This is a genomic window from Nocardioides sp. Z43_10 (genome assembly GCF_059766615.1).
On the sequence record NZ_JCBAJY010000011.1, the window covers coordinates 1 to 55807 of the forward strand.

Consider the following 55807-nt stretch of genomic DNA (forward strand, 5'->3'; position numbering starts at 1 on the left):
TGGTACTGCAATCGAGAGGTTGTGGGAGAGTAGGACGCCGCCGGACAACACTTCAACGTAGAGGCCATCACAGACCCCCGGGTCAGTGATGGCCTCTACGTGCATTTATGTGCATTCACGGCCCCCTCGCCTCATTGCTGGGCCTGTTCATCGCCGGTCCGTGGACTAGCGTGGACCCATGATCGTTGCCTTCAGCATCTCCCCGGGGACCGCCGACGAGACCGGCGGTGTCAGCGAGGCGGTCGCCGCCGCCGTGCGCGTCGTACGAGAGTCCGGGCTTCCGCACGAGACGAACGCGATGTTCACGAACCTCGAGGGGGAGTGGGACGAGGTGATGGCCGTGGTGAAGCGTGCCGTCGAGGTCGTCTCCGCCGTCTCCCCGCGGGTGTCGCTGGTGCTGAAGGCGGACATCCGTGCCGGCTTCGAGGGCCAGCTCACCGCGAAGGTGGAGCGCGTCGAGAGTCTCCTGGCTTCCGCACCCGACCCGCAGGCCGAGCCCGGAGCGCGGTCGTGATCTCGGAGACGTTCACCTGCACCACCGGCGACCGGGAGCGGGTCGTGGACATCACCCGCCAGTGCGCGGCGTTCGTCCGGGGTCGCGGCGACGGGCTCCTGCACGTCTTCGTGCCGCACGCCACCGCGGGACTCGCGATCCTGGAGACCGGCTCGGGCAGCGACGACGACCTGCTGACCGCCCTGGGCGACCTGCTGCCGGCCGACGACCGGTGGCGACACCGGCACGGCTCCACCGGCCATGGCCGCTCCCACGTGATGCCGGCGCTGGTGGCGCCCTACGCCAGCGTGCCGGTCCTGGACGGCGAGCCGGCGCTCGGCACGTGGCAGAGCATCTGTCTGGTGGATCTCAACGTCGACAACGCGACCCGAGAGATCCGGCTGTCGTTCCTGGCGGGGTGAGCTCCCGTGGACGAGGGCGGTAGGGCTAGCGCGGTTCGCTCACCCGCAGCGTGACGCGCGCCAGAGCGATCGACGCCACCACGAGCACGACGGCCACCACGACGAACGGCCAGGGGCTCCAGGTCTCGCTGCAGGCGGTGCTCGTCCCCGTGCTCTCGCAGACCCGCCCGGGACCGGCGCGGTTGAGCCACGCGAGGTACAGGGCCGGTAGTGCGAGACCCGCCGCGGTGGCGGCCACCGAGCTGTTGCGCAGGGCCGGGCGGAGCGCCCCGGTGACCGCGAGGACGATCGCCACCGGAAGCACGAACACGCCGATGGTCAAGATGCCCGCGATCCCCATCCCGAGTAGCCCGCCGACGAGCAGCCACCAGCCGTAGTGCCAGGGCGCGGGACGGGGCGGCGGGCCTTGACGGGGCATCGCTTGTGTCATCGCGACATCGCCTTCCGGGCAGGTCGGTGGTGCGCCAGGGTGGATCGCTCGCCACTCGAGAGTGTCACATCGCGGGGACTGCCGGAAGCCCTCCGCCATCGAACACGTGTTCGATGTCGGAGTAGACTGGGTCGCATGCCCCGCTACGTCGCCCCTCCCGGATGGCCGGCCCAGGTCCGCCCGCCGGACGCACCCGACTGGGAGCGGACCGCGGCCGACTGGCTGCTCGACATCTGCCCGCCGGAGTACCGCGGCCATCGCACGCTGCGCCGGCACGTGGTCGTCCTCGCCCGGTTCGCGACGCTGCACGTCGAGGCGAGCCAGGCTGCCGTTCGCCGCGGGTTGAGCGAGGCCCGGTCCTCGCTGCGCGACGTGGCCGACGCCGACGTCGTGGAGGCGGCCGTGCAGACCTGGCAGGCCGAGGAGGCGCGGCTGCTCGGCGTGCGACGCGGAGTCGGGCTGGTCGAGGAGGCCCTGCGCGGGCGGCGCTTCGTCGCCCGGTTGTAGCGTGCAGGAGTGCATGAGTTCTCGAGTGTCCTGCTGGTGGACCCCCGCGGCTGGCTGCTGCTCCAGGAGCGCGACTCCCACCCGGTGATCGATCCCGACCGGTGGGGCCTCCCCGGCGGCCACCTCGACGAGGGGGAGGACCCCGAGGCCGGCGCCTATCGCGAGCTGGAGGAGGAGACGGGCGTCCGGCTGGAGTCCGGTCTGGGATGGTGGCGCGACGTCGAGGTGTTCCACGAGGCCTACGGCACCCAGGACGTGTGTCACATCTTCGTCGGCGCCACGTCGCTCACCGACGACGACATCGAGTGCGGTGAGGGCCGGCGGATCGTGTTCGTCGACCCCGCCGAGGCGCTGACGCTCGACCTGACGGCGGCGGCCGCCCTGGTGCTGCCCATGCTGGTGGACACCGATCTGCACCGCGAGCTGGCCGCTGCCGCCGCGCCATCCGACGACGACTGAGCCCTCGTTGCCCCTCCCGGATAGACTCGGCCGACGGCTCACCGCTGGTGGGCCGACACGGCACAGCACCGCAAACTGGGAGGACGCGCACTGATGGGCTACCTGGAGTCGATCTCGACCCCACGAGACCTGCGTGGTCTCGACGACTCCCAGCTGGATGCGCTGGCGAGCGAGATCCGCGACTTCCTGGTCGCGACCTGCTCGCGCACCGGGGGGCACCTCGGACCGAACCTCGGCGTCGTCGAACTGACGATGGCCATCCACCGGGTCTTCGACTCGCCGCACGACCGGGTCGTCTTCGACACCGGTCACCAGGCCTACGTGCACAAGCTGCTGACCGGACGCGCCGCCGGCTTCGACCGACTGCGCCAGGAGGGCGGCATCAGCGGCTACCCCAGCCAGAGCGAGTCCGACCACGACATCGTGGAGAACTCCCACGCCTCGACCGCGCTGAGCTATGCCGACGGTCTGGCCAAGGCCTACGCGATCCGTGGCGAGGACCGCCACGTGGTCGCCGTGATCGGCGACGGCGCGCTCACCGGTGGGATGGCCTGGGAGGCGCTGAACAACATCGCGATCGCGCAGAGCAGCCGCCTGGTGATCGTCGTCAACGACAACGGGCGCTCCTACACGCCCACTATCGGTGGCCTGGCCACCGCACTGACGTCCCTGCGCACCAACCCGCGCTACGAGCAGGTCCTCGACCAGGTGAAGAAGCGCCTCAACGCGGTCCCCGGCGTCGGCCCCGCGGCGTACGACGCGCTGCACGCGATGAAGAAGGGCCTCAAGGACGCGATCGCGCCCCAGGGCCTCTTCGAGGACCTCGGCCTGAAGTACGTCGGCCCGGTCGACGGCCACGACCGCGACGCGATGGAGCAGGTCCTCGCCCAGGCCAAGCGCTACGGCGGCCCCGTGATCGTGCACGCGCTGACCCGCAAGGGCTTCGGCTACGACGCCGCCGAGCGGCACGTCGCGGACCAGTTCCACGCGCCGGGGCCCTTCGACGTCGACACCGGCGAGGAGACCCCCAAGGGCCGGATCTGGACCGACGTGTTCGCCGACGAGATCGTGCACATCGGACAGCGTCGCAACGACGTGGTCGCCGTGACCGCGGCGATGATGCACCCGGTCGGCCTGCACCACTTCGAGGCGCACTTCCCCGAGCGGACCTTCGACGTCGGCATCGCCGAGCAGCACGCCGCCACCTCCGCCGCCGGCCTGGCGATGGGCGGCCTGCACCCGGTCGTGGCGGTCTACGCGACGTTCCTGAACCGGGCCTTCGACCAGGTGCTGATGGACGTCGCGCTGCACAAGTGCGGCGTGACCTTCGTGCTCGACCGCTCCGGCGTCACCGGCGACGACGGCGCCAGCCACAACGGCATGTGGGACATGTCGATGCTGCAGGTGGTGCCCGGGCTGCGTCTGGCCGCCCCGCGCGACGCCACCCGGCTGCGCGAGCTGCTCAACGAGGCCGTCGAGGTGGACGACGCGCCCACCGTGGTCCGCTTCCCCAAGGGGCCCCCGCCCGACGACATCGAGGCCGTGGGCCGCGCCGGTGGTGCGGACGTGCTCGTGCGCAACGGCACCAAGGACGTGCTGGTGGTCGCGGTGGGCTCGATGTGCACCGCCGCCGTCGAGGTCGCCGAGCGGCTGATCGCCCAGGGCATCGGCGTCACCGTGATCGACCCGCGGTGGGTCAAGCCCGTCGACCCGGCGATCGTCGAGCTTGCCCGCGAGCACCGGCTGGTGGTCAGCGTCGAGGACAACGGCCGGATCGGCGGCTGCGGCGCGGTGCTCCTGCAGACGCTCAACGACGCCGGGGTCCACACGCCCTTCCGCCTGCACGGCATCCCGCAGGAGTTCCTCGACCACGCGAAGCGGGGTGCGATCCTCGAGCGGATCGGTCTCACCGCACAGGCCATCGCCCTGGACATCGTCGAGGACATGACCGCGCTGTCCGACGGTGGCGCTCTGGTCGACGCCGACCGCAGCCTGTAGCGCCGCGAGTCGCCGGTCACCTGCACGTGACCGGCGACCGGTTCGCTCGTTCATTGAGGCATGCAGTGGTGGGCGGGGAGACGGTGGCGGTCCATCCTCGTCGGGCTCCTCGTGCCGCTGCTCGTGCTCGCCGGGGCAGGCTGCTCGCTGCGCGAGGACGCGCCGACGACGGCCGGTGGGGGCCCGGACGCCGAGACGGTCGGTGCGTTGCAGCAGGTGCTGGCGCGCCGCGACCGTGCGGTCCACGGTGGCGACCAGCAGGCGTTCCTCGCGGGCGTGCACCGGGGTGACCGGGCGCTGGTCCGCCGTCAGCGCCGCTACTTCACCAACCTGGAGCAGCTGCCGCTGAAGGCCTACCGGCACACCCTGCTCCCGGACACGCTCGCCTCGGACGAGAGCGGTGGGCTGCGGGCGCAGGTGCGCCTGACCATGCAGCTGCGCGGGTACGACGAGGTGCCGGTCGAGGAGATCCGCCTCCTGCGCTTCCGCCCGGACCCCGACGCCACCGGCCAGTGGCTGCTGGACTCCGAGCGGGACCGGGCCTGGGAGCGTGAGCACCACGTCGGCGGGCACCCCTGGGACCTGACCCGGACGGTGATCCGCGAGCGCAGCGGGGTGCTCGGCGTCTTCGACCGGAACAGTGCGGGCAGCGCCACGGCCATCCTCGCCGCCGTGGACGCCGCACGCGCGGAGGTCTCCCACGTCCTGCCGCACGATTGGTCGGGGAAGGTGGTGGTCTACGCCCTGTCGACCACCCGGGTGCTGGCCAGGCTGCGCGGACTGCCCGGCGGCGACCCGGAGCGGCTCGACGCGGTCGCGTTCCCCGTCCATGGCGGGCGTACCGGGCGCACCGCGGCGTACCGGTTCATGCTGCACCCGCGGATGCTGCAGCAGCCCGGGACGGCGCGGGACCGACTGATCCGCCACGAGCTCACCCACGTCGTACTGGGGGAGCGCGACGACGACGTGCCGACCTGGCTGGCGGAGGGGCTGGCGGAGTACGTCTCCGCGCAGCCGCTGCCCGAGCGGGACCGGACGATCTCCCGGGCCGCGCTGGACGCCGCCCGGCGGGGGATCCGCAGTCTGCCCGACGACGACACCTTCAACGGGATCCGGTCCGGGGCGAACTACGGCGTCGCCTGGTGGGTGTGCCAGCAGCTCGTCGACACCTACGGCCAGGAGATGCTCTGGACCCTGCTCGAGGCCTACGCCGACACCGAGCCCGACGAGCAGGCCGACGTCCTGCCCGACTTGCTCGGGGTGCAGGGAGACGACCTGGCCCGTCGGGCCGGGGAACGGATCGTGGAGACCTTCGGCTGAGGCTCAGGAGTCGGTCGGGAACGCCAGCCGGACGTCGGCAGGCACGTCCTGCAGCACCGGGTCGCAGCCGCCGCCCAGGTCGCAGCGCAGGAGCTCGGGCGCCGGATCGGTGTTGCGGCGGAAGGCGATCGCGGCGTAGGTGTCCTCGTCGAGCCAGTGGTAGCCCACCAGGAACGAGTAGGACCCGTTGTCGAACGGCACCCGCCGGCCGGTGGCCGTCTCCAGGATCACGTTCTCGTCGTTGGTCTCCGAGATCAGGTGCGTGCCCTCGGGCGAGACCGAGACGTTCGTGAGGTCGGCCTCCACGCCGTCGAGGAGGCTGCGCCCCATCCGCTGCACGACCTCGGTCGCGTTGTCGCCCCCCGGTGTGGCGCGGCTGACCTCGTAGGCGAACACGCCACCCTTCACGTCCAGGATCCGGACCCGCTCCCCGGGGGCGGTCTCGAGGACCGTGGTCCGCCCGGCGGCCGGCTCCCACGCGACCGGGCCGCGGTCGTCGTGGACGTAGACGGTGTCGCCGTCGACCGCGTCGACCCCGATGGTCGGCCCCAGGTCGCCGTCGGTGCCCTGAACGCCTTCGGCGCGAAGCTCGTGGGTATCACCGGTGCGCTGGTCGAGGACGGTGAAGACGGGTCCGTCCGCGCCGGCGGCGAGCCATGCAGCGAGGTCGCCGTCGGCGATCAGCTCGGGCGTCTCGACGTCCTCGAGCCCGATCCGGCCCACCCGGACGGGGTCGCCGCCGGTGCTGGCCCAGACCTCGCCTGGCTCGTCGGCGAACACCACCCCGCGGTCGGTGGTGGCCAGGGCGACGACGTCGCCCTCGGCCTCGATGGTCCTCGCTCCGGCGTGGATCGTGGAGCCGAGCGAGTAGACGACCTGGCCCTCGGCGAAGGGGGCCGCGGGAGCGATGCCGCGCTGGGTCGGCCCGTCACCGCCCAGCGCCAGGGGGCTGATCGCGGCCAGCGCGATCCCGGCGGCGAGGCCACCCCCGGCCCAGGCGGCACGGCGCCGCGCCACCCGACGTTGCGCGGTGCGGACGATGGCGTCGACGTCGGGCGGGACACTGTCCATCGCCTCGGCACGCTCGTGCATCACGTCATCGAGAAGTCCGGTCATCGGGTCACCACCAGGTCGTCGAGGGAGGTCCCGGCGTCGTCGCCGAGCCGGTCACGGAGCTTGGCGAGCCCGGCCGAGACCTGGCTCTTGACGGTGCCGACCGCGCAGCCCATGGCCGCCGCGGTCTGGGCCTCGGTGAGGTCCTCGTAGTAGCGCAGCACGATGGCGGCGCGCTGACGCACGGGGAGCTCCTGCAGCGCCGTCCACAGCCAGTCGTGGCGGGTGACCGCCTCGGCGTGGCCGGGCGTGAGGCGCTCCGGGAGCTGCGCGGTCGGCCGCTCGCCGTACCAGCTCTTGCGGCGGAACCAGCCGATGGCGGTCGTGGTGATCGCCTTGCGGGTGTACGCCTCCACCGCACCGGGGTCGCGCAGCCGCGGCCAGGCGACGTACGTCTTGGTCAGCGCCTCCTGGACCAGGTCCTGGGCGAGCTGCACGTCGCCGACCAACAGGTAGGCCGCCCGGTTCAGGGCGGCCGAACGGGCGGCTACGAACTCGGCGAACGCCGCAGGGTCCCTGCGCGCCATGGGTCACCTCTTCCGTGGGGCCGGTCCGTCGTGGACCGGCTCACCCACCCAGACGCGACGAGGGGGGAGGAAGGTTCGCTCAGTCGGGGGTCTGGCTCGACTCGTGCCGGGTCTCCTGCGGGTTCTCCGTGCGGGCGTCGGACTCCTCGAGGATCACCCGAGCCTGCTCGGTGGCGTCGTCGCTGCCTGCGGCGACCTCCTCGGGAAGCAGGTCGGAGCGGCTGTCGATACGGGCTTCGTCGGCTGACTCGGTCATGAGCCAAACCTACATGCGCGCCGCGCACGGCCATGCCGGGAAATGCCGAGTCGGCGCACCCTGGCGAGAGGATGCGCCGACTCGGTGACTCTACGCCACGAGCTCACGCCGACTCGACGGCGTACGCGTGCGAGCTCGTGACGACTCGCGTCAGTGGAACTTGTAGGTGCTGACTCCTGTGCGGTCCAGGAGCTTGGTGAGGCCGCCGTTCCAGAAGCTGAAGCCGGCGCCGGTGATCATCGCCAGGTCCAGGTCCTGCGGCGCCGCGACCACACCCTCCTCGAGCATCAGCCGGGCCTCCTCGGCCAGGCCGCTCAGCGCGCGGACGCGGACCTCCTCCGCGCTCAGCACGACCGGGCTCTCCGGCTTCTCCAGCAGCGCCTCGACCTCGGGGTCGACGTTGCCGTCGGGCCCGTAGAACGAGGTCTTGCGCGCCTCGACGACCCGCTTGAGGGCGGGGGAGACGTAGAACCGGTCGGGGAACGCGCCGGCCAGCGTCTCGTTGTTGTGCAGCGCGATGGCCGGGCCGACCAGCGAGAGCAGCACGAACGGCGGCATCGGCGCCACGCCCGCGAACGCCCGGTCGGCCACCTGCAGCGGCGTGCCCGCGTCGACGACCTTGGCGACCTCGCCGAGGAAGCGCCCGAGCAGCCGGTTGACGATGAACGACGGGCTGTCCTTGACCAGGATCGTGGTCTTCTTCAGCGACTTGCCGGTGGCGAACGCCGTGGCCAGCGTCGCGTCGTCGGTCTGCTCGCCCTTGACGATCTCCAGCAGCGGCATCACCGCGACCGGGTTGAAGAAGTGGAAGCCCACCACCCGCTCGGGGTGCGCCAGGTCGGCGGCCATCTCGGTGATCGACAGCGAGGAGGTGTTGGTGGCCAGCACGCACTCGGCGGAGACAAGCTTCTCGACGTCGGCGAAGACCGACTTCTTGATGCCCATCTCCTCGAAGACCGCCTCGATCACGAAGTCGGCGTCCGCCAGGGCCGCGGCCTTGGCGTCCTCGTCCGCGACCCCGGTGACCAGGGCCTTGAAGCGGTTGGCCTTGTCCTGGTTGAGCCGGCCCTTGGCGAGCAGCTTGTCGATCTCGGCGTGCACGTAGCCCACGCCCTTGTCGGCGCGCTCCTGGTCGAGGTCGGTCAGCACGACCGGCACCTGCAGGCGTCGTACGAACAGCAGCGCGAGCTGGCTGGCCATCAGGCCGGCGCCGACGATGCCGACCTTGGTGACCTTGCGGGCCAGGGACCGGTCCGGTGCGCCGGCGGGTCGCTTGGCGCGCTTCTGCACCAGGTCGAAGGAGTAGAGGCTGGCGGCGGTCTCGGGGGTGCGCGACATCGCCTCGAGGGCCTCGTCCTCGGCCGCGAAGCCCTCCTCGCGGGTGGCGGTGCGGGCCGCGGCGATCAGGTCGAGCGCGCGGTACGCCGCGGGGGAGGCGCCGCCGGTCTTGGCGTCGGCGATCGAGCGGCCCTTCGCGACGGCGGCGTCCCAGGCCTCGCCCCGGTCGAGCTCGGGGCGCTCGACGACGACGGCACCGGTGAGCACGTCGGCGGCCCAGAGCAGGGACTGCTCCAGGAAGTCGGCGCCCTCGAACATCGCGTCGGCCAGGCCGAGGTCGTAGGCCTGCTGGCCGTTGAGCGTCTTGCCGTTGTTCAGCGGGTTCTCGATGACCAGCTTCACGGCCTTCTCCGGGCCGACCAGGTTGGGCACCAGGTAGGCGCCGCCCCAGCCGGGGACCAGGCCGAGCATGACCTCGGGCAGACCGAGCGCGGGCGCGGTCTTGACCACCGTGCGGTAGTCGCAGTGCAGCGCGACCTCGAGGCCGCCGCCCAGCGCCAGCCCGTTGATCAGGCCGAAGGACGGCTTGCCGCCCTCGCCCAGCCGGCGGAAGACGGCGTGGCCGAGCTCGGCGACGACGCGCACGGCCTCGGGGCCCTGACCGGCGATCGAGGTCAGGTCGGCGCCCGCCGCCAGGATGAACGGCTTGCCGGTGACCGCGATCGCGGTGATGGCCGGCTCGGAGAGCGCCGCCTCGATCGCGTCGTTGAGCGCCATCAGCGAGCGCGGGCCGAAGGTGTTGGGGCGGGTGTGGTCGTGCCCGTTGTCGAGCGTGATCAGGCCCAGCACGCCGGCGCCGCCGGGCAGCGTCACCGGGCGCAGGCGGGCCTGGGTGACGACCTCGTCGTCGGAGGAGATCGCGGCGGCGCGCTCGAGCAGAGTGGTCAGTTCGGTCATCAGGCGACCTCTCCTTCAGTCGTGGCCGCACCGGTCCAGTGCGGGTTCTCCCAGATCACGGTGCCGCCCATGCCGATGCCGATGCACATGGTGGTCAGGCCGTAGCGGACCTCCGGGCGCTCCTCGAACTGGCGGGCCAGCTGGGTCATCAGCCGCACGCCCGAGGAGGCCAGCGGGTGGCCCATCGCGATGGCACCGCCGTAGGGGTTCACCCGCGCGTCGTCGTCGGCGATGCCGAAGTGCTCGAGGAAGGCCAGCACCTGGACGGCGAACGCCTCGTTGACCTCGAAGGCCTCGATGTCGTCGATGCTCAGCCCGGCCTGCTTGAGGGCCTTCTCGGTGGAGGGGATCGGGCCGGCGCCCATCACCTCGGGCTCGACGCCCACGAACGAGTAGGAGACCAGTCGCATCCGGATCGGCAGACCCATCTCGCGGGCGGTCTCCTCCTCGGCGAGCAGGCACGCGGTGGCGCCGTCGTTGATCCCCGCGGCGTTGCCGGCGGTGACGTTGCCGTGCGAGCGGAACGGCGTCTTGAGCGCGCCGAGCGTCTCCATGGTGGTGCCGGGACGCATCGGCTCGTCGGTGGTGGCCAGGCCCCAGCCGAGCTCCGCCGAGCGGGTCGCCACGGGGACCAGGTCGGGCTGGATCTTGTGGTCGGCGTAGGCGGCGGCCGTCTTCTCCTGCGAGCGCACGGCGTAGGCGTCCACGCGCTGCTTGGTGATGGTGGGGTAGCGGTCGTGCAGGTTCTCGGCGGTGATGCCCATGACCAGCGCGTCGGGGTTCACGACGCCCTCGGACATGATCCGCGGGTTGGGGTCGACGCCCTCGCCCATCGGGTGACGGCCCATGTGCTCGACTCCGCCGGCGATCGCGACGTCGTAGGAGCCGAACGCGATGCCGCCCGCGAGCGTGGTGACGGCGGTCATCGCGCCGGCGCACATCCGGTCGATCGCGTAGCCGGGCACCGACTGCGGCAGGCCCGCGAGCAGCGCTGCGGTGCGGCCGATGGTCAGGCCCTGGTCGCCGATCTGGGTGGTGGCGGCGATCGCGACCTCGTCGACCCGCTCCGCGGGCAGCGAGGGGTTGCGACGCATGAGGTCGCGGATGCACTTGATCACCAGGTCGTCGGCGCGGGTCTCGGCGTACTGGCCCTTGGCCTTGCCGAAGGGGGTGCGCACGCCGTCGACGAAGACGACCTCTCGCAACTGTCGGGGCACGAAGTCTCCTCGAGGGATATGTGGCTGGGATGGGCGCGCAGACGTCGCCGCCGCGCTCCCGTGAGGTAGGTTACCTCTCAGTAACAATGCTGGGCCCTCCGCGTCGTCGCCAGCCTGTGTGGGGGTGGTCACGGGTGGCCGGTCCGGGTGGCGGGCACACCGGGAATATCGTGGTTGTGAGATGCGCTGGCACAGCGCGGACCGAGGTGTTTCGCGACGGCGCCGTCGAGGCGCCACCCGCTGCAGTCAAGGAGGAGCCGTGACCGAGGGATCCAGGCTGGTCCACATCGTCGACGATGTGCCGGAGCTCAACGCGGCGCTGGCGCAGGCGCGAGAGAACGGCCCAGCAGGCGCGGACCTGGTGATGGTGCACGCGCTCGAGGGCTTCCTCGACGCCGGCTCCGCCGCGGCGAGAGCCGCGACGTACCTCGAGGAGCTGAGCGACGGTCCGGTGGTCGCCACGTTCGACGTGGACGCGCTCTACGACTACCGCGCCCGGCGTCCGCCGATGACGTTCGCGCGCGACCACTACACCGACTACCAGGCTCCCCGGCTGACCGTGCGGCTGCTGCGCGACAGTGCCGGCACGCCGTTCCTGCTGCTGCGCGGCCCCGAGCCCGACATCCGCTGGGAGGCGTTCAACCGGGCCGTGCGCGAGGTCGTCGAGCGCTTCGAGGTCAAGCGCGTGGTCGGGATGGGCGCGGTGCCGATGGCCGTGCCGCACACCCGGCCGATCGCGATCACCCACCACGCCAACCGCGCCGCGCTGCTCACCGGCGAGAGCCCGTGGCGCGGCGAGCTGCGCGTCCCCGCCAGTGCGCAGGCGGTGCTCGAGGTGCGCCTCGGCGAGTGGGGACACGACGCGCTGGGCTACGTCGCCCACGTGCCGCACTACCTCGCCCAGCTCGACTACCCGCGCGCCGCGGTGGCGCTGCTGGAGCAGGTCGAGCGCGGCGCCCGGCTCACCGTCGACCTGACCGAGCTGCGCACCGAGGCGGAGGCGCGCGAGGTGGAGATCGCCGCCTACCTGGCCACCCACGACGACGTCAACGAGGTGGTCCTGGGGCTCGAACGGCAGTACGACGCGTTCCAGCGCGCCGAGGAGAACGGCAGCAGCCTGCTCGCGGGGGACCAGCCGCTGCCCACCGGCGACGAGATCGGCCAGCAGTTCGAGCAGTTCCTGGCCGGGCTCGACGGCCCGGACGGCGAAGCGCGCTGAGCTCTCTCGTTGCGTGAGGCCCGCCTCGTCCGCCCTGCCACTGAGTCGCCCCGTCATTGAGTCGCCCCGCCACTGAGAGGAACGCCGTGCCCGGCAACATCGAGGAGCTCGTCGACCTGTTCGACATCGAGGACATCGACACGAACCTGTTCCGGGGGCGCCAGCCGGACACCCAGCTGCAGCGGGTCTTCGGAGGGCAGGTGGCGGCGCAGGCGCTGATCGCGGCGGCGCGCACCACCGACCCGGCCTACCTGCCGCATTCGCTGCACTCCTACTTCCTGCTGCCCGGCGACACCGCGGTGCCGATCATCTACGACGTCGACGCGATCCGGGACGGGCGCACCTTCGCTACCCGCCGCGTCGTCGCCCGCCAGCACGGGCGCCCGATCTTCTTCCTGACCGCCAACTTCCAGCGGCCCGAGGAGGGCTTCGAGCACCAGGACGTGATGCCGCAGGTGCCGCCGCCGGAGGAGGCGATCGGGCTCAGCGCGATCTTCGCCTCGCGCTCAGACGCGGCCGCGGCGGAGTGGGACCGGGAATGGTCGGCCCTCGACGTGCGCCACCTCGGCACATCCGTGCGTGGCCTCGCCGAGGACCCGATGCACCCCGCCCGGGCGCAGCTGTGGATCAAGACCGGAGGCAGGCTCTCCGACGACCCGCTCCTGCACCTGGCCGCGTTCACCTACGCCAGCGACATGACGTTGATCGGCGCCACGATGGTCCCGCACGGCGTACAGGTCGGCAGCCCGGGCATGCAGGTGGCGTCTCTGGACCACACCATCTGGTTCCACCGCCCCTTCCGAGCCGACGAGTGGTGGCTCTACGACCAGACGTCCCCCTCCGCCTCCGGGGGACGCGGGCTCGCCCTGGCCCGGGTCTTCACCGGTGACGGGACCCTGGTCGCCACCGTCGCCCAGGAGGGTCTGATCCGCCAGCGCTGACGGGGGCGCTTGCCGGTGCGGGCTGGGGCGGCTGTCGTGGCGTGCCTGGGGCGCCGGTTTCCCCGGTCGGCCGGGGAACCCTGAACTTGTCGGCCGAAACTTCGCCCGACAACATCAGTAGTTGACGGGGGGCACTACCTCAGCAGCCACATAAGGCCGTCTCCGCATCAGCGGCCCCAAGCGGCGCCGCTGCTGGCCGCCGTACGCCCCCGCTCGGGCGGCGTCGGCCTCCGCCGTACGACGCAGCGCGCCGGCGTCGAGCCTTCGTGCGCGACCGGCGCCCGGCAGGGTCGTGTTCCTGTGGGCGCGCCGGGGCGCGTCGCGGCGCACGCGACCCCCGCGCGCAGGAGTGGCCCCCGCCGCGGCACTCAGACCGGCGTGGTCCGGCCCAGCAGGTGTGGTGCGCCGGACTTCGGGCTGGACAGGGAGAATGCGAAGCCGTCCGAGGTGGCCCGGGAGCCGAAGGCGACGGTGCCGGGGAGCAGGATCGGCTTCTTGAAGGCGACCTCGATCCGGACCGCGTCGGGCAGTCGGTTCTCCAGCGCGGCCACGCAGCGGGCCTTGCTCCACATGCCGTGGGCGATCTGGCGGGGGAAGCCGAGGGCCTTCGCGCTGAGCGGGTAGAGGTGGATCGGGTTGTGGTCGCCCGAGACCCCCGCGTACTGACGCCCGAGGTCGCCGGGCAGCGCCCAGCGAGCACCGGTGGGGGGCACCTGGTCGAGGGCCAGCCCTCCGGGGGCATCCGGGTCGCCCGGGCCACGGCGCAGATAGGTCGAGGTGCTCTCCCAGATCAGCTCGTCGCCGGGCCCGCGGACCTCGGTGCCGAAGTCCAGCAGGGTGCCCTTGGGGTGGGTGCGCGGGGCACCGAGGCGGGTGGTGACCGACACGGTCTCGCCGACGGCGACGCGACGGTGCGAGACGATCGTGTTCTCCAGGTGCACCGTGCCGATCGCCGGGTAGGGGAACGCCGGGTCGGTCATGATCGCCATGTGCAGGCCGAAGGCCAGCAGGTGCGGGTAGGTCAGCGGCACGACGTCCTTGACCGGGAAGCCGCACACCCGGGCGTAGGCGTCGGCATGCTCGCGGGTCACGCTCACCTCGGGTCGGGTGAAGGCCAGCCCCTCGGCGTCACCCGCGCCGCCCTTGCGGATGCCCGGCAGCTGCCCCACCAGCGGCAGCGTGGGCAGGGCGGCCTTGAGCAGCATCGCGAGCCCGCCCGGGTCGCCGTGTACGACGCGCGGCGCGGTGGGGGCGGCCCCGCGCGACTCGGCGGCCATCACGCCCCCAGCATCATCTGGCCGCAGACCCGCACGACGTTGCCGTTGACGGCCGTCGAGGCGGGGTTGGCGTACCAGGCGATCGTCTCGGCGACATCGATCGGCAGCCCGCCCTGGCTCATCGCGTTGAGCCGCTGGCCCACCTCGCGGGTGGCGAAGGGCACGGCCGCGGTCATCTTGGTGACGATGAAGCCCGGGGCCACGGCGTTCACGGTGATGCCGTCGCTCAGGTCCGGAGCCAGCGCGTCGACCAGGCCGATCACGCCGGCCTTGGAGGCGGCGTAGTTGGTCTGGCCGTTGTTGCCGGCGATGCCGGCGATCGAGGCGACCCCGATGATCCGGCCGTTGGCGTTGACCAGCCCCTGGTCGAGGAGCTCGCGGGTGATCCGCTCGGGGGCGGTGAGGTTGACCGCGATCACCGACGTCCACCGGTCGCCCTTGCTGTCGGGCATCATGTTGGCCAGCCGGCGGTCGCGGGTGATGCCGGCGTTGTGCACGACCACGTCGACCGCGCCGTGCTTGGTCCGCACGTGCTGGGCGATGCGCTGGGGGGCGTCCTTGGCGGTGATGTCGAGGACCAGGTGGTCCCCGTCGAGCTCGCGCATCAGCGCCTGGAGCTCGCTGGCCGCCTGCGGTACGTCGATGCCGAGGACCGTGGCGCCGTCGCGGTGCAGGACCCGCGCGATCTGCTCGCCGATGCCCCGGCTGGCGCCGGTGACGATCGCGACCTTGCCGGCCAGCGGGTGGTCCCAGTCGGCCACCTCCTCGGCCGGCGCGGTGGCGCCCTGGGTGCCGATCCGGATCACCTGACCCGACACATAGGCCGACTTGGGGGAGAGCAGGAAGGCCAGCGTCGAGGTGACCGCCCCCTCGGCGCCCGGCGCGACGTAGACCAGTTGCGAGGTGCCGCCGCGGCCGACCTCCTTGCCCAGCGAGCGGGTGAAGCCCTCCAGCGCCCGCTGCGCGACCCGCTCCTCGCTGCTCCCGGTCGAGGCCGGGTCGGTGCCGATGACCACCAGTCGGGCGCTGCTCTCGAGGCTGCGCATCAGCGGCGCGAAGAAGTCGCGCAGCGCGACCAGCTCCTCGGAGCTGGTGATCCCGGTGGCGTCGAAGACCAGGCCCTTGTAGCGGCTGCTCGGGTCCGCCTCGGTGACCGTGTCGATGTCCAGCGCGCCCAGCATCGCGGGCAGGTCCCCGGCCAGGCGGCCCGACCCGCCGACCACCACGGTGCCCTCGACCAGAGGGGAGCCCTCGCTCCAGCGGTCGAGCGCGACCGGGCTGGGCAGGCCGAGGTTCTTGACCAGCAGCTTGCCGATCGGGGTCTGGACGAAGCCCTGGTAGCGGTCGCTCATCAGCGGGGTCCTCCTGCGTTGGGTTCTGCCTGGGTCTGGCGGTGGATGATATGTAACTAAAGGTGTAACTCTGAGTCCACTTATCGTGACGTGGCACTCACCGCATTCCCTGCGCCGTGTCGAGAAGCAAGGATAGGGAACCAGTCAGCACCCAGCAGCGACCCGAACCCCAGGAGTGACCATGCAGGCCCAGACCCGCCGCGTCGCCGTCATCGGCGGCAACCGGATCCCGTTCGCCCGCTCCAACACCGTCTACGCCACGGCGTCCAACCAGGACATGCTGACCGCGGCCATCGACGGGCTCGTGGAGCGCTACGGCCTCGAGGGCGAACGGCTCGGCGAGGTCGTGGCGGGCGCGGTGCTCAAGCACTCGCGCGACTTCAACCTGGCGCGCGAGTCGGTGCTGGGCTCCAAGCTCTCCGCCGAGACGCCCGCGACCGACATCCAGCAGGCCTGCGGCACCGGCCTGCAGGCCGCGATCCAGGTCGCGAACAAGATCGCCCTGGGCCAGATCGACGCCGGCATCGCCGGGGGCTCCGACACCACCTCCGACGCGCCGATCGCGGTGGGGGAGAACCTGCGCAAGATCCTCCTGGAGCTGAACCGGGCCAAGGACCTCAAGGGCCGTCTCGCCGCTCTCGCCAAGGTCCGTCCCGGCGACATCGTCCCGTCCATCCCGCAGAACGGGGAGCCGCGCACCGGGCTCTCGATGGGCGACCACGCGGCGCTGACCGCGCTGGAGTGGCAGATCGGCCGCGAGGAGCAGGACGAGCTGGCCGCCACCTCCCACCAGCGACTCGCCGCGGCGTACGACAGTGGCTTCCTCGACGACCAGCTGACCCCGTTCCGCGGCCTGGAGCGCGACCAGAACCTGCGTCCGGACTCCACGGCCGAGAAGCTGGCCAAGCTCAAGCCGGTCTTCGGCAAGGGCGAGGCCGCGACGATGACGGCCGGCAACTCCACGCCGCTGACCGACGGAGCCTCCGCGGTGCTGCTGGCCTCCGAGGAGTGGGCCGAGGAGCGGGGGCTGCCGGTGCTGGCCTACCTGACCGCCTACGAGACGGCCGCGGTCGACTACGTGCACGGCGGGGAGGGCCTGCTGATGGCGCCGGCCTACGCGATGGCGCGGATGCTGCAGCGCGAGGGCCTCTCGCTGCAGGACTTCGACTACTACGAGATCCACGAGGCCTTCGCCTCGCAGGTGCTCTCCACGCTCAAGGCCTGGGAGGACCCGGTCTTCTGCAAGGAACGCCTCGGCCTGGACGCGCCGCTGGGCAGCATCGACCGGGACAAGCTCAACGTCAACGGCTCCTCGCTGGCGGCCGGTCACCCGTTCGCGGCCACCGGCGGCCGGATCGTCACCAACCTGGCGAAGCTGCTGGCGCAGCGGGGATCGGGTCGTGGCGTGATCTCGGTCTGCGCGGCCGGCGGTCAGGGAGTCGTCGCGATCCTGGAGCGCTGATTCGCGGCATCACCCCTCGCCGGGCGGGGTACCGAGAGGTGTATGAGCCGTGTGGGCGAGCTTTTCGACGGGCGGTACGTCCTGGAGGCCGAGGTGGGCTCGGGGGGAACCGGGTCGGTGCATCGCGCGCGAGATACCGTCCTGGGGCGCACGGTGGCGGTGAAGCTGCTGCGTGCCGCCGCCCGGGGCGACGAGGAGATGCAGCGGGCCCGGCTGCGCGCCGAGGCGCAGCTCGCCGGGGCCCTGCACCATCCCGGTATCGCCGAGATCCACGACCTGGGCGAGGACACCTCGACGACGCCGTCCACGCCCTACATCGTGATGCAGTACGTCGAGGGGGTGGCGCTCTCGGACATCCTGCGCGAACGTCGCACGCTGACGCCGCACGAGGTGCTGGAGGTCATCGAGCAGGTCGCTGCGGCACTCGCCGCGGCCCACGCGTCGGGGATCGTCCATCGCGACCTCAAGCCGGCCAACATGCTCGTGACCCGCGACCACCGGGTGGTGCTGGTCGACTTCGGGATCGCCCGCTCGGAGTCGACGGACCCCCTCACCCTGACCGGGACGATCGTCGGCACCGTCGACTACATCAGTCCCGAGCAGATCTCGGGGAGGATGGCGACCACCCGCTCGGACCTGTACTCCCTGGGCGTGGTGGCCTATGAGTCCCTGACCGGCCTGCGCCCCTTCCGTCGTGACTCCCAGGTCGCCACGGCGCTGGCCCACATCAACGACGACGTGCCTCCGCTCGGGGCGGAGGTGCCGGCGTCGCTGCGTGGGCTGGTGATGGCGCTGCTCGCCAAGGACCCCGCCGAGCGTCCGCGCGGTGCGGTGGTGGTCGCGGAGCTCGCGGCGGGACTGCTGGGACGCGAGCTGACCGAGCCGGCCGGAGCCGGGGCCTCCCTCGAGGGCCCCGAGGATCCTCCGCCCGGTCCGGACGCCGCGTCACCGTCGCCCCGGGCCGCCTCCCCGGACCCCGACCCGGACCCCGACCCGGACCCGGCGAGCGGGGAGCGGCCGCGCGGCAGGCGCAGAACCCTGCTGGCCTCCGGGGTGGTCATCGGGCTGGTCGCCATGGTCGGCGTCGTGGTGCTGGGCGCCGCCTCCGCAGACCGGGTCGTGCCCGACGTGGTCGCCATGACCGTCCAGGACGCCGCCCGGGAGCTGGCCGACAGCGAGCTGGAGATGACGCGCACGGTGGTCGACCACCCGCGCGTCGCCGCGGGGATGGTGCTGAGCCAGAGTCCGGAGCCGGGAGAGGAGATCGACGAGAGCACGCCGGTCCGGCTGACCGTGGCCTCGGGCAGGGTCCAGCTCCGGGCCAGCGAGGTCGTCGGCACGCCCTATCCGCAGGCGGTGGCGCGACTGGAGCGAGCCGGTCTGATCGCGGTCCGGGACGAGTCGCCGTCGGTGGCCGACGCGGGGGAGGTGCTCGCGGTGGAGCCGTCCGGTCACCTGCCGGTGGGCTCGACCGTCACGCTGACGGTGGCCTCCGAGGGGCGGGCCGGACGCGATCGGGGCGAGACGTCGCGGCGCAGTGACGTGCGGCTTGCTCAGCCGGGTCGGGTGGCCAGGGCCAGCGCGGTGGCTACCAGGTAGTCGCGCACCTGCTCGGGGGAGATCGACCCGACCGTGGGGATGCCCGGCGCTGCCTCCTTGACCAGGATGCCGACGCGAGCCAGCTGCAGCGAGCCCAGACCGCTGGCGTAGAGAGTGTTGGCGAGCAGCGTGGGGTCGGCGACCTGGAAGTCTCCGCGGGCGACGCCGGCCTCGAGGACGGCCGTCAGCTCGGCGAGGCAGCCGGAGATGGCGCGGCCGAGGCGGAACAGGGCGCTCTCGCTGATCTCGTCGAGGAGCTCGGGGCCGGTGCGGCGCATCAGGGTCTGTGCGCAGTCCACGAAAGCCGGGTGCTCCACGCCGTAGTCGACGAACGCCTCGACGATGGCCCTGAGCTGGTCGGCGGGAGCCTGGTGGGCGCCGCTGGCAGCCGCCAGAGCCGCACGCAGCTCGTCGAGGTAGCCGACCAGGGTGAGCGCGAACAGCTCCTCCTTGCCGGTGAAGTGGCGGTAGATGATCGCCCGGTTGACGCCCACCGAGCGGGCGATGTCCTCGATCTGCGCGTCGCGCACCCCGCGCTCGTCGAACAGCGCGCGGGTCGCGTCGAGGATCTCCTTCTCGCGTGCCTTGCGGCGAGTCGCGGCGGCGGAGCGACGACGATCGGTGTCCGCCTCGGGAGGGGTGGGCGTACTGCTCATGGAGGAATCCTAAGAGGCGATGCAACCCGACGTGTCACGGCTGTGCGCGGACAGTGGCGCAGATCGCGTCGCTCAGTCGCCTGCCGAGTAGCACGACAGCACGTTTCCGAAGGGGTCGCGGAAGTCGAAGTAGCGCACGGCGCCGGGGACGTGCTCGAGGGGACCGACGTCGATCCCGAGCCGTTCCAGACGCGCGTGCTCGGCCGCGGCGTCCGCGACACCGAACCGGACGACGACCTCGGCGCCGGTGCGCTCGACCGGCTCCTGGCCCAGCTGGAGCCAGATCGGGCCGAGCTGGAACTCGACCACGCCGTCGGCCGGCTCCAGGTCGGGGCCGGCCAGCCCGAGGACCGGGCCATACCACTGCACGGCCTCGGCCAGGTCGCGCACCGGCAGGCCGACGGTCACGGTGTCGATGTCCATCCGCCGAGCCTAGGGTCAGCCGCCGCCCAGCGCACGGACCACGTCGATGGTGTCCGCCTGCGCGGCCGGTTTGTCGTCGCGGTAGCGCACCACGCGCGCGAAGCGCAGCGCGACGCCGCCGGGGTAGCGCGGCGAGCGCTGCACCCCGTCCAGCGCGATCTCGACGACCTGCTCGGGGCGCACCTGCACGGTGTAGCCGTCGTCGGAGAGCTGCAGCTCCCGGAACCGCTGGGTCTGCCAGGCGAGCATCTCGTCGCTCATCCCCTTGAACGTCTTGCCGACCATCACCAGCTCGCCGGTGTCGGGGTCGCGGGCGCCGAGGTGGATGTTGGAGAGCCACCCGGAGCGGCGCCCGCTGCCGCGCTCGACCGCGAGCACCACCAGGTCGAGGGTGTGCACGGGCTTGACCTTGACCCAGGCCGCGCCGCGGCGACCCGCGTCGTACGGCGCGTCGAGGCTCTTCACCACCACGCCCTCGTGACCGGCGGCCAGGGCCGCCTTCAGGAAGCGCTCGGCCTCGACCGGGTCGGCGCTGACCAGCCGCGGCGCCCGGTGCTCGGGTGGGACCAGGGCCTCCAGTGCCGCCGCGCGCTCACGGCCGGGTGCGTCGAGCAGGTCGCGCCCGTCGAGGTGCAGCACGTCGAAGAAGTACGGCGTGACGTGCACGCCGCTGCTGCTGGCGGTGCGCGAGGCTGTCTCCTGGAAGGGCCGGGGTCGCCCGTCCGGGCCGATGGCCAGCACCTCGCCGTCGAGCACCACCCGGCTGGCCGGCAGCCCCCGCACCACCGCGACCACCTCCGGCAGCCGGGCGGTGATGTCCTCCAGCGTGCGGGTGGCAATGCGGATCTCGTCGGCGTTGCGGTGCACCTGGATCCGGATGCCGTCGAGCTTGGTCTCCACCGCGACCTCGGCGTCCCCGCCGCCGGCCTTGGTCATCGCCGCGGCCACGTCGGGAGCGCTGGAGGCGAGCATCGGGTGCACGGGTCGGCCGACCTCCAAGGTGAACGCGGCCAGCGCCGGCTCCCCGGCGCTCAGCGCGGCGACCGCCACCGGGGTGGTCGCGCCGGCCAGCATCACCGCGCGGCGCACCCGGGCGACGGGCACGCCCGCGGCCGCGGCGACGGCGTCCTGGACGAGCGCGTCGAGCGCGCCCTGGCGGACCTCGCCGGTGACCAGGCCGCGCAGCCAGGTCTGCTCCGCCGCGGTGGCGCGGGCGAAGAGCCGGGTCACCGCGTCGGCCCGCAGCGCCTGGGAGCCGGGCCCGGCCAGTGCGGCGATCGTCTCGAAGTCGTCGTGGACCTCGCTCACGCTCAACGCCGGTTCCGCTGCCGGCTCGGGCAGCCGGGTCAGGCTGCGCCAGCCCAGCCCGGTACGCCGTTGGCGCAGCGTCCCGGAGAGGTAGGCGGTGACCGTCTCGATCTCGTCGGGGGCGGCCGCGCGCAGCACCTCGGCCATCGCGGCGACCTTCGCCTTGCGGGAGCGGGTGGACGCGACCTCCGCCGAGGCGCGGACCAGGTCGTGCAGCAGCATCGGCCCATCATGCCCGGTCCATGCGCAAGGCAGGCGTCGACTAGCGTCGGGGACGTGGAAGTGGGTGGACCTGTCGCTGCCGCGCCGCACACCCGAGTGTGGCGCCCGGGCCGGCCCTGTCCGGTGGCGCGGATCCTGCGCCCGCACCGCCGCGGGCCCGGGGACCCGACGTACCGCATCGACGCGGCGGGCCGGCACTGGCGGGCGCTGCGCACGCCGGAGGGGCCGGCGACGCTGGTGCTCGCCGAGCGGGCGGCCGAGGGGGAGGTCCACGCCGGCGCCTGGGGCCCGGGGGCGCAGTGGGCGCTCGCGTCGGTGCCCGACCTGCTCGGCGACTCCGACGACCCGTCCGGCTTCGAGCCGCGGCACCCGGTCCTCGTCGAGGCCTGGCGCCGGCACGGGGACTGGCGGCTGGGCCGCACCGGGCTGGTGATGGAGGCGCTGGTACCGGCCATCCTGGAGCAGAAGGTCACCGGGCAGGAGGCCTACGCCGGGTTCCGGATGCTGGTCCAGCGCTTCGGCGAGCCGGCGCCCGGCCCTGCCGCCGATCTGCGGCTGCGCCTGCAGCCGACGGCACAGGTGCTGCGCGGCATCGCGTCGTGGGAGTGGCTGCGCATGCACGTCGACCCGGCCCGCTCCCGTGCCGTGGTCACCGCAGCCCGGGTGGCGGACTCCCTGGAGCGCGTCACCGAGGTGTCGGTGGAGGAGGCCGACCGCAGGCTGCGCTCGCTGCCGGGCATCGGCGTGTGGACCAGCGCGGAGACCCGCTCGCGGGCGCTCGGCGACGCCGACGCGGTCAGCTTCGGCGACTACCACGTCGCCAAGGACATCGGCTGGGCGCTGACCGGTGCGCCCGTCGACGACGACATGCTCGCCGAGCTGCTGGAGCCGTGGCGCCCGCATCGCGGGCGGGTCCAGGCGCTGGTCGTGCTGGCCGGCCTGCACCGTCCCCGGCGCGGCCCGCGGCTGGCCCCCCGCACCCACCTGCCGCCGCGCGGCTGAGGCACCCGCGGAAGACCACCAGCCATTACCCAGGTTGAACGATGGCACGGTGCCCGCTCGTCGCTAGCGTGCAGGGATCTGCCGCACTCGCAGCACGAGGTGATCCCATGGGTGCTCGTCGTCGAACCCCACTCGCCCTCGCCACCCTGGCCCTGGCGACGGTGGGCCCGCTCGTCGCCGTCGGCGCCACGACGCCCGGCCCGGTCGCGGCGGCGCCCTCGCCCGTCTCGCCTCGGCCGGCCGCCCACCGGGTGGTGCTCGACGGGCTGGACAACCCGCGCCAGCTCAGCGTCACCGCCGACGGCCGCCGTCTCGTGCTGGCGCAGGCCGGGCGCGGGTCGGCGGGCCCCGCCGGCTGCACCGGGGAGGGTGAGGAGACCACCTGCGTAGGACGCACCGGCAAGGTCACCGTGTTCACCCCCGGCGGCCCGCGGCGTGACGTGATGCGGCGGCTGCTCTCGATGGCCGGCCCGGACGGCAGCTTCGCGGCCGGCTCCGACGGCGCCGGGAAGCGTCCCGGCGGGCGGTTCCTCGCCGTGATCGCCCAGGCCCCGCCCGAGCTGCCGGCCTCGCTGCCGGGCTGGCAGTCGGGCAAGCTGCTGGCCGGCCTCGCGGGCGGCGGCAGCCGGGCGATCGCCGACATCGCCCGGTTCGAGCGGCGCCGCGACCCCGACGGCGAGGGCGTGGAGAGCAACCCCTATGCCGTGCTGGCCCTGCGGGACCGGGTGCTGGTGGCCGACGCCGCCGGCGACTCGATCCTGCAGCTGCGCAACGGCCGGCTGTCGCTGTGGGCGCTGATGCCGGAGTACGGGCGCCGGGTCGACGCCGTGCCCACGGTGCTGACCCTGGGCGCCGACGGGCGGGTCTACGTCGGCGAGCTGCACTCCGAGCAGCCCGGGAAGGCCAAGGTGCACCGGTTCAGCCGCGACGGCCGCCTGCTGCGCTCCTGGGGAGGCTTCACCACCGTGACGGGCGTGGACGTCGCGGCCAACGGCACGATGTACGTCTCCGAGCTCTTCGGCGGCGACTGCGGCTTCGACCAGATCCCGACGTGCTTCCCCGGTCAGGTCGTCCGGGTCCGGCCCGGTGGGGCCAGGGCCGCGCGCGAGGTGCCCTTCCCCGCTGGACTGGCGCTGCGCGGAGGCATCCCCTTCGTCAGCGCGTTCTCCGTCTCCCCGGCCGCCGGCATCGGCGGGAACCCGGAGTGGAGCGGACAGGTCTGGCGCCTGCGCCGCTGGTGAGCTGCGTCGCCTGCGGCCCGCTGCGCCCGCTGCCTCAGAGCAGCGGGCGCAAGGGCTGCAGCACGTGCTCGGTGAACTTGCGATGGAAGTCGCGGGCCTCCCACTCGTCGGCGCGCAGCTCCAGGCAGTTGCTCAGGTCGGTGTGGAAGATGTCCTCCATCGCCCGGGCCATGCCCTCGTGGATGATCTCCACGTTGATCTCGTAGTTGCCCTGCAGGCTCAGCCGGTCCACGTTGGCGGTGCCGACCGTCGACCAGTTGCCGTCGATGGTCGAGGTCTTGGCGTGCACCATCGCGTCGCGGAACCGGAAGATGCGCACCCCCGCCCCCAGCAGCTGGGAGAAGTACCCGCGCGAGATCCAGTCGGCGACGATGTGGTTCGACTTGTGCGGGATCAGCAGGCGGACGTCGACGCCGCGACGGGCGGCGTCCTTGAGTGCGTCGACGAAGTCCTGGTCGGGGATGAAGTAGGCGTGCGTCATCCAGATGTTGCGGGTGGCCCGGTGGATGGCCTCGAGGTACATCGAGCGGATCGGGAACATCCACAGCCGCGGCACGTTGCGGTGGAAGCGGATCTGCGGCTCCCAGTGCGAGGCGGTCTCGAGCAGCAGCGGGCGCTCGCTGCTGCGGAAGCGCTTGCGCCGGTGCAGGTTCCAGAAGTCCGCGAAGGCCCGCTCCAGGTCCCACACCCCGGGGCCGGTGATCCGCACGTGCGTGTCCCGCCACTCGGTGGCGTAGGCCGAGCCGATGTTGTAACCGCCGACGAAGCCGACCTCGCCGTCGACGACGAGGATCTTGCGGTGGTCACGGCCGTAGTGGCGCAGGTTGAAGAAGCGCAGGCCGGCCGAGTACACGGGGTAGGGCAGCACCAGCATGTTGCTCGGGAAGTGCTTGAAGCGCGGGGAGACCACCAGGTTCGCGAAGGCGTCGTAGATGCAGTAGACCTCCACGCCGCGGTCGGCCGCGGCGGCGAGGGCGCTCTTGAACCGCTCGCCGACCTCGTCGCCCTTCCAGATGTAGGTCTCGAAGAGGATCCGCTTCTGGGCGGACTCGATGGCGGCGAGCATGTCGTCGTACAGGTTCTGGCCGAAGGTGTACGGCGTGACCTCGCCCTCGCCGATGCGCACCGGCTTCGGCTCGGTGGTCGGGAAGGGCTTGGGGCGCTTGCCCCGGCGGCGGTAGGAGTCGACCAGACTCATCCCGACGGCCAACGCGAACTGGACCCCGAACAGGGCGAGCAGCGTGCGCTGCAGCACTTTGAGGCAGACGTCGGTGGACACGCGGGGGAGGCTGGGCACGAGGTCAATCTATCGGGGCGCGGCGTGCCGGGGGGCCGCGAGCCCGGTCCGGTTGCCGACCGGGCCGGTGTCGGCGCCAACCCGTAGGCTCGGAGCATGCGTCCAGTCACGGATCTCGAGCGCCGCGTGGCGCCGTTCCACGTGGTCTCCGACTACCAGCCCTCGGGCGACCAGCCGGCCGCGATCGCGGAGATCACCAAGCGGATCAACGCCGGGGTCGAGGATGTGGTCCTGCTCGGCGCCACCGGCACCGGCAAGACCGCCACTGTCGCCTGGGTCGCCGAGCAGGTGCAGCGCCCCCTGCTCGTGCTGCAGCCCAACAAGACGCTGGCCGCGCAGTTCGCCAACGAGCTGCGCCAGCTCTTCCCGGACAACGCGGTGGAGTACTTCGTCAGCTACTACGACTACTACCAGCCCGAGGCCTACGTCCCGCAGACCGACACCTACATCGAGAAGGACTCCTCGATCAACGAGGAGGTCGAGCGGCTGCGGCACTCGGCGACCAACTCGCTGCTGACCCGCCGCGACGTGATCGTGGTCTCGACCGTGTCCTGCATCTACGGCCTGGGCACCCCGCAGGAGTACGTCGACCGGATGATCCGGCTCAAGGTCGGCGAGGAGCACGACCGCGACTCGATCCTGCGCCGGCTGGTGGAGATCCAGTACACCCGCAACGACATGGCGTTCACCCGCGGCACGTTCCGGGTCCGCGGCGACACCCTGGAGGTGTTCCCGGTCTACGAGGAGCACGCCGTGCGCATCGAGTTCTTCGGCGACGAGATCGAGCGGCTGATGACGCTGCACCCGCTCACCGGCGAGGTCGTCACCGAGGACCAGGAGCTCTACCTCTTCCCGGCCACCCACTACGTCGCCGGACCCGAGCGGATGGAGCGCGCCATCCGCGGCATCGAGCTCGAGCTCGCCGACCAGCTCGAGACCTTCGAGCGCCAGGGCAAGCTGCTGGAGGCGCAGCGGCTGCGGATGCGGACCACCTACGACATCGAGATGATGCGCCAGGTCGGGTCCTGCTCGGGCATCGAGAACTACTCGATGCACATGGACGGCCGCGCCCGCGGCTCGGCGCCCAACTGTCTGCTCGACTACTTCCCCGAGGACTTCATCACCGTCATCGACGAGTCGCACGTCGCCGTCCCGCAGATCGGCGGGATGTACGAGGGCGACATGTCCCGCAAGCGCAACCTGGTCGACCACGGGTTCCGGCTGCCCAGCGCGATGGACAACCGACCGCTCAAGTGGGAGGAGTTCCTCGAGCGGATCGGCCAGACGATCTATCTCTCGGCCACCCCCGGCAACTACGAGCTCGACAAGGTGGGCGGCGTCGCCAACACCGTCGAGCAGATCATCCGCCCCACCGGCCTGATCGACCCCGAGGTCATCATCAAGCCCACCAAGGGACAGATCGACGACCTGATCCACGAGATCCGGGCCCGCGCCGAGCGCCACGAGCGGGTGCTGGTCACCACGCTGACCAAGAAGATGTCCGAGGACCTCACCGACTACCTCCTCGACGCCGGCATCCGCACCCGCTACCTGCACTCCGAGGTCGACACCCTCAAGCGGATCGAGCTGCTGCGCGACCTCCGGCTGGGGCAGTACGACGTGCTGGTCGGCATCAACCTGCTCCGCGAGGGCCTCGACCTGCCGGAGGTCTCGCTGGTCGCGATCCTCGACGCCGACAAGGAGGGCTTCCTGCGCTCGGACAAGTCGCTGATCCAGACCATCGGCCGGGCGGCGCGCAACGTCTCGGGCCAGGTGCACATGTACGCCGACAAGATCACCGCGTCGATGGAGTCCGCCATCGACGAGACGAACCGCCGGCGCGCCAAGCAGGTCGCCTACAACACCGCGCACGGGGTCGACCCGCAGCCGCTGCGCAAGAAGATCGCCGACATCACCGAGATGCTGGCCCGCGAGGACGAGAGCACCCGCGAGCTCCTGGAGACCTGGCAGCACGGCGACGGCGCCTCGGCGAAGAAGAAGCAGCCGGTGCCCGCGCTGACCCGCGACGCCGCCGGGCGGCGCACCGAGGGGCTGGCCGGGATGCCCAGCGCCGAGCTCGCCCAGCTGGTGCAGGACCTCACCGACCAGATGAAGAACGCCGCCGCCGAGCTCCAGTTCGAGGTCGCTGCCCGGCTGCGCGACGAGATCTCCGAGCTCAAGAAGGAGCTGCGTCAGATGATGGAGGCGACGCGCTGAGCCGGCTCAGCTCGCCTCGGCGATGATGTCGGGGCGCCGCACCAGGGTGCGCACGAGGTTCATCCCGGTGACCGCCATGACGATCAGCGGCCACGGGAAGTAGAAGCCCCCGCCGAACGACGTCGCCAGGTAGACCATGGTGCAGATCACCGACGGCACGAGGAATCCCAGCAGCGCGTGCCGCCGGGCCGACTCGTACGCCGCGAGCCCCCGGCCGCTGGGCGGCAGCGGAGTCGGCGGCGGCGGGGACCACCCGGGCGTCGTGGACGGGACGAGGTCCGCGACCAGGTGCGCGAGTGCGCTCAGGGGGATCGGCGCCTCGAGGGCGGACGTGCGGTGCTCCAGCTCGTCACGGTCGAGCCGCCCGTCGCCGTAGGCCTCGGTGAGGACCTGGCGGACCACGTCGCGGTCCCGGTGTCCCGCCCGCAGGGCCGCGTTCTGGGGCAGGCGCGGATCGTGGTCGAACGCGGACCAGGGGTCGGTGGGGGGCATGGCGCGATCCTAGGCCCGACGACGCCCGGGGCGGGCCGGATCCGGGCGGGGTGCGGCCGTTCCTAGGATGGGGCGGTGAGCCACGCCGTCGACGTCCGCCCCCGCGGCGCCCTCGTCGTCTGGGGGGTGGCCATGTCGGTCTACTTGCTCGCGGTGTTCCACCGCTCCTCGCTGGCGGTGGCGGGGCTGGCCGCGACCGACCGGTTCGGGATCTCCGCCTCCCAGCTCGCCACGTTCACCATGCTGCAGCTGCTGGTCTACGCGCTGATGCAGATCCCGGTCGGTCTCGCGGTCGACCGCTTCGGGTCGCGCAGCGTGCTGCTGGGCGGGGTGCTGCTGCTGTCGGCGGCGCAGACCGGGTTCGCCTTCTCCGACTCCTACGCGCTCGCCTTGCTCGCCCGGGTGTTCGTGGGGATCGGCGACGCGATGACGTTCATCTGCGTGCTCCGGCTGGTCAACACCTGGTTCCCCACTCGGCAGATCCCGCTGGTCTCCCAGCTGACCGGCACCCTCGGCCAGTTGGGAGCGGTGGGAGCCGCGGTGCCGATGACCTGGGCGCTGGGCAGCTTCGGGTGGTCGCGCTCCTACCTCGCCACGGCCCTGCTCGGGTTGGTGCTCGCGGTGGCGCTGGCGGTGGTGGTGCACGACTCCCCGCGGGCGCGCAACCTGCGCGGACCGGCCTTCTCGTTCGCCGCGATCCGTCGCAGCCTGGCCACCTCGTGGTCGCATCCCGGCACCCGGCTGGGCTTCTGGATGCACTTCTCCACCCAGTTCAGCGCGACCGTGCTCAGCCTGCTGTGGGGCTACCCGTTCTTCGTGCGCGGCGAGGGTCGCAGCCCGGGGGAGGCGGGACTGCTGCTGACCCTGATCGTGGTCGCGGTGATGACCGCGGGGCCGATCCTGGGCTGGCTGGTGAGCGCCTTCCCCTGGCACCGCTCCACGATGGTGCTCGGCATCGTCTCCTCGATCGTCGTGGTGTGGACCGCGGTGCTCGCCTGGCCGGGGGCCGCGCCGGCGTGGCTGCTGGTGCTGCTGGCGGTGGTGGTGGGCGTCGGCGGTCCCGCCTCGATGATCGGCTTCGACGTCGCCCGCACGGCGAACCCGCCGGACCGGATGGCCAGCGCCAGCGGCATCGTCAACCAGGGCGGCTTCTACGCCAGCCTGGTCCTGGTCGTGGCGATCGGCCTGATCCTCGACTGGCGCACGCCCGGCGACGGCACGGCGTACACGCCGGAGGCGTTCCGCTGGGCGATGAGCGCCCAGTACCCGCTGTGGGCGATCGGCCTGCTCCAGGTCTGGCGCTACCGCCGGCTGGCACGCGCCCGGGCCCGGGCGCTGCCCGAGGGCGTCGTCGCACCCTGACCTCGGTCGTCTAGACGCCCCTGGCGCCCGATCTCGATCGCCTGGAGTGTGAGCGTGACCACATCGGGCCGCGCTCGTTGGGCGCACCGGAAGGCGTAACTCAGAGTTCATACAGGCGTTGTGCAAAACGAGAACAGGTTCTATTCTCGGCACGGCCGTCGGCGAACACGGGAGGTGAGCGATGGGATTCTCCGCCGTTTCCGTGCTGCGAGGGCCCGGTGAGCTCGCAGCGATGGTCGTCGACGTGACCAAGCTGATCTTCACCACGAAGTTCCAGACCCGGGAGTTCATCGAGCAGGCCTGGTTCATCACCAGCGTGTGCCTGTTCCCCACGATCCTGGTGTCGATCCCGTTCGGCGCCGTCATCTCCCTGCAGGTGGGCAGCCTCACCGGGCAGCTCGGCGCGCAGTCCTTCGCCGGCGCCTCGGCGGTGCTCGCGGTGGTCCGCGAGGCCGCCCCGATCGCGGCGGCGCTGCTGATCGCCGGCGCCGCGGGCTCGGCCATCTGCTCCGACATGGGGGCGCGCAAGATCCGCGAGGAGATCGACGCGATGGAGGTGCTCGGGATCAACCCGCTGGAGCGCTTGGTCGTGCCGCGCGTGGTCGCCACCGTCTTCGTCGCGCTGATGATCAACGGGCTGGTGATCGGCGCCGGCATCGGCGGCGGCTACTTCTTCACGGTGATCATCCAGGGCGGCTCGGCGGGCGCGTTCCTCTCCTCCTTCACCGCCCTGGCCAGCCTTCCCGACCTCTGGATCGCGATGGTGAAGGCGGCCGTCTTCGGGTGGCTGGCCGCCATCGTCGGCGCCTACAAGGGGCTCAACGCCGGGGGCGGGCCCAGCGGCGTCGGCCGCGCGGTCAACGAGTCGGTGATCGTCGCGTTCATGCTGCTGTTCTTCCTCAACGCCATCATCACCGCGATCTACTTCCAAGTCGTCCCACAGCCGGGGTTGTGATGTCCGCCTTCAGCGAATTCGGCTCCGCCTTCTACCGGGAGCGACGCGCCGGCCTCGAGCAGCGCGGCGACCAGCTCCTCTTCTACGTCAAGGCGCTCGCCTGGACCCCGCGGGCGCTGACCCGGTACCGCCGCGAGATCTGGAACACCCTCGCCGAGGTCGCCTTCGGCGTCGGGGGGCTCTCGGTGATCGCCGGCACGGTCGGGGTGATCGCGTTCCTGGCCTTCTTCGCCGGCACCGAGGTGGGCATCCAGGGCTACGCCTCGCTCAGCCAGCTCGGCGTCGCCAAGTTCACGGCCTTCATCTCGGCCTACTTCAACACCCGCGAGGTGGCGCCGCTGGTCTCCTCGATCGCGCTGGCCGCCACGGTCGGCTGCGGCTACACCGCCCGGCTCGGCGCGATGCGGATCTCCGAGGAGATCGACGCCCTCGAGGTGATGGGGATCCCGTCGCTGCCGTTCCTGGTGACCACCCGGATGATCGCGGCGTTCATCGCGGTGATCCCGCTCTACGTGGTGGCCCTGTTCTCGTCGTACCTCTCGCCGCGGCTGATCACGACGGTGATCTACGGGCAGTCGGCCGGCACCTACGACCACTACTTCCTGCAGTTCCTGCCACCGGTCGACATGCTGTGGTCCTTCGGCAAGCTGATCTTCCTCGCCGTCGCGATCATCCTGATCCACTGCTACTACGGCTACACCGCCTCCGGTGGCCCGGCCGGGGTGGGCATGGCGGTGGGACGGGCCATCCGCACCTCGATCGTCACCGTCGTGGTCGCCGACTTCTTCCTCAGCTTCGCGATCTGGGGCTCGACGACCACGGTCAGGATCACGGGGTGACGCGATGCTGGTGAACGTCCACCACGACAGCCCTGCCGAGCACCGGCGGCTGCTGCTCTTCGGCGTGGTCTTCGTGACCATCCTGGCGACCTTCATCTGGGTGACCATCGCCTTCTACCAGAAGAAGTTCGAGCCGGTCACGATGGTCACGATGAAGGCCGAGCGGGCCGGGCTCCAGCTCGCGCGCGGCGGCGACATCCGCGTGCACGGGGTGCTGGTCGGCCAGATCCGGGAGATCTCCCAGGACGGGGAGGAGGCGGTGATCAAGCTCGGGCTGAAGCCCGAGGCGGCCGAGTCGATCCCGGCCAACGTCAGCGCCCAGATCCTGCCCACCACGCTGTTCGGGCAGAAGTACGTCGCGCTGGTGGACCCCCTCAAGCCGTCCGCGGAGAGCATCGGCGACGGCGACGTGATCCCCTCGGAGCGGGTGGAGACCAACGTCGAGCTGAGCCGCATCCTGGGCGACCTGTTCCCGCTGCTGCGGGCGATCGCCCCCGCCGACCTGAACGCCACGCTGTACGCGCTCTCCTCGGCGCTGACCGGTCGCGGCGGCCAGATCGGCGAGATGATGGACGACCTGGACGGCTACGTCACCCGCCTCAACACCCGGCTGCCCACCCTGCGCGAGGACCTGGTGCTGCTGGCCGACGTGGCGAAGAGCTACGAGATCGCCGCACCCGACCTGGTCCGGCTGATGCGCAACGCCACGGTGACGGCGCGGACGCTGGCCCAGAAGGAGGACACCTTCTCGGCGTTCCTGGGCGACCTGACCGGGATGGCGGCCAGCACCACGCGGGTGCTCGCCGAGAACGAGGCCGGCCTGATCCGGCTGGGTCAGCTGTCGCGGCCGCTGCTGCGGCTGATGGACACCTACGCCCCCGAGTACCCGTGCCTGCTGCGCGGCCTGGACCGCTACACCTCGCGGCTCCAGGAGATCTTCAAGAACGGGCGGGTCAACCAGATCCTCGAGCTCGGCTCGGTGCAGAAGCCGGCCTACGACGCGGGGGACCGACCGGTCTACGGCGAGGTCGGCCACGGCCCGTGGTGTGTCGGGCTGCCCAACCCGCAGGTGCCGATCCCGCAGATCCCGCTCAAGGACGGCAGCGACCAGGACGAGCTCACCGGCCCCCAGCTGCCGTTCGCCAGCAAGTCGTTCGTCAACCCGACCAGCGGCTACTCAGGGACCCCGGCCGAGCAGCGGATGGTCAACACGCTGCTGGCCTCGCGCGACGGCTCCTCCACGACCAGCTACGGCGGCCTGGCCACGCTGCTCTACGGGCCGCAGGTCCGGGGAACGACGGTGAGCCGATGAGCTCGCGCAACACGGTGACGTCGCTCGCGGCGGTCAAGCTGGCGATCTTCACCCTCAGCTCGCTGCTGGTGACCGGGCTGCTGGCCACGATCATGGGCAACTTCAGCTTCGGGAGCCAGACCACCTACCGCGCGCTCTTCACCAGCGCGAGCATGCTGCAGAAGGGCGACGACGTCCGGATCGCGGGCATCCCGGTGGGCGAGGTGCGCGAGGTCGAGCTGGAGAACCGCAACCAGGCGCTGGTGACCTTCCGCGTCGAGAGCGAGGTCGAGCTGACCGAGGCGAGCCGCGCCGAGATCCGCTACCTCAACATCGTCGGCGACCGCTACCTGGCCCTGGAGCAGGGGGTCCCGGACTCGCCGGCGCTCGAGGAGGAGGCGGTGATCCCGGTCGAGCGCACCCAGCCGGCGCTGAACCTCACCGAGCTCTACAACGGGTTCCAGCCGCTCTTCTCCGCGCTGCAGCCCGAGGACGTCAACAAGCTGTCGCTGAACATCATCCAGGTGCTGCAGGGCGAGGGCGGCACGGTGCAGAGCCTGCTCGCGGAGACCGCCTCGCTGACCAACTCGATCGCCGACCGCGACGAGCTCATCGGCGACGTCGTCACCAACCTCTCCACGATGCTGGAGACCGTCGACAGCCGGCGTACCCAGCTCAACCAGCTCGTCGTCCAGCTCAAGGGCTGGATGAGGAACCTCGCCCGGGACCGCACCTCGATCGGGGACTCGATCGAGAACATGGACGCGCTGACCGACACGGTCGCCGACCTGCTGACCCGGGCCCGACCGCTGCTCAAGGAGGACGTCGCGCAGCTGCGCAAGCTGGCGACGCTGCTGGCCAAGCCCGAGAGCCAGAAGGTGCTCACCGAGCTGCTCGACCGGCTGCCGGAGGCGATGACCGACCAGACCCGGATCGGCACCTACGGGTCCTGGTACAACTACTACCTCTGCGACTTCGAGGGCAGCATCAAGCTGCCCGACCTGGGCATCGACCTGAGCGGGATCCAGGACCGGCTCAACGACCTGTCCTTCCACAGCACCGCTCCGAGGTGTCAGTGATGGCACGCGGACGCAGTGACGCAGCGGTCCTCCGGCTGGGCTCGATCACCCTGGTGATCCTGCTGGTGGTGATGGCGGCCGCCTTCAACCTGCAGAAGTTCCCCGGGTTCCGCGGTGAGGGCTTCCACGCCGAGTTCGCCGACGCCGGCGGACTGCGCAAGGGGCACATGGTGCAGATCGCGGGCAAGCGGGTCGGGCGGGTCCAGCAGCTCAGCGTCGAGAAGGACCGGGTGCTGGTCGACTTCGAGCTGGATGCCGGCATCGAGCTGGGCAAGGAGACCCGGGCCTCGGTCGAGGTGCTCAACCTGCTCGGCGAGAAGTACCTCGAGATCACTCCGGAGGGCGGCGGCGAGCTCGACCCCGGCAGCACCATCGCGCTGGAGCGCACCAGCTCGGCCTACGACATCGTCGACGTGCTCAGCGACCTGACCACCACCACCGAGCAGATCGACGACAAGCAGCTCGGCACCGCGCTGGACACCCTCGCCGGCACGCTCGAGGGCTCCAGCGACGAGATCCGCTCCAGCTTCACCGGCCTGTCCCGGCTGGCGCGCTCGATCGCCAAGCGCGACGACGAGCTCGAGAAGCTGCTCGGCCGCGCCGACTCCGTCAGCGGGCTGCTGGCGGAGCGTCGCGGCGACCTGGTCGAGCTGATGGGCGACAGCAGCCTGGTCTTCGACGAGCTGGACCGTCGCCGCAAGGCCATCCACTCGCTGCTCGTGAACGCGCGCAAGCTGTCCGTGACGCTGCAGGGCGTCGTGGAGGACAACGAGGACGAGATCGGCCCCGCCCTGAAGGAGCTCCGGACCGTGACCAGCATGCTCAAGCGGAAGAAGAAGGAGCTGCGCGCCACCGCCGCCGCGGTCGGCCCGTACGCCGACATCCTCGGCAACATCGTCGGCACCGGGCCCTGGTTCGACGCCTACCTGGTGAACCTGGGCGGGTTGGCCGGCGAGTTCCTGCCGGGACCGCGAGGGGGCAGCTGATGGCCGGCTGGACGAGCAGGCGCTACCCCCTGCGGACGCTGGCCGCGGCGGCCGTGGTGGCGCTGGTCGTGACCGGGCTCGTGGTGGTCTTCGACGGCCCCGAGACCAAGACCGTGACCGCCCACTTCTCGCGAGCGGTGAGCGTCTTCCGCGGCACGGAGGTCAGGATCCTCGGGGTCACCATCGGCGAGGTCTCGGCAGTCGTCCCGGAGGGCAACTCGGTCCGGGTGGAGATGACCTACGACGCCGAGTACGACCTCCCGGCGCAGGCGCAGGCCGTCATCGTGACGCCCACCCTGGTCGCCGACAGGTTCGTGCAGCTGACCCCGGTCTACACCGAGGGCAAGGTGATGGCCGACGGTGCCGAGATCCCGCTGAAGGAGACCGGGACCCCGGTCGAGCTGGACCGGATCTACGCCAGCCTGGCCATGGTCTCCGACGCGCTGGGACCCAACGGCGCGAACCGCAACGGCTCGCTCAACACGTTGCTCAAGGCCGGGTCGGAGACGCTCGACGGCCAGGGCGTGGTGGCGAACCAGATGATCCGCGACCTCTCCTTGGCCGCCGAGACGTTCGGCGAGAACAGCGGCGACCTCTTCGCGACCGTGCGCCAGCTCGACTCGTTCACCCGGACGCTGGCCAGGAACGACCGCCTGGTCGACGACTTCGTCGGCGACCTCGGCCGTGCCTCCAAGCAGCTCGCCGGCGAGCGCCAGGAGATCGGTGCCGTGCTGAGCGCGCTGGCCAGCGCCGTCGGCAAGGTGCGCAGCTTCGTGCGCGACAACCGCAAGGCGGTCACCGGCGAGGTGGAGACCCTGGGCGTCGTGCTGGACACGCTCGTGCAGGAGAAGGAGTCGCTGGCGACCTCGCTGGAGAAGGGGCCGCTCGGCGCCGGCAACCTGGCGCTGGGCTTCGACACCAAGACCGGCTCGCAGAACGCCCGGATCCAGATCGGACCCAACATCGAGGACCTCGACGGGTTCCTGTGCGCGATCGTCAAGAACGCGCAGGTCCCGGGCGCCGGTGGCGTGTGCCGCCTGTTCGAGGGGCTGCTCGAGCCGCTCGGCCTGCGGCTGCCGGACCTCGGCGCCCGTGCCGGGGCCGAGAGCACCCGGGTGCCCGGGGAGTCGGTCCCGGCCGACTCGTTCTCCAGCCTGCTGGGAGGCGGACGATGAGCCGCGCCGCGATCCGTCGTACGCCGCGCCTCGCCGCGCTCGGGGTGAGCCTGGCCCTGGGCGCCTCGGTGCTCAGCGGCTGCGACTTCGACGGGGCCTACGACCTGCCGCTGCCGGGCAGCCCCATCTCGGGGGAGGAGGCCTTCACGATCACCGCCGACTTCGCCGACGTGCTCAACGTCGTGCCGCGCTCCCCGGTGATGGTCAGCGACGTGACGGTGGGGGAGGTGACCGAGGTCGAGCGGAAGGGCTGGGCCGCCGAGGTCACCCTGCGCATCCGCGCCGACATCGAGCTGCCCGACAACGCGGTGGCCGAGATCAGGCAGACCAGCCTGCTGGGCGAGAAGTTCATCGAGGTCAGCGCCCCCGAGGGCGAGCAGGTCGGCGCCCTGGGCGAGGGCGACCACCTGGCCCTGCGCGACACCAGCCGCAACCCCGAGGTCGAGGAGGTGCTGGGGGCGCTCTCGTTCCTGCTCAACGGCGGCGGGGTCGGGCAGATCAAGGAGATCAGCACCGAGATCAACGAGGTGATGACGGGCCGGACCGGACGCATCAAGCACCTCCTGCGCGAGCTGAGCTCGCTGGTCGGGACCCTCGACGACCAGAAGACCGAGATCATCGCGGCGATGGAGTCGTTGAGCTCGCTCACCAAGACGCTCAACCGCGAGAAGCGGACCATCCGCTCCGCGCTGGACGCGACCGGGCCGGCGCTGAAGGTGCTGAACGGCCAGCACCGCGACCTGGTGAAGATGCTCGGCGGCCTCAACCGGCTCGGCCGGGTGGGCACCCGGGTCGTCAACGGCACCAAGGACAACCTGCTCGCCGACCTGGAGCACCTGCAGCCGATCCTGCGCCGGCTCAACGAGACGGGGGACTCGCTGCCCCGCGGACTGTCCCTGCTGCTCAGCTTCCCGTTCCCCCAGGAGGCCATGGAGAACGTCAAGGGCGACTACGCGAACGCGCTCTTCGCGCTCGACGTGTCGCTGGAGGGGATCCTCCAGGGGGCCGGCGTCACCCTCGACGAGGAGGGCATCAAGATCCCGGGGCTGCCGACGATCCCGCTGCCCGACCTGGGTGGCCTGCTCGACTCCCTGGGGCTGGACCTGGGGCTCAAGCAGTCCTCGGCGTCCCGCGGGACTTCGGGACGGGCGGCCACCACCGGGATCGACAAGGCGGTCGGCACCGGCGGCGGCCTGTTCGAAGGAGGACTGGGATGAGCAAGGGCGTCCGGATCAGGCTGGCGGCGTTCGCGGTGCTCGCCGCGGTCGGCATCGTCTACATCGCCGGCACCTACCTGGGGCTGGTGGACCGGGTGCTGGGCCGCGGTCTCCAGATCCACGCGACCCTGCCCGCCTCGGGTGGCCTCTACGAAGGCAGCGAGGTGACCTATCGGGGCGTCAAGGTCGGCAAGGTGTCCGCGATGCACGTGACCCCCGAGGGGCTGCGCGCGGACCTGTCCCTGGAGCACGGCACCAAGATCCCGCTGGACGCGGAGGTCTTCGTGCACAACCTCTCGGCGGTGGGGGAGCAGTACCTCGACCTCGAGCCCGCCGACGACAAGGGGCCCTACGCCGAGAACGGCGACACCATCGCGGGCAGCGCCCGCAGCCTGCCGGTGGCCGAGGAGGACCTGCTGATCGAGCTCGACGAGCTCGTCGGGTCGGTGAACACCCAGCACCTCAACACCGTCCTGCGCGAGCTGGGCACCGCGTTCCGCGACACCGCGGACCCGCTGCAGCGGATGCTCGACGGCGGCGACCAGTTCCTCGGCGCCGCCATCGAGAACGAGGACGCGACGTTCTCGCTGCTCGAGAACGGCCGGACGGTGCTGGCCACCCAGCAGCGCAACAGCGAGAACATCCGCTCCTTCGCCCGGGACCTGGCCGACCTGACCGGGACCTTCAAGCAGCGCGACCCCGAGCTGCGCAAGGTGCTGGAGGGGGGTGGCTCCGCGGTGCGCGAGGTCGACGCGCTGATGCAGGGCCTCGAGCCCACCTTGCCGATCTTTATCAGCAACCTGGTGACGCTCAACCAGGTGGTCACCGCCCGGCTGCCGGCGCTGGAGCAGCTGCTGGTGACGTTCCCGAAGATGGTCGCCGCGGGCTTCACCGGCACTCCCGGGGACGGCTACGGCCACATCAACCTGCAGTTCGCGCAGAGCCCCGGGCCGTGCCGCGACGGGTACATGCCGAGCTCTCAGTGGCGCGACGGGACCGAGCTGGAGGACACCGACCCCTATCCCGCGCGCTGCCTGCAGGGTCCGCCGTACAACATGCGCGGATCGAAGTACGCGCCGCGCTTCGACGACGGGACGGCCAGCCGGGTCGCCCCCTACGACCCGGCCACCGGCATCGTCCAAGGAGCCACGAGCGCCGACGACGTGATGATCGGCCACCAGGGAGGACTGCAGACCGTGTTCGGAGACGACTCGTGGCGATGGATGCTCATCGGACCCATGGAGCCCCAGTGAGGAGCCCAGTGAGGAGCCCAGTGAAGAGCCTGACGACCGACGAGGCGGCCCCGAATGCGGCCGAGCAGGACGCGGCGGGTGCGCGCGAGTCAGACGCCGCGGACCAGGACGCCGGCGCCGCGCCGGGCGAGAGGTCCCGGCGGCGCGGCCCCTCGCAGCGAGCCTGGCGCCGGATCGTCGGCGTCCTCGGCGTGCTGGCGGTGGCGCTGGCCTCGGCAGTGGGGATCGGGCTGTGGCAGGGCCGCGACGAGGGCGGGCTCACCGAGCAGCACCGGGAGGTGGCCCGCGCGGCGCAGGCGCAGACCGTGGCCTTCCTGACCGTGGACCACCGCGACATGGACGCCGGGATCGACAAGGTCCTGGCCGGGGCGACCGGCGACTTCAAGAAGGACTACGCGGCACGCCGCAAGGACATCATCGAGGCCGCCACCCGCAACGAGTCCCTCTCCACCGGCACGGTGGTCGCGCTGGGCGTCGGCGAGCTGGACGAGGACTCGGCGCTGGTCTACGTGGCCGCCAACAGCGAGGTCTCGAACACCACCACCGAGGGCACCAAGCAGCCGCGCTACTACCGGCTGCAGCTCGACATGACCCTGGAGGACGGCAAGTGGCTGGCCTCCGACGTTCAGTTCGTGGGATGAGCAGATGACCGACGAGAAGACCTGTCCCTACTGCGCCGAGACGATTCGCGCAGCGGCCATCAAGTGTCGCTACTGCCAGTCCGACCTGGGGTCCGAGGCCGAGGCGGCGCCGTTGCCCGACCACGTGGTGCCCGCGTCCACCGCCGGGCTGCCGGCGGAGGACTTGGCCGAGACTGCGCCGGTCGACCTCGCCAAGACCGAGGCCTCCGGGAGCGAAGCCGCCGAGACCTCCGAGGCCCAGGTCTCTGCGGCCCGGGACTGGCGGTTGCCGGCGACGGCCGGGGTGTTGCTGGCGATCGTGGTCGCCCTGGCCGGCGTCTGGGCGACGATGCTCACCGGTGACGAGGCGACCGCGGCGCCCAAGGGGAACACCCCGATGGCGTCCGGGGCCGAGATCTCGGGCGACGGCGCCAAGCAGGCGGCCATGGCCGCGGCCACGGAGGCCGTCGAGGAGGTGCTCTCCTACGACGCCAAGACCCTCGACGAGGACGTCGCCAAGGCCGAGAAGCGACTCGGCGAGAAGATGCTCGACGAGTACGCCACGACCATGAAGACGATCCGCGAGGACACCGTCAAGAACGAGGCTGTCGTGGAGGCCGCGGTGGTGGCATCCTCGATCGTGTCGGCCAACGAGGAGACGGCCAAGGCGCTGCTGTTCGTCAACCAGACCACCAGTGGGAAGCACCTGCAGGCGCCGCGCACCGACCTCAACCGGGTGGTGGTGACGCTGCGGCGAGACGGCGGTGTCTGGTTGGTCACAGACGTCGACGCCCTCTGATATAACGAGAACACGTTTCAGTTCTGGTCGTCCGTGGGGCGGCCCCGAAGGGGAGGGGACGCTCACGTGACCGCCACGGACACGGACCTCGTGGTCCTGGGCGCCGGCCCGACCGGGCTGTTCGCCACCTACTACGCCGGCTTCCGTGGCCTGCAGGTCGACGTCGTGGACTCGCTGCCCGAGTTGGGCGGCCAGATCACCGCGATGTACCCCGAGAAGCAGATCCTCGACGTCGCCGGCTTCCCCTCCATCAAGGGCAGGGACCTGGTGGAGGGGCTGGTGACCCAGGCGGCGACCGCGCACCCGACGTACCACCTCGACCGGACCGCGACGACCCTGCGCCACGGGGAGGACTCGGTCACCATCGGGCTCGACGACGGCACCGAGATCACCGCCCGCGCCCTGCTGGTCACCGCCGGCATCGGCAAGTTCAGTCCCCGCCCGCTGCCGGCCGCCGAGGGCTGGGTGGGGCGCGGAGTCGAGTTCTTCGTGCCCAGCTTCGCGCCGTACGCCGGGAAGGACGTGGTGATCGTGGGAGGCGGGGACAGCGCCTTCGACTGGGCGCTCCACCTGGAGCCGGTGGCCGCGTCGGTCACCCTCGTGCACCGGCGCGATGCGTTCCGCGCCCACCAGCGCGCGGTCGAGGCGGTGCGGGAGTCCTCGGTCGAGATCCTCACCAAGGCGCAGGTCACCCGGCTGAGCGGCGAGGCCCACCTCGAGTGCGTCGAGATCACCGTCGACGGCGAGACCCTCGAGCGCCCGGCGCAGGCGGTCGTGGCCGCCCTCGGGTTCGTGGCGGACCTCGGCCCGCTCCAGGACTGGGGCCTGACGGTCGAGAAGCGGCACCTGGTGGTCGACTCCGCCATGCGCACGAACCTGCCACGGGTCTTCGCCGCCGGTGACATCACCGAGTTCCCCGGCAAGGTGCGGCTGATCGCGGTCGGCTTCGGCGAGGCGGCCACCGCGGTCAACAACGCGGCCGTCGTCATCGACCCGGCGGCGCACGTCTTCCCGGGCCACTCCAGCGAGGGCGCCTGAGATGGGGGTGCGCGACGCCGTGCGGATGTCGCCCGGGGAGGTGGCGAGCTTCCTGGCCGAGCAGATCAAGGTCCAGGTGGCCACCGTCGGCAAGGACGGCGCCCCCCACCTGTCCACCCTCTTCTACGTGCTCGACGAGGCCGGGCGGGTCGCGTTCTGGACCTATGCCCGGTCCCAGAAGATCCGCAACCTGGAACGGGACCCGCGGGTGAGCTGCCTGGTGGAGGACGGCGACGACTACTTCGCGTTGCGCGGAGCCAGCATCACCGGCACCGCCGAGATCGTCCGTGACGCCGACCGGCTGCGCCGGATCGGCTCGGCCGTCGCCTGCCGGATGGCCGGGGTGGGCGACCTGGCCGACCTCGGCGAGCTCGGCAGCAGCGAGGTCGAGCGCCAGGTGGCCAAGCGCGTCGCCGTCGTCGTCCACCCCGACCGGGTCGCCACCTGGGACCACCGCAAGATGCTCGCCGGCAGCGGCGAGGGGAAGTGAGCACGCCATGCGAGTGAAGGTCGACTTCGACCTCTGCGAGTCCAACGCCCTGTGCGAGGGACTGGCCCCGGCGGTCTTCGAGCTCGACGACGACGACTACCTGGTGGTCAAGGCCGAGGAGGTCGCCGCCGACCAGCACGACGCCGTACGGCGTGCGGCCGCGGCCTGCCCGCGTGCCGCGATCTCCCTGGAGGACTGAGCGCGCCGCGCCTGGGACCTCCCACTGCCTCGACGATCCCGTCCGGGCAGGCACCCCACCCACCGGACCGTGCCGTGCGCGCGGCCCGTCTCGAGAGGAAGCTGCAGATGGCTCGTCTGGCCGGCAAGGTCGCCATCGTCACCGGAGGCGCCCAGGGGCAGGGCGCCGAGATCGCCCGGGCGTTCGTCGCCGAGGGCGCGAAGGTGATCGTCGCCGACGTCGCCGTCGAGCCCGGCGAGCTGCTCGCCAAGGAGCTCGGCGACGAGGCCTGCTTCGTGCGTCACGACGTCGGCGACGAGGGCTCCTGGCAGGCGCTGGTCGCCACCGCGCAGGAGCGGTTCGGGCCGGTCACGGTGCTGGTCAACAACGCGGGCATCCTGCGCTTCAACGACATCGTGAACACCACCGTGGAGGAGTACGAGACCGTCTTCCGGGTCAACCAGCTCGGCTGCTTCCTCGGGATGAAGGCGGTGATCCCGGGGATGGAGGCCGCCGGTGGGGGCTCCATCGTCAACGCCTCCTCCGTGGAGGGCCTGGCCGGGATGGGCTCGCTGGTGGCCTACTCCGCCACCAAGTTCGCGATCCGCGGGATGACCAAGGTGGCCGCCCTCGAGCTGGGGCCGAAGGGCATCCGGGTCAACTCGGTGCACCCCGGGATGATCGACACCGGCATGACCCGGGTGCACGGCGGGGACCTGGCGATGGAGTTCGGGGCCAGCAAGGTCCCGCTGCGCCGGGTCGGCCAGCCCGGCGACGTCGCGCCGCTCTACGTCTACCTGGCCTCCGACGAGAGCGGCTACGTCAACGGCGCCGAGATCGCCATCGACGGTGGGGTCACCGCCACGCACGCCTTCGGCGGCTGAGCCGGTCGGCCGACGCCCGGGCCGCCCGCCCGGGGCTCAGCGCAGCAGCAGGCGCACGGCGACGTCCATCGAGCTCTGTACGTCGCTGGCCGGGACCCGCCCGGTGACCCAGCCGACCAGGGTGGACAGCCACACGTCGCCGATCACCTTGGCGATGGCGATCTCCTCGTCGGTGGGCTCGTCGTCGGGGCTCTTGCCCATCGCCTGGGTCAGCATCCGGGTCAGCAGCATGCCGACGACGTGGATCTCGTTCTTCACCGACGCGTCGGCGAACATGAACGCCCGGGTCAGCGCCTCGGTCAGGTTGGGGTCGCGCTGCAGGGACTTGGTGGTCCGTCCGATGACGAACATCACCCGCTCGTGCGGGGTCTCGCCGGGGATGGGCCCCGAGCGTCCCGCCTTCTCCGCTCGCTCGAACTGCCGGGCGAGAGCGGAGACCAGCAGGTGCACCTTGGAGGGGAAGTAGCGGTACAGCGTGCCGAGGGCGACGTCCGCCTGCTCGGCGACGGCACGCATCTGCACCGCATCGAAGCCGCCCTTCGAGGCGAGGGCGATGGTCGCGTCGAGGATGCGCTTGCGGCGGTCTCGCTGTGCGGCGGACCCGAGCTCCTCGACGGACAGCGAGCTGACGCTGCTCACGAAGCCTCCTGTTACCTGTTGGTAGATATCGGGCCTCGGCCGTCCGGTGCGGGAGTTGCCCGCAACAGACAGCCCCCGCTCCGTGTGTTGACGTTCATGACTAGGCTATCAACCGGTGAGACGGAACTGGAACACGTTTCACCTCAGTTCGAGCCGGCGAGTCCCGGGCGGGACGCCCGCATCGGACGACAACAGAGAGGTCGTGGCCATGCGCATCGCGCTGCTTTCGTACCGCAGCAAGCCCCACTGTGGCGGGCAGGGCGTCTACGTTCGGCACCTGAGCAGGGAGCTGGTGGCCCTGGGGCACCAGGTGGAGGTCTTCTCCGGCCAGCCCTACCCCGAGCTGGACCCCGGCGTGGCGCTGACCAAGGTCCCCAGCCTGGACCTGTACCGCGAGCCCGACCCCTTCCGGGTGCCGAAGCTGCGCGAGTTCCGCGACCTGATCGACGTCCAGGAGTTCGCGATCATGTGCCTGGCCGGGTTCCCCGAGCCCCGCACGTTCAGCAAGCGCGTGGCGCGGCTGCTGCGCGAGCGCCGCGACGACTTCGACATCGCCCACGACAACCAGGTGCTCGGACACGGGATCGCGGAGGTGGAGAAGATGGGGCTCCCGCTGATCACCACCATCCACCACCCGATCACCTTCGACCGGCGCATCGACCTCGCCTCGGCGCCCAGCGCCTGGCGCAGGTTCACGCTGCGGCGCTGGTACGGCTTCCTGAGGATGCAGGGCAAGGTCGCCCGCGGGCTGACCAAGATCCTCACCGTCTCGGAGTCCTCGCGCCGCGACATCGCCAAGGACTTCGGCGTCGACATCGACCGACTCCAGGTGATCCCGCTGGGCGTCGACGACGTGTTCGTCCCCCCGACCAAGCCCCGCGTCCCGGGCCGGATCGTGGCGATGGCGAGCGCCGACGCGCCGATGAAGGGCATCGCCACCCTGCTCGAGGCCTTCGCCAAGCTGCGCACCGAGCGTGACCTCGAGCTGCTGCTGGTCACCAAGCCGGTGCCCGGCGGTCGCACCGAGAAGCTCATCGAGCGGCTCTCGATCGCCGGCCACGTCCGGTTCGTGCACGGCATCTCCGACGCCGAGCTCGTCGAGGTGATGGGCTCCGCGGAGCTCGCCTGCGTCCCGTCGCTCTACGAGGGCTTCTCGCTGCCGACGGCCGAGCTGATGGCCTGCGAGACGCCGCTGGTCGTCTCGCGTGCCGGCGCCATCCCCGAGGTGGTCGGTGAGGACGGCGTCTGCGCCGACCTGGTCACCCCCGGCGACGTCGGCGAGCTCGAGGCCGCCATCGCCGCCCTGCTCGACGATCCCGAGCGCCGGGCGCGGATGGGAGCCGCCGGTCGCCGCCGGGTGCTGGAGCGGTTCAGCTGGCGTGCCGTGGCCACGGCCACCGCCGCCGCCTACCAGGAAGTCATCGACACCAGCCGCGCCGCCGGCGCCGGGAACAACCAAGGAGTGAAGATCAGTGCTGACCGTTGATTTCGACCGGCTGGGACTGCGCCCCGGCGAGCGGGTTCTCGACATGGGCTGCGGCGCCGGTCGCCACGCCTTCGAGATGTACCGGCGCGGCGCCGACGTCATCGCGTTCGACCAGGACGCCGACGAGCTGGCGGGGGTCCGCGAGCTGTTCGGGGCGATGAAGGAGGCCGGCGAGGTGCCGGCCGGCGCGGAGGCGGACATCAAGGAGGGCGACGCCCTGGCGCTGCCGTTCGCCGACGGCGAGTTCGACCGGATCGTCGCCGCCGAGGTGCTCGAGCACATCCCGGCCGACATCCAGGCCATCGAGGAGCTCGTCCGCGTCCTGCGCCCCGGCGGCACGCTCGCGGTCTCGGTGCCGCGCTGGTTCCCCGAGGTCGTCAACTGGAAGCTCTCCGAGGACTACCACAACGTCCCCGGCGGGCATATCCGGATCTACACCGACAAGGAGCTCACCGACAAGGTGGTCAAGGCCGGGATGGAGTTCGAGAGCAAGGACTACGCCCACGGCCTGCACACGCCGTACTGGTGGATCAAGTGCGCGGTCGGCGTCCGCAACGACGACCACCCCGCCGCCAAGGCGTACCACAAGCTGCTGGTCTGGGAGATCATGAAGCAGCCCCGGGCCCTGCAGCTGGCCGGCAAGGTGCTCGACCCGCTGATCGGCAAGAGCATGGTGCTCTACTTCCGCAAGCCGGAAGCGGCCTGACCCGGCGATGACGAGCGACGACCTGCGTGGGATCCCCTCGGTCGAGGGCGTGCTGAGCGCCGCCGACGTGCGGGCGACCGCGGCCTCCATCGCCGCCCTGCAGCACCCGGACGGCTCGATCCCCTGGGCCGAGGGGGAGCACACCGACGTGTGGAACCACGTCGAGGCAGCGATGGCGATGCTGGTCGGCGGCGAGGTCGAGGCGGCCGAGCGCGCCTACCAGTGGTGCCTCGAGGCGCAGCGCGAGGACGGCTCCTGGGCGATGAAGTACGTCGCCGGGGTGGTCGAGGACCCGCGCGGGGAGGCCAACATGTGCTCCTACCTCGCGGTCGGGGTGTGGCACCACTGGCTGGTGCGCCGCGACCGGGCCTTCGTGGACCTGATGTGGCCCGCGGTGCGTCGCGGCCTGGACTGGGTCACCGACCGGCAGCTGCCGTTCGGCGGGCTCGGCTGGTCGCACGAGTGGGACGAGGCGAACGGCCGCCTCGGCGAGCTCAACGCCGAGGCGCTGCTCGCCGGGTCCTCCAGCATCTACCAGTCGCTGCGCGCCGGCGTCGCGCTCGCCGACCTGGTCGGCGACCCGCAGCCCGCCTGGGAGCTCGCCGGCGGCCGGCTCGGCCACGCCCTGCGCGCGCACCGCGACCAGTTCCTGGACAAGTCGACGTACTCGATGGACTGGTACTACCCGGTGCTCGGCGGCGCGGTGCGCGGCGAGGACGCGTTCGCGATGCTGGCGGCCCGCTGGGACGACTTCGTCGTGCCCGGGCTGGGGATCCGCTGCGTGGACACCAACCCCTGGGTGACCGGCGCGGAGACCTGCGAGCTGGTGATGGCGCTGGACACGATCGGGGACCACGACCGGGCCCGCCAGTTGCTCGTGGACATGCAGCACCTGCGCGCCGAGGACGGACGCTACTGGACCGGCTACGTGTGGCCCGACGACGTGCGGTGGCCGGTGGAGTACACCACCTACACGGCGGCCGCGGTGGTGCTGGCCGTGGACGCGCTCGCCGAGCGGGAGGGCCGCGGCACGCCCGGCTCGGGGATCATGCGCGGCGACAGCCTGGCACCGGACTTCGCCGACATCGCGCTGGAGTGCGGCTGCCCCTCAGCCGACCCGGTCCCCGGCGTCTCCGCCGGTTCGGCGTAGCACCCGCATCGAGCCGAGCGCCTCGGCCTCGGTGAAGGCGCCGCCGGCCAGCGCCCGCAGATACACGTCGTACGGCGGGCGCCCGCCGTCGGCGGGGTCGGGGAACACATCGTGGATCACCAGCAGCCCGTCGTGCTGCACCCACGGCGCCCAGCCGGCGTAGTCGTTGTGGGCGTGCTCCTCGGCGTGCCCGCCGTCGATGAACAGCATCGACAGCGGGGTGCGCCAGTGCGCCGAGACGGTCGTGGAGCGGCCGATCACCGCGACCACGTGGTCCTCCAGACCGGCCCGCTCGATCGTGCGGCGGAAGGTCGGCAGCGTGTCCATCCGCCCGGACTCGTTGTCGACGAGCGTCGCGTCGTGGTGCTCCCAGCCGGCCTGGTTCTCCTCGGAGCCGCGGTGGTGGTCGACGGTGAAGACGGTCCCGCCGACCTCGCGCGCCGCCGCACCGAGGTAGATCGCGGACTTGCCGCAGTAGGTGCCGACCTCCAGAGCGGGCCCGAGCGGGAGCTGGCGCCGGGCGAGGCGGTGCAGCAGCAGCCCCTCCTCCTCGGGCATGAACCCCTTGGCGCCCAGCGCGTGGGGCAGCAGGTCGGCAGGCAGGCCAGCGGGGGTCGGCGTGGGCGCCGGGGCGGGGGTGGTCACGGCGCACACCCTAGCCAACCCGGAGGGTGGCCGAGCCACGCCGACCGGGCCGGCCGGGGCTCAGGCGCCCTGCTCGAGCGGACGGGCGGGGTCGGCGGTCCAGGCGTTCATCGAGCCGTCGTAGATCGCGACGTCGCCGCGGCCCGCCTCGGCCAGCGCGATCGCGGCCGCGGTGGCCGCGATGCCGCCACCGCAGTAGGCCACCGGGGTGCGGCTCGGGTCGAGCGCGCCGGCCCGCTCGAAGACCGCGCGCAGCTCCTCGCGCGGGCGCAGCGACCCGGTCTCGTCGACGAGGTCCCCGAACGGGACGTTGACGCTGCCGGGGATGTGCCCGCGCGCGAAGGTGTCGGCGTCCAGGGCGTTGATCAGCAGCACGCCGGGGTCGCCGATCGCGGCCTGCACGTCGGCGGTCGAGCGGAGCAGCTCGGGGCGCCGCCGGGCGGTGAAGCTCGCCGGCGGGTACGACGCGGCGCCGCCGGCGGTCTCGAACCCGGCGGCCCCCCAGGCGTCCAGGCCCCCGTCGAGCACGACGACGTCGTCGTAGCCCTCCAGGGCGAACTGCCACCAGAGCCGGGTGGCCCAGATGCCGTTGGCGTGGTCGTAGACCACGACGGTGCTGTCGTTGGAGATGCCCAGCGCGCCGACCGCGGCGGCGAACCGCTCCGAGGGCGCCGCGGCGAACGGCGCCTCGCCGTGCGGGTCGGCCAGGTCCACGATCAGGTCGGCGAAGGTCGCACCCGGGACGTGCGCCTCCTGGTAGGTGGCGCGCCCGGACTCGATGCGGGGGCCCGCCTCGCTGAAGGACAGGTGCACCGTGGCGTCGACGATGCGCAGGCCCTCGTCGTGCAGGTGGTCGTGGAGCCAGGCGGGGGAGACGAAGCGTGCGTGGGCGGTCATGGCTCCACGCTATCGGGGTACCGCACGGCCATGACCACGACACCGATCGAACCCGGCCCGGACCCCGAGGTCGTGCCCAGCGGAGACCCCGGCGGGATCCCGACTCCCGAGCCGATGCCGGGCGAGGACCCCGGCGGGCTGCCCCCGGAGCCGGAGACCGAGCCCTCCGGCGACAGCCCGGACTAGCCGCGTCCTCGCCCAGCCGACGTCAGGCCGACGTCGGCTCGGCGTCGCTGCGCGAGTGGCGGTAGCTGTTCCAGTGCCAGTTCAGGTACCGCTCGATCGCGCGGACCACGTGGGCCGAGCGGATCGAGGGGAAGATGTCGAAGGCGTGCTGGGCGCCGGGCAGCTCGGCGTACACCACGCTGGCCCGGCTCTTGGCGCGCAGCTCCTGCACGAACAGCCGCGCCTGGTCCACCCCGACCAGCGTGTCCTGAGCGCCGTGGATGACGAAGAAGTCGGGCGCGTCCGGCGTCACCCGCAGGATGGGGGAGCCGGCCTCGAAGACCTCCGGGTCCTCGCTCCACCGCTTGCGCACGACGTACGGCGCGAGGAACTTGTCGCGCATCAGCACCGCGCTGCGCAGGCCGGTGGAGCCGGCCAGGTCGTAGACGCCGTAGTGCGGGATCGCGGCCTGGACGGAGGTGTCCACCTCCTCGAAGCCCGGCTGGTAGGCGGGGTCGCCCGGGGTCAGCGCCGCGAGCGCGGTGAGGTGGCCGCCGGCAGAGCCTCCGGTGATCGCCAGGTAGTCGGGGTTGCCGCCGTAGTGCTCGATGTTCTCGCGGACCCACGCGATCGCCCGCTTGACGTCGACGATCTGCGCGGGGAACGGGTGCTTGGGCGCCAGGCGGTAGTTGATCGAGACGCAGACCCAGCCCTTGGCGGCCATGTGCTGCATCAGCGGGATGCCCTGCTGGTCCTTGGTGCCGACGGCCCAGCCGCCGCCGTGCACCTGCAGCAGGACGGGTGCGTTGGCGATGTCGCCCTCGGCGGCGCTGTAGATGTCGAGGCGGCCGCGGCGCCCGCCCTCGGTGAAGGAGATGTTGCGCTGGACGCGCACCCGCACGTCCTTGATCCGGAACGGGTTGACGAGCTTGCGCCACGGGGTGGCCAGCTCGGCCGGGGTAGGCGGCGCGTCGAGCTGCTCCACGTAGTCGACGCCGAGGCCCTCGACCAGGGCCTCCTCGACGTCGTCCTTGGTCTGCCGGCCCTGGCGGATCATCCAGCCCAGACCGGCCGCGCTGGCGGCCGCGAGGACCAGCCCGGCCCGATCCCGCGCCGTGCGTCCGCGTACGTGCACGGCGGCGTCGCCGGCTGTCAGCGCCAGCAGCTGCGGAGCCAGCTCGGAGGTGAGCCAGCCGGCCAGGAAGGCCGGGATCCCGGGCCGGAAGCCCGGCACCGGGCGCAGCGCGTTGGCGGTCAGGGCAGCGGTCACGATCTGGCGACGAAGGAAGGCCACGTGCCCGATGCTATAGCCGGTGTCTTTTGCCGTGGGGTGGATGGCGCTGGGACGGCCCCTGGGCCATGATGAGAACCTGTTCTAGTTCATTGGATCCGCTGGGGGAGTGACATGGAGCGACTGTCCGGACTCGACGCGAGCTTCCTCTACCTGGAGACCCCCGAGCAGCTGATGCACGTGTGCGGACTCATCGTGCTCGACCCGGCCACGATCCCGGGCGGCTACGACTTCGCCTCGTTCCGCGACGAGGTCGAGCGCCGGGTCATCGACGTGGGGGAGTTCACCCGCAAGCTGCGCCGGGTGCCGCTGGGCCTCGACCACCCGATCTGGGTGCAGGACCGCAGCTTCGACATCGACCGCCACGTGCACCGGCTCGCGGTCCCGCAGCCGGGTGGCTACCGCGAGCTGACCGAGCTCGCCGGCCACTTCGCCGGGCTCCCGCTGGACCGGTCGCGGCCGCTGTGGGAGATGTGGGTGATCGAGGGCTTCGAGGGCGACAAGGTCGTGGTCTTCATGAAGATGCACCACGCCACCGTGGACGGGGTCTCCGGCGCCAACCTGATCTCCCACCTGTGCAGCCTGGAGCCCGACGCGGCCCCGATCCAGGGCGCCGACGAGCCGACGCGGCCCGGCCGCGACCCCGACCAGGTCGAGCTGCTGGGCAGGGCCCTGCTGAGCACCGCGGCCAAGCCGTTCACCGCGGTACGCCTGCTGTCGCCCTCGGTGCAGCTGGTCGGGCGCACCGTCGCCCGGGCGCTGGAGGGCAAGACGATGGCCGCGCCGTTCTCGGCGCCGCGCACGTCGTTCAACGGCACCATCACCAGCCACCGCGCGATCGCGTTCACCGACATGGACCTCGACGAGGTGCGCGCGATCAAGCACGCCACCGGCACCACCGTCAACGACGTGGTGCTGGCCGTCGCCGGCGGCGCGCTGCGCTCCTACCTGGCCGCGCGCGACGAGCTGCCCGCCTCGTCGCTGATGGCGACGGTCCCGGTCTCGGTGCGGGACAGGTCGCACCGCTCGGGCGGCGCCAACAAGGTCTCCGCGCTCTTCGCCACCCTGGGCACCGACGTCGCCGACCCGCTGGAGCGGCTCCAGGAGATGGCCGAGAACAACCGCCACGCCAAGGAGCACCACGACGCGATCAGCGCCGACGCGCTCCAGGACTGGGCGGAGTTCGCGGCGCCACGCACGTTCGGCCTGGCGATGCGGGCCTACGCCGGGTGGAGGCTCCCCGAGCGGCACCCGGTGATCCACAACCTGGTGATCTCCAACGTGCCCGGCCCGCCGGTGCCGCTGTACTTCATGGGGGCCCGGGTGCTGGGCCTCTACCCGCTGGGCCCGGTCTTCCACGGCGCCGGGCTGAACATCACGGTGATCTCGCACAACGGCGTCCTGCACGTCGGGATCATCGCCTGCCGCGAGTCGATGCCGCACGTCGACGACCTGGTCCGCCGCTTCCCCGAGGAGCTGGAGCGACTCAGCAAGGCCGTCGCCGACCAGCCCTGAAGTCCCGCTCGCGCGCGACCACGGTGGCGGTCGCCTCGAGCAGCGCGGGGACGAACAGCTCGGCCTCCAGCGTGCACGCGGCGTGCCCGGCGTCGATGTCGTGGACGGTGGCGCCGGGGATGCGACGGGCCAGGGCGAGCTGGTGGGCGAAGGGGATCACCCGGTCGCGCCGGGTCGCGACCACCGCGGTGGGCACGTCGATGCGCGCCAGCCACGGCCGCGAGTGGTGCCGGCCCAGCGCGGCCACCGCCTGGGCCACCGCCCACGGGCTGGTCTGGCGGAACTCCCCGAGCGCCCACTCGTAGAGGTCGTCGGGGACGTCGCCGAAGGCCTGGGCCGCCGCCCGGGTCGCGCGCACCGCCGTACGCGAGGCGCTGACGCCGCGCGCGCCCAGCATCGCCGCCTCGACTCCGGCGTAGAACGCCCGCTCGTGCGGGTGGCTGCGGAAGCGCGCGGTGCTGGCGCACAGCACGAGTCCGGCGGTTCGCTCCGGGTGCTGGCGCCAGACTCGCTGGGCGATGATCGAGCCCATCGAGTAGCCGCCGATCACGGCCCGCTCGATGCCGAGCGCGTCCAGCAGCGCCGCCACGTCGTCGGCGCAGTCGTAGAGGGAGAACACCGGGGAGTGGATGCCCCGGCCGTGCCAGCGCTGGTCGAGGGTCACCACGCGGTAGCGCTCGGACAGGGCCCGGATCGCGGGGAACCAGGTCAGCAGCCCGGTGCAGCCGACCGCGTGCAGCAGCACCATCGTCGGTGCCTGCGGGGTCGGGCCCGGGGTGTCGGTGACGTACGTCGACCCGCGGCCCGGCAGCTCGACCATCTCGCCGGAGGGGATCGGCACCCAGGGGAGGTAGACCCGGCGGCGGACGACCTGGTCCGGCATCACCGGCCGGAGCAGGGCGGAGACCGAGCGTGGGACGAGGATCGCCATGGGTGGACCTCCTGGGCCGCGGTACGGACGCGGCCGGCGCGTGGGCTGACGGTGTGTCAGTACCCAGGCGCCGGCCGATGGTGCCGGTGACTCAGGACGCCGTGACGGCTGCGCCCTGCGACGGTGTGGTCCCGGAGCCGGCCGAGTCCGCGATGTGCTGTGCGGCGATGTAGCCGAACGTCATCGCCGGTCCGATCGTGGCGCCGGCGCCGGCGTAGGTGTGGCCCATCACCGCGGACGAGGTGTTGCCGGCGGCGTAGAGGCCCTCGATGACCGAGCCGTCCTCGCGCAGCGCACGGGCCAGCTCGTCGGTGACGATGCCGCCCTTGGTGCCGAGGTCGCCGGGCACCATCTTCACCGCATAGAACGGCCCCTGGTCGATCACGCCCAGCGACGGGTTCGGCTTCGTCCTCGGGTCGCCGTAGTAACGGTCGTAGGCCGAGTCGCCGCGGCGGAAGTCGAGGTCCTTGCCGGTGCGCGCCATCTCGTTGAACCGGTCGGTGGTGGCCACCAGCGTGTCGGCCGGGACACCGATCTTGTCGGCCAGCTCGCGCAGCGTGTCGGCCTTCACGATCGCGCCGCTCTTGTACCAGCGGCCCGGGAACGGCTGGCGCGGGCTGAGCCCGGCGAAGAGGTAGCGGTTGCGGTAGCGCTGGTCGATGACCATCCAGGACGGGACGTGCTCGACCCCGGTGGCCTCGGCGTTGTCGTACATCGCGTGCACGGCGTCGACGTACGGCGCGGCCTCGTTGAAGAAGCGGTGGCCGGCCTGGTTGACGATCATCGAGCCGGGCAGGTTCCGCTCGGCCAGGCAGAACCACGGGCCGGAGGGCAGCGGGATCGACGGCCCCCACCAGGCGTCGTCCATCAGGTCCAGGGCCGCGCCGGCGCGCAGGCCGGCGTTGATCCCGTCGCCGGTGTTGCCGGCCGCGCCGGTGGTCCACTCGGCGCCGATCGGGGCGCGCTGGTACTGCTGGCGCATCTCGGCGTTGTGCTCGAAGCCGCCCGAGGCGAGGATCACGCCGTGGCGCGCCCGGATCACCTGCTCGCGGCCGTCGCGGGTGACCTTCACGCCGCTCACCCGGCCGTCCTCGACGACCAGGTCGGTCAGCGGGGTCTCGTACCAGACCTCGACGCCGGCATCGATCAGGCCCTTGCGCATCCCGATCATCATCGCGTTGCCCATGCCGTACATCCGCTTGCCGCGGGCGACCGTGATCGAGCGGCGCACCATCGCCTTCAGCATCGTCAGCGGGAACCGGATCGAGCGCAGCCCGAGGCTGATCTTGCGGTAGTCGGCCTGACCGATGACCAGGCCGACCGGCGCCTTGGTGTAGGGCTTGGTGAGCCGCTTGAGCTCGTCGCCGAGGATGTTGCCGTCGATCGGCTTCGGCTCGACGCTGCGCCCGCTGGCGCGACCACCGGTGGCCTCGGGGTAGTAGTCGGAGTACTGCGGCACCCACATGAAGTCGGCGGCCGAGTGGTCGGTGACGAACTTCAGCATCTCCGGGCCGCGGTCGACGAAGGCGTCGATGCGGGCCTTGGGCACGATGTCGCCGATCACCTCATAGAGGTAGGCGCGGGTCTCGGCGTCGGGGTTGCCCTGGCCGGCGGCCTTGAGGGCGTGGTTGTTCGGGATCCACACCCCGCCGCCGGAGCGTGCGGTCGAGCCGCCGAAGCTGTCGGTCTTCTCGATGACGAGGGTCTTCAGGCCCCGGTGCTGCGCGGCGAGCGCGGCGGTCATGCCGGCGCCACCGGTGCCGACCACGACGACGTCCACGGTCGCGGCCTCAGCGGTGTCGTGGGCCGAGGGGCCCGGCTGCGTCGGCCCCGGCTGCGTGGGGTCAGGCGTCACGTGTGCTCCTGGTGCTCTAAGACTGGGGGGTGTCCGCGGGCACGGGGCCCGCGAGTGAAACCGGTTCTATTCGGCGCGGGTCGTCGTCGTCCACAGACCCGCCCGGTGAGTGGGAGTCGGCGCCCCGGAAAAGCCGTAGAACCTGTTCTATCGTGGCGGTACCGAACTGATCCGATCCAGGAGAGCCGATGTCCCAGCAAGTCCTCGACGCGATCCGCGACCTGCTGCCCACCTTCCGGGCCCGCGCCGACGAGACCGAGCGGCTGCGCGTCGTGCCGGAGGCGTCGGTGAAGGAGCTCGAGGAGACCGGCTTCTTCCGGATGCTCCAGCCGCGCCGCTTCGACGGCCTCGAGGCGGACCCGGTCGACTTCTACACCGCCGTGCGCGACATCTCCTCGGCCTGCGGGTCGACCGGCTGGATCTCCAGCGTGCTGGGGGTGCACCCCTGGCAGGTCGCGCTCTTCGCCGACGAGGCGCAGCAGGCCGTCTGGGGCTCCGACACGTCGGCGCGGCTCTCCTCGTCGTACGCCCCCACCGGCCGGGCGGTGCTCACCGAGGGCGGCTACACGCTCTCGGGCACCTGGAGCTTCTCCTCGGGCTGCGACCACGCCGGCTGGGTGCTGCTCGGCGGCCTGGTGGTCAACGCCGAGGGCCAGGTCATCGACTTCAAGACGTTCCTGGTGCCCCGCGCGCAGTACCGCATCGTCGATGTGTGGAACACCGTCGGGCTGCGCGGCACCGGCTCCAACGACATCGTGGTCGACGAGACGTTCGTCCCCGAGGCGATGACGCTGTCGATGAGCGACACCGGGCGCTGCTTCGGCCCCGGCCAGGAGCAGAACACCTCCGAGCTCTACCGGCTGCCGTTCCACTCGCTGTTCACCACCACGATCACCACCCCGATCATCGGGATGGCCACCGGCGCCTACGCCGAGCACGTCGAGATGCAGCGCAAGCGGGTGCGCGCGTCGTACGTCGGGGAGCGGGCCTCGCTGGATCCGTTCGCCGCGGTGCGGATCGCGCGCGCCTCCAGCGAGATCGACGCCGCCTGGGCGCTGCTGATCGCCAACATCCGCGAGGAGCAGGCCTGCGTCGCGCGCGGGGAGAAGATCCCGCTGGCGCTGCGGCTGAAGGTGCGCCGCGACCAGGTGATCGGCACCGAGCGCGCCATCGAGGCGCTGGATGCGCTGTTCGAGGCCTCCGGCGGGCGGGCGCTGGCCGAGGGGACCTACCTGCAGCGGGCCTGGCGCGACGCGCACGCCGGGCGCGTGCACGCCGCCAACGACCCGGAGCGGGCGCTGCAGATGTACGGCGCCAGCGAGTTCGGCCACAAGATCGACCCGGGCATGTACTGATCCGACAACGAGGCCGCCGGGACCTGCGGCGGCCATCCACCACCTCGCGAGGCATCGCGAGGAGCCGAAGAGCCGAGGAGGCAGAACATGGACATCCGCGCACTGGGGTACGTCCGCGTGGCGAGCACCGACCTGGAGAAGTGGCGACACTTCGCAGGCAAGGTGCTCGGCCTCGCCGAGGGGCGTGGCCCGGACCCGGCCAACCTGTACTTCCGGATGGACGCGCTGTCCGCCCGGATCGTGATCGAGCCGAGCGACCGCGACTGCCTCTCCGCGATGGGCTGGGAGGTCGCCGATCACCGCGCCCTCGCCGTCGCGCTCGATGAGCTCAAGCAGCACGGGGTGATCGTGCACGAGGCGACGCCCGAGGAGCTCAAGGAGCGCCGCGTCGAGGGGATGATCCGCTTCGAGGACCCGTGGGAGAACGTCTTCGAGCTCTTCCACGGCGCCACCTACGAGTCGCGGCCCCTGGTCACGCCGTACGCCAACACCTTCGTCACCGGCGACCAGGGCCTGGGGCACATCGTCCTCCCGGTCGGCGACGACGAGGCGGCGCTGCGCTTCTACGAGGACGTGCTCGGCTTCCGGCTGCGCGACTCGATGCGGATGCCCGGTGAGTTCGTCGGCAAGGAGCCCGGCTCCACGGCGTGGCTGCGCTTCCTGGGCTGCAACCCGCGCCACCACTCGCTGGCCTTCCTGCCGATGCCGAACCCGGCCAAGTGCGTGCACATCATGGTCGAGCTCGAGAAGCTCGACGACGTGGGCCGCGCGCTGGAGCGGGTGCGCAATCACAACGTCCCGCTCTCGGCGACGCTGGGCCGGCACATGAACGACGAGATGGTGTCGTTCTACGTGAAGTCGCCCGGTGGCTTCGACGTCGAGTACGGCACCGAGGGGATGACCGTCGACGACAGCAAGTGGGTCGCGCGCGAGTCCACGGCCGTCTCGTACTGGGGGCATGACTTCAGCGTGGGGCGCTGAGGACACAATGGACCTCATGGCTGATCACGAGATCCCGGACGGGATGCGCGAGGACGCGCATGACTCCTGGCCGCCGAAGGGGTTGATCGAGTCCTTCCTGGGCAACGTCGACTTCGAGTTCCGTGCCGGCGAGCACGTCGTCGTCCCCGCGGACGACGAGGCGGCCCAGGCGACGGCGCGCAAGTTCCGCGACGTGCTGGGCAGGTACGCGAGCGGGGTCACCGTGGTGACCACGCTGTCGGGCGGCGAGCCGATGGGGATGACGTGCCAGTCGTTCACCAGCGTCTCCCTCGACCCGCCGCTGGTGGCCTTCCTGCCGATGAAGACGTCGCGGGCCTTC

General features: G+C 71.8%; 55 protein-coding genes (1 of these 55 cut by a window edge). 36 read left to right on the top strand and 19 right to left on the bottom strand.

What is annotated here, in order from left to right; genetic code table 11:
• Nucleotides 1–178: 178 nt before the first annotated feature.
• Nucleotides 179–514 carry a thiamine-binding protein gene (locus tag AC6EI4_RS17455; protein ID WP_498424654.1) on the top strand — a complete coding sequence of 112 codons (336 nt, stop codon included), beginning with the start codon at nucleotides 179–181 and terminating at the stop codon, nucleotides 512–514.
• Entirely contained in the window at nucleotides 511–915 is a 405-nt protein-coding gene (locus AC6EI4_RS17460; RefSeq protein WP_498424656.1) for a secondary thiamine-phosphate synthase enzyme YjbQ, read from the top strand. The genes AC6EI4_RS17455 and AC6EI4_RS17460 overlap by 4 nt, the downstream gene beginning before the upstream one ends.
• 25 nt (nucleotides 916–940) lie before the next feature.
• On the opposite strand, the gene AC6EI4_RS17465 is transcribed toward AC6EI4_RS17460, so the two are convergent.
• Nucleotides 941–1333 carry a hypothetical protein gene (locus AC6EI4_RS17465; RefSeq protein WP_498424657.1) on the bottom strand — a complete coding sequence of 131 codons (393 nt, stop codon included), beginning with the start codon at nucleotides 1331–1333 and terminating at the stop codon, nucleotides 941–943.
• Nucleotides 1334–1480: 147 nt separating this feature from the next.
• Between AC6EI4_RS17465 and AC6EI4_RS17470 the strand changes: the two genes are divergently transcribed.
• The 4 genes from AC6EI4_RS17470 (at nucleotide 1481) to AC6EI4_RS17485 (ending at nucleotide 5629) form a co-directional block, all read left to right on the top strand.
• Entirely contained in the window at nucleotides 1481–1852 is a 372-nt protein-coding gene (locus AC6EI4_RS17470; protein WP_498424660.1) for a hypothetical protein, read from the top strand.
• A gap of 9 nt (nucleotides 1853–1861) precedes the next feature.
• Entirely contained in the window at nucleotides 1862–2311 is a 450-nt protein-coding gene (locus AC6EI4_RS17475) for an NUDIX domain-containing protein (RefSeq protein ID WP_498424662.1), read from the top strand.
• 93 nt (nucleotides 2312–2404) lie between these two features.
• A complete protein-coding gene (gene dxs, locus AC6EI4_RS17480) occupies nucleotides 2405–4309 on the top strand; it encodes a 1-deoxy-D-xylulose-5-phosphate synthase (RefSeq protein WP_498424664.1) in 1905 nt (634 codons plus the stop codon).
• 111 nt (nucleotides 4310–4420) lie between these two features.
• Nucleotides 4421–5629: a peptidase MA family metallohydrolase gene (locus AC6EI4_RS17485; RefSeq protein ID WP_498452243.1), complete on the top strand. Its 1209-nt coding sequence runs from the start codon at nucleotides 4421–4423 to the stop codon at nucleotides 5627–5629.
• A gap of 3 nt (nucleotides 5630–5632) precedes the next feature.
• Here the strand turns inward: AC6EI4_RS17485 and AC6EI4_RS17490 are convergent, their stop codons facing one another.
• From AC6EI4_RS17490 to AC6EI4_RS17510, 5 genes are all read right to left on the bottom strand, one after another.
• Nucleotides 5633–6745, bottom strand: a complete 1113-nt coding sequence (locus AC6EI4_RS17490; protein ID WP_498424668.1) for a hypothetical protein — start codon at nucleotides 6743–6745, stop codon at nucleotides 5633–5635.
• Complete coding sequence (locus tag AC6EI4_RS17495) at nucleotides 6742–7269, bottom strand: SigE family RNA polymerase sigma factor (RefSeq protein WP_498452244.1); 528 nt, start codon at nucleotides 7267–7269, stop codon at nucleotides 6742–6744. The genes AC6EI4_RS17490 and AC6EI4_RS17495 overlap by 4 nt, the downstream gene beginning before the upstream one ends.
• A gap of 79 nt (nucleotides 7270–7348) precedes the next feature.
• Nucleotides 7349–7525, bottom strand: coding sequence for a hypothetical protein (locus AC6EI4_RS17500; protein ID WP_498424671.1), 177 nt, complete (start codon nucleotides 7523–7525; stop codon nucleotides 7349–7351).
• Between the two features lie 150 nt (nucleotides 7526–7675).
• Nucleotides 7676–9760 (bottom strand): 3-hydroxyacyl-CoA dehydrogenase NAD-binding domain-containing protein, encoded by a 2085-nt coding sequence (locus AC6EI4_RS17505; RefSeq protein WP_498424673.1) that lies wholly within the window; start codon nucleotides 9758–9760, stop codon nucleotides 7676–7678.
• Nucleotides 9760–10977 (bottom strand): thiolase family protein, encoded by a 1218-nt coding sequence (locus tag AC6EI4_RS17510; protein WP_498424675.1) that lies wholly within the window; start codon nucleotides 10975–10977, stop codon nucleotides 9760–9762. The genes AC6EI4_RS17505 and AC6EI4_RS17510 overlap by 1 nt, the downstream gene beginning before the upstream one ends.
• Before the next feature lie 259 nt (nucleotides 10978–11236).
• Between AC6EI4_RS17510 and AC6EI4_RS17515 the strand changes: the two genes are divergently transcribed.
• On the top strand, nucleotides 11237–12196 hold the full coding sequence (locus AC6EI4_RS17515) for a PAC2 family protein (protein ID WP_498424676.1): 960 nt from the start codon (nucleotides 11237–11239) through the stop codon (nucleotides 12194–12196).
• Between the two features lie 86 nt (nucleotides 12197–12282).
• Nucleotides 12283–13137: an acyl-CoA thioesterase gene (locus AC6EI4_RS17520; protein WP_498424677.1), complete on the top strand. Its 855-nt coding sequence runs from the start codon at nucleotides 12283–12285 to the stop codon at nucleotides 13135–13137.
• A 368-nt stretch (nucleotides 13138–13505) separates the two neighbouring features.
• Here AC6EI4_RS17520 and AC6EI4_RS17525 read toward each other — a convergent pair whose 3' ends face one another.
• Together AC6EI4_RS17525 and AC6EI4_RS17530 are read right to left on the bottom strand one after the other, a co-directional pair.
• A complete protein-coding gene (locus AC6EI4_RS17525) occupies nucleotides 13506–14414 on the bottom strand; it encodes a MaoC family dehydratase (RefSeq protein WP_498424808.1) in 909 nt (302 codons plus the stop codon).
• Nucleotides 14414–15766 carry a 3-oxoacyl-ACP reductase gene (locus AC6EI4_RS17530; protein ID WP_498424678.1) on the bottom strand — a complete coding sequence of 451 codons (1353 nt, stop codon included), beginning with the start codon at nucleotides 15764–15766 and terminating at the stop codon, nucleotides 14414–14416. Before AC6EI4_RS17530 ends, AC6EI4_RS17525 begins: the two co-directional genes overlap by 1 nt.
• Before the next feature lie 181 nt (nucleotides 15767–15947).
• Between AC6EI4_RS17530 and AC6EI4_RS17535 the strand changes: the two genes are divergently transcribed.
• Nucleotides 15948–17228 (top strand): acetyl-CoA C-acetyltransferase, encoded by a 1281-nt coding sequence (locus tag AC6EI4_RS17535; RefSeq protein WP_498424679.1) that lies wholly within the window; start codon nucleotides 15948–15950, stop codon nucleotides 17226–17228.
• A 42-nt stretch (nucleotides 17229–17270) separates the two neighbouring features.
• Entirely contained in the window at nucleotides 17271–18827 is a 1557-nt protein-coding gene (locus AC6EI4_RS17540; RefSeq protein ID WP_498452245.1) for a protein kinase domain-containing protein, read from the top strand.
• Here AC6EI4_RS17540 and AC6EI4_RS17545 read toward each other — a convergent pair.
• The 3 genes from AC6EI4_RS17545 to AC6EI4_RS17555 form a co-directional block, all read right to left on the bottom strand.
• Entirely contained in the window at nucleotides 18782–19483 is a 702-nt protein-coding gene (locus tag AC6EI4_RS17545) for a TetR/AcrR family transcriptional regulator (RefSeq protein ID WP_498424683.1), read from the bottom strand. The genes AC6EI4_RS17540 and AC6EI4_RS17545 overlap by 46 nt on opposite strands.
• A gap of 72 nt (nucleotides 19484–19555) precedes the next feature.
• Nucleotides 19556–19906 carry a VOC family protein gene (locus tag AC6EI4_RS17550; protein ID WP_498452246.1) on the bottom strand — a complete coding sequence of 117 codons (351 nt, stop codon included), beginning with the start codon at nucleotides 19904–19906 and terminating at the stop codon, nucleotides 19556–19558.
• Nucleotides 19907–19921: 15 nt separating this feature from the next.
• Entirely contained in the window at nucleotides 19922–21436 is a 1515-nt protein-coding gene (locus tag AC6EI4_RS17555; RefSeq protein WP_498452247.1) for an ATP-dependent DNA ligase, read from the bottom strand.
• Between the two features lie 54 nt (nucleotides 21437–21490).
• On the opposite strand from AC6EI4_RS17555, the gene AC6EI4_RS17560 reads away from it, so the two are divergent.
• Entirely contained in the window at nucleotides 21491–22438 is a 948-nt protein-coding gene (locus AC6EI4_RS17560) for a DNA-3-methyladenine glycosylase family protein (RefSeq protein ID WP_498452248.1), read from the top strand.
• Between the two features lie 107 nt (nucleotides 22439–22545).
• Nucleotides 22546–23679, top strand: coding sequence for a ScyD/ScyE family protein (locus AC6EI4_RS17565; RefSeq protein ID WP_498452249.1), 1134 nt, complete (start codon nucleotides 22546–22548; stop codon nucleotides 23677–23679).
• 34 nt (nucleotides 23680–23713) lie between these two features.
• Here the strand turns inward: AC6EI4_RS17565 and AC6EI4_RS17570 are convergent, their stop codons facing one another.
• Nucleotides 23714–24976 carry a phospholipase D-like domain-containing protein gene (locus AC6EI4_RS17570; RefSeq protein ID WP_498424690.1) on the bottom strand — a complete coding sequence of 421 codons (1263 nt, stop codon included), beginning with the start codon at nucleotides 24974–24976 and terminating at the stop codon, nucleotides 23714–23716.
• A 96-nt stretch (nucleotides 24977–25072) separates the two neighbouring features.
• Here AC6EI4_RS17570 and uvrB point away from each other — a divergent pair, with 96 nt between their 5' ends.
• Nucleotides 25073–27193, top strand: coding sequence for an excinuclease ABC subunit UvrB (uvrB, locus tag AC6EI4_RS17575; protein ID WP_498452250.1), 2121 nt, complete (start codon nucleotides 25073–25075; stop codon nucleotides 27191–27193).
• Nucleotides 27194–27199: 6 nt separating this feature from the next.
• On the opposite strand, the gene AC6EI4_RS17580 is transcribed toward uvrB, so the two are convergent.
• Nucleotides 27200–27685, bottom strand: coding sequence for a DUF1707 SHOCT-like domain-containing protein (locus AC6EI4_RS17580; RefSeq protein WP_498424693.1), 486 nt, complete (start codon nucleotides 27683–27685; stop codon nucleotides 27200–27202).
• Nucleotides 27686–27760: 75 nt separating this feature from the next.
• On the opposite strand from AC6EI4_RS17580, the gene AC6EI4_RS17585 reads away from it, so the two are divergent.
• The 15 genes from AC6EI4_RS17585 (at nucleotide 27761) to AC6EI4_RS17655 (ending at nucleotide 41851) form a co-directional block, all read left to right on the top strand.
• Nucleotides 27761–29047, top strand: a complete 1287-nt coding sequence (locus tag AC6EI4_RS17585; RefSeq protein ID WP_498424695.1) for an MFS transporter — start codon at nucleotides 27761–27763, stop codon at nucleotides 29045–29047.
• Nucleotides 29048–29228: 181 nt separating this feature from the next.
• Nucleotides 29229–30002 carry an MlaE family ABC transporter permease gene (locus tag AC6EI4_RS17590; protein ID WP_498424696.1) on the top strand — a complete coding sequence of 258 codons (774 nt, stop codon included), beginning with the start codon at nucleotides 29229–29231 and terminating at the stop codon, nucleotides 30000–30002.
• Complete coding sequence (locus AC6EI4_RS17595; RefSeq protein WP_498424699.1) at nucleotides 30002–30841, top strand: MlaE family ABC transporter permease; 840 nt, start codon at nucleotides 30002–30004, stop codon at nucleotides 30839–30841. The genes AC6EI4_RS17590 and AC6EI4_RS17595 overlap by 1 nt, the downstream gene beginning before the upstream one ends.
• Nucleotides 30842–30845: 4 nt before the next feature.
• Nucleotides 30846–32153, top strand: a complete 1308-nt coding sequence (locus AC6EI4_RS17600) for an MCE family protein (protein ID WP_498424701.1) — start codon at nucleotides 30846–30848, stop codon at nucleotides 32151–32153.
• Nucleotides 32150–33211, top strand: coding sequence for an MCE family protein (locus tag AC6EI4_RS17605; protein WP_498424702.1), 1062 nt, complete (start codon nucleotides 32150–32152; stop codon nucleotides 33209–33211). Before AC6EI4_RS17600 ends, AC6EI4_RS17605 begins: the two co-directional genes overlap by 4 nt.
• On the top strand, nucleotides 33211–34197 hold the full coding sequence (locus AC6EI4_RS17610) for an MCE family protein (protein ID WP_498424704.1): 987 nt from the start codon (nucleotides 33211–33213) through the stop codon (nucleotides 34195–34197). The genes AC6EI4_RS17605 and AC6EI4_RS17610 overlap by 1 nt, the downstream gene beginning before the upstream one ends.
• Nucleotides 34197–35372, top strand: a complete 1176-nt coding sequence (locus tag AC6EI4_RS17615; RefSeq protein WP_498424705.1) for an MCE family protein — start codon at nucleotides 34197–34199, stop codon at nucleotides 35370–35372. Before AC6EI4_RS17610 ends, AC6EI4_RS17615 begins: the two co-directional genes overlap by 1 nt.
• Nucleotides 35369–36589 (top strand): MCE family protein, encoded by a 1221-nt coding sequence (locus AC6EI4_RS17620; protein WP_498424706.1) that lies wholly within the window; start codon nucleotides 35369–35371, stop codon nucleotides 36587–36589. The genes AC6EI4_RS17615 and AC6EI4_RS17620 overlap by 4 nt, the downstream gene beginning before the upstream one ends.
• On the top strand, nucleotides 36586–37842 hold the full coding sequence (locus AC6EI4_RS17625; RefSeq protein WP_498424707.1) for an MCE family protein: 1257 nt from the start codon (nucleotides 36586–36588) through the stop codon (nucleotides 37840–37842). Before AC6EI4_RS17620 ends, AC6EI4_RS17625 begins: the two co-directional genes overlap by 4 nt.
• Before the next feature lie 20 nt (nucleotides 37843–37862).
• Nucleotides 37863–38483: an Rv1363c family protein gene (locus tag AC6EI4_RS17630; RefSeq protein ID WP_498452251.1), complete on the top strand. Its 621-nt coding sequence runs from the start codon at nucleotides 37863–37865 to the stop codon at nucleotides 38481–38483.
• Between the two features lie 4 nt (nucleotides 38484–38487).
• Entirely contained in the window at nucleotides 38488–39261 is a 774-nt protein-coding gene (locus AC6EI4_RS17635) for a hypothetical protein (RefSeq protein WP_498452252.1), read from the top strand.
• Nucleotides 39262–39327: 66 nt separating this feature from the next.
• Entirely contained in the window at nucleotides 39328–40299 is a 972-nt protein-coding gene (locus AC6EI4_RS17640) for an NAD(P)/FAD-dependent oxidoreductase (RefSeq protein WP_498452253.1), read from the top strand.
• A gap of 1 nt (nucleotide 40300) precedes the next feature.
• A complete protein-coding gene (locus AC6EI4_RS17645; RefSeq protein ID WP_498424711.1) occupies nucleotides 40301–40789 on the top strand; it encodes a pyridoxamine 5'-phosphate oxidase family protein in 489 nt (162 codons plus the stop codon).
• Between the two features lie 7 nt (nucleotides 40790–40796).
• Nucleotides 40797–40988 carry a ferredoxin gene (locus AC6EI4_RS17650; RefSeq protein ID WP_498424712.1) on the top strand — a complete coding sequence of 64 codons (192 nt, stop codon included), beginning with the start codon at nucleotides 40797–40799 and terminating at the stop codon, nucleotides 40986–40988.
• 107 nt (nucleotides 40989–41095) lie between these two features.
• Nucleotides 41096–41851 carry a glucose 1-dehydrogenase gene (locus AC6EI4_RS17655; protein ID WP_498424715.1) on the top strand — a complete coding sequence of 252 codons (756 nt, stop codon included), beginning with the start codon at nucleotides 41096–41098 and terminating at the stop codon, nucleotides 41849–41851.
• Between the two features lie 36 nt (nucleotides 41852–41887).
• Here the strand turns inward: AC6EI4_RS17655 and kstR are convergent, their stop codons facing one another.
• Entirely contained in the window at nucleotides 41888–42490 is a 603-nt protein-coding gene (gene kstR, locus AC6EI4_RS17660) for a cholesterol catabolism transcriptional regulator KstR (RefSeq protein ID WP_498424716.1), read from the bottom strand.
• 208 nt (nucleotides 42491–42698) lie between these two features.
• Between kstR and AC6EI4_RS17665 the strand changes: the two genes are divergently transcribed.
• From AC6EI4_RS17665 to AC6EI4_RS17675, 3 genes are read left to right on the top strand one after another with little or no spacing between them, the layout of a single operon-like run.
• Complete coding sequence (locus tag AC6EI4_RS17665) at nucleotides 42699–43976, top strand: glycosyltransferase family 4 protein (RefSeq protein ID WP_498424717.1); 1278 nt, start codon at nucleotides 42699–42701, stop codon at nucleotides 43974–43976.
• A complete protein-coding gene (locus AC6EI4_RS17670; protein WP_498452254.1) occupies nucleotides 43963–44682 on the top strand; it encodes a class I SAM-dependent methyltransferase in 720 nt (239 codons plus the stop codon). Before AC6EI4_RS17665 ends, AC6EI4_RS17670 begins: the two co-directional genes overlap by 14 nt.
• Before the next feature lie 7 nt (nucleotides 44683–44689).
• Entirely contained in the window at nucleotides 44690–45832 is a 1143-nt protein-coding gene (locus AC6EI4_RS17675) for a prenyltransferase (protein ID WP_498452255.1), read from the top strand.
• On the opposite strand, the gene AC6EI4_RS17680 is transcribed toward AC6EI4_RS17675, so the two are convergent.
• Nucleotides 45791–46477 carry a class I SAM-dependent methyltransferase gene (locus AC6EI4_RS17680; protein ID WP_498452256.1) on the bottom strand — a complete coding sequence of 229 codons (687 nt, stop codon included), beginning with the start codon at nucleotides 46475–46477 and terminating at the stop codon, nucleotides 45791–45793. The genes AC6EI4_RS17675 and AC6EI4_RS17680 overlap by 42 nt on opposite strands.
• A gap of 60 nt (nucleotides 46478–46537) precedes the next feature.
• On the bottom strand, nucleotides 46538–47374 hold the full coding sequence (locus AC6EI4_RS17685) for a sulfurtransferase (RefSeq protein ID WP_498452257.1): 837 nt from the start codon (nucleotides 47372–47374) through the stop codon (nucleotides 46538–46540).
• Nucleotides 47375–47404: 30 nt separating this feature from the next.
• On the opposite strand from AC6EI4_RS17685, the gene AC6EI4_RS17690 reads away from it, so the two are divergent.
• A complete protein-coding gene (locus AC6EI4_RS17690; protein ID WP_498424725.1) occupies nucleotides 47405–47560 on the top strand; it encodes a hypothetical protein in 156 nt (51 codons plus the stop codon).
• Nucleotides 47561–47582: 22 nt separating this feature from the next.
• On the opposite strand, the gene AC6EI4_RS17695 is transcribed toward AC6EI4_RS17690, so the two are convergent.
• Nucleotides 47583–48833 carry an alpha/beta hydrolase fold domain-containing protein gene (locus tag AC6EI4_RS17695; RefSeq protein ID WP_498424726.1) on the bottom strand — a complete coding sequence of 417 codons (1251 nt, stop codon included), beginning with the start codon at nucleotides 48831–48833 and terminating at the stop codon, nucleotides 47583–47585.
• A 111-nt stretch (nucleotides 48834–48944) separates the two neighbouring features.
• Here AC6EI4_RS17695 and AC6EI4_RS17700 point away from each other — a divergent pair, with 111 nt between their 5' ends.
• Nucleotides 48945–50345, top strand: coding sequence for a WS/DGAT/MGAT family O-acyltransferase (locus AC6EI4_RS17700; protein WP_498452258.1), 1401 nt, complete (start codon nucleotides 48945–48947; stop codon nucleotides 50343–50345).
• On the opposite strand, the gene AC6EI4_RS17705 is transcribed toward AC6EI4_RS17700, so the two are convergent.
• On the bottom strand, nucleotides 50317–51276 hold the full coding sequence (locus AC6EI4_RS17705) for an alpha/beta fold hydrolase (RefSeq protein ID WP_498452259.1): 960 nt from the start codon (nucleotides 51274–51276) through the stop codon (nucleotides 50317–50319). The two genes, AC6EI4_RS17700 and AC6EI4_RS17705, sit on opposite strands and share 29 nt — an antisense overlap.
• A gap of 91 nt (nucleotides 51277–51367) precedes the next feature.
• A complete protein-coding gene (gene kstD, locus AC6EI4_RS17710) occupies nucleotides 51368–53131 on the bottom strand; it encodes a 3-oxosteroid 1-dehydrogenase (RefSeq protein ID WP_498452260.1) in 1764 nt (587 codons plus the stop codon).
• Nucleotides 53132–53319: 188 nt separating this feature from the next.
• On the opposite strand from kstD, the gene hsaA reads away from it, so the two are divergent.
• From hsaA to AC6EI4_RS17725, 3 genes are all read left to right on the top strand, one after another.
• Nucleotides 53320–54486, top strand: coding sequence for a 3-hydroxy-9,10-secoandrosta-1,3,5(10)-triene-9,17-dione monooxygenase oxygenase subunit (gene hsaA / locus AC6EI4_RS17715; RefSeq protein ID WP_498452261.1), 1167 nt, complete (start codon nucleotides 53320–53322; stop codon nucleotides 54484–54486).
• An 87-nt stretch (nucleotides 54487–54573) separates the two neighbouring features.
• Nucleotides 54574–55467, top strand: coding sequence for an iron-dependent extradiol dioxygenase HsaC (gene hsaC / locus AC6EI4_RS17720; RefSeq protein WP_498452262.1), 894 nt, complete (start codon nucleotides 54574–54576; stop codon nucleotides 55465–55467).
• Nucleotides 55468–55483: 16 nt separating this feature from the next.
• Nucleotides 55484–55807, top strand: the 5' portion of a protein-coding gene (locus tag AC6EI4_RS17725) for a flavin reductase family protein (protein ID WP_498424735.1). 297 nt of this gene lie beyond the right edge of the window; the window shows 324 of its 621 coding nt (coding positions 1–324); the start codon lies at nucleotides 55484–55486; the stop codon falls past the right edge of the window.

Coding starts and splice junctions, on each gene's coding strand:
- AC6EI4_RS17455 (WP_498424654.1), top strand. CDS start 179: ATGATCGTTGCCTTCAGCATCTCCCCGGGGACCGCCGACGAGACCGGC.
- AC6EI4_RS17465 (WP_498424657.1), bottom strand. CDS start 1,333: ATGCCCCGTCAAGGCCCGCCGCCCCGTCCCGCGCCCTGGCACTACGGC.
- AC6EI4_RS17470 (WP_498424660.1), top strand. CDS start 1,481: ATGCCCCGCTACGTCGCCCCTCCCGGATGGCCGGCCCAGGTCCGCCCG.
- dxs (WP_498424664.1), top strand. CDS start 2,405: ATGGGCTACCTGGAGTCGATCTCGACCCCACGAGACCTGCGTGGTCTC.
- AC6EI4_RS17490 (WP_498424668.1), bottom strand. CDS start 6,745: ATGACCGGACTTCTCGATGACGTGATGCACGAGCGTGCCGAGGCGATG.
- AC6EI4_RS17495 (WP_498452244.1), bottom strand. CDS start 7,269: ATGGCGCGCAGGGACCCTGCGGCGTTCGCCGAGTTCGTAGCCGCCCGT.
- AC6EI4_RS17500 (WP_498424671.1), bottom strand. CDS start 7,525: ATGACCGAGTCAGCCGACGAAGCCCGTATCGACAGCCGCTCCGACCTG.
- AC6EI4_RS17505 (WP_498424673.1), bottom strand. CDS start 9,760: ATGACCGAACTGACCACTCTGCTCGAGCGCGCCGCCGCGATCTCCTCC.
- AC6EI4_RS17525 (WP_498424808.1), bottom strand. CDS start 14,414: ATGGCCGCCGAGTCGCGCGGGGCCGCCCCCACCGCGCCGCGCGTCGTA.
- AC6EI4_RS17530 (WP_498424678.1), bottom strand. CDS start 15,766: ATGAGCGACCGCTACCAGGGCTTCGTCCAGACCCCGATCGGCAAGCTG.
- AC6EI4_RS17535 (WP_498424679.1), top strand. CDS start 15,948: ATGCAGGCCCAGACCCGCCGCGTCGCCGTCATCGGCGGCAACCGGATC.
- AC6EI4_RS17540 (WP_498452245.1), top strand. CDS start 17,271: ATGAGCCGTGTGGGCGAGCTTTTCGACGGGCGGTACGTCCTGGAGGCC.
- AC6EI4_RS17545 (WP_498424683.1), bottom strand. CDS start 19,483: ATGAGCAGTACGCCCACCCCTCCCGAGGCGGACACCGATCGTCGTCGC.
- AC6EI4_RS17550 (WP_498452246.1), bottom strand. CDS start 19,906: ATGGACATCGACACCGTGACCGTCGGCCTGCCGGTGCGCGACCTGGCC.
- AC6EI4_RS17555 (WP_498452247.1), bottom strand. CDS start 21,436: ATGCTGCTGCACGACCTGGTCCGCGCCTCGGCGGAGGTCGCGTCCACC.
- AC6EI4_RS17565 (WP_498452249.1), top strand. CDS start 22,546: ATGGGTGCTCGTCGTCGAACCCCACTCGCCCTCGCCACCCTGGCCCTG.
- uvrB (WP_498452250.1), top strand. CDS start 25,073: ATGCGTCCAGTCACGGATCTCGAGCGCCGCGTGGCGCCGTTCCACGTG.
- AC6EI4_RS17580 (WP_498424693.1), bottom strand. CDS start 27,685: ATGCCCCCCACCGACCCCTGGTCCGCGTTCGACCACGATCCGCGCCTG.
- AC6EI4_RS17590 (WP_498424696.1), top strand. CDS start 29,229: ATGGGATTCTCCGCCGTTTCCGTGCTGCGAGGGCCCGGTGAGCTCGCA.
- AC6EI4_RS17595 (WP_498424699.1), top strand. CDS start 30,002: ATGTCCGCCTTCAGCGAATTCGGCTCCGCCTTCTACCGGGAGCGACGC.
- AC6EI4_RS17600 (WP_498424701.1), top strand. CDS start 30,846: ATGCTGGTGAACGTCCACCACGACAGCCCTGCCGAGCACCGGCGGCTG.
- AC6EI4_RS17605 (WP_498424702.1), top strand. CDS start 32,150: ATGAGCTCGCGCAACACGGTGACGTCGCTCGCGGCGGTCAAGCTGGCG.
- AC6EI4_RS17610 (WP_498424704.1), top strand. CDS start 33,211: ATGGCACGCGGACGCAGTGACGCAGCGGTCCTCCGGCTGGGCTCGATC.
- AC6EI4_RS17615 (WP_498424705.1), top strand. CDS start 34,197: ATGGCCGGCTGGACGAGCAGGCGCTACCCCCTGCGGACGCTGGCCGCG.
- AC6EI4_RS17620 (WP_498424706.1), top strand. CDS start 35,369: ATGAGCCGCGCCGCGATCCGTCGTACGCCGCGCCTCGCCGCGCTCGGG.
- AC6EI4_RS17625 (WP_498424707.1), top strand. CDS start 36,586: ATGAGCAAGGGCGTCCGGATCAGGCTGGCGGCGTTCGCGGTGCTCGCC.
- AC6EI4_RS17635 (WP_498452252.1), top strand. CDS start 38,488: ATGACCGACGAGAAGACCTGTCCCTACTGCGCCGAGACGATTCGCGCA.
- AC6EI4_RS17645 (WP_498424711.1), top strand. CDS start 40,301: ATGGGGGTGCGCGACGCCGTGCGGATGTCGCCCGGGGAGGTGGCGAGC.
- AC6EI4_RS17650 (WP_498424712.1), top strand. CDS start 40,797: ATGCGAGTGAAGGTCGACTTCGACCTCTGCGAGTCCAACGCCCTGTGC.
- AC6EI4_RS17655 (WP_498424715.1), top strand. CDS start 41,096: ATGGCTCGTCTGGCCGGCAAGGTCGCCATCGTCACCGGAGGCGCCCAG.
- AC6EI4_RS17665 (WP_498424717.1), top strand. CDS start 42,699: ATGCGCATCGCGCTGCTTTCGTACCGCAGCAAGCCCCACTGTGGCGGG.
- AC6EI4_RS17675 (WP_498452255.1), top strand. CDS start 44,690: ATGACGAGCGACGACCTGCGTGGGATCCCCTCGGTCGAGGGCGTGCTG.
- AC6EI4_RS17685 (WP_498452257.1), bottom strand. CDS start 47,374: ATGACCGCCCACGCACGCTTCGTCTCCCCCGCCTGGCTCCACGACCAC.
- AC6EI4_RS17690 (WP_498424725.1), top strand. CDS start 47,405: ATGACCACGACACCGATCGAACCCGGCCCGGACCCCGAGGTCGTGCCC.
- AC6EI4_RS17700 (WP_498452258.1), top strand. CDS start 48,945: ATGGAGCGACTGTCCGGACTCGACGCGAGCTTCCTCTACCTGGAGACC.
- AC6EI4_RS17705 (WP_498452259.1), bottom strand. CDS start 51,276: ATGGCGATCCTCGTCCCACGCTCGGTCTCCGCCCTGCTCCGGCCGGTG.
- hsaA (WP_498452261.1), top strand. CDS start 53,320: ATGTCCCAGCAAGTCCTCGACGCGATCCGCGACCTGCTGCCCACCTTC.
- hsaC (WP_498452262.1), top strand. CDS start 54,574: ATGGACATCCGCGCACTGGGGTACGTCCGCGTGGCGAGCACCGACCTG.